The organism is Nonomuraea sp. B19D2 (genome assembly GCF_040137845.1).
GTDB lineage: Bacteria > Actinomycetota > Actinomycetes > Streptosporangiales > Streptosporangiaceae > Nonomuraea.
Map to the genome: position 1 here is coordinate 1 of NZ_JBEFAK010000015.1, position 56,955 is coordinate 56,955.

Sequence of the window (56,955 nt, forward strand, 5' to 3'; positions counted from 1 at the left end):
TCGACACCGACCACTCCATCCACGACCGGGAGGAGGGGGAAACCCGGCCGCGCACCGCATGATCCCGGACGCCAAAGACTCAGGTCACGAACCTACAACCGCGTGTCGCGAGTTAACCAGCAGGATCCTTGGATATCGAGCCGAGCGCATAGATTGTGCCGTCGCGCGTCACCAGGTCGTACACCACCGCGTGGGCGCCATCCGGCATGGGGATGAATTCCAGCGTCCACCGCCCGCCGGACATATGCCACAGAGTGCCGCGCTTGCTGTCATACCTGCCCGTAGCGGCCCATAGGCCTCCCCTTCCGTCTGGCACCGTGTCGCCGAACTCGGGCATCCCGTCGCCTGCCGGTCCCCAGAAGCACGTCCACACGCCGGAGAGGTTACGCATCACCAAGGGTCGCCTCGGGAAGACGTCCTCCCCCTCCTAGGCGTCATGCTCCACCCATGCGAAGCTCCCGAGCACCCAGAACTCCGCAGGACCGGTCCGCACCGCCGCCTCCACATAGCGGGTGCCGACGTCCCCGTGCTCCGGCCTGGCATCCGGGGGCAGCGTCAGGTCCGGCCGCACCTCCGGCACGATCGAGTACGTGACCCGTTTCCCCTCGGACCAGTACGCACCCGAGATCACCGGAGAGGCCAGCGCACGTCCCCGCGCAGTGACGTAGGGAGCGACGAGCCGGTACGGTCCGCCGTGGGCGATGTATGGAGGAGCAACCTGAGCAGCACGGGCGACACGACCTCGTAATACACGGTGTAGACCACGAGAAGCGCGAAGATCGTCTTCAGTCGCATGCGCGCCGAGTGTAAGCCAGATCCACCACGCCGGCGCATGGCGATCAGGTCAGGATCAGCGGTTCGCCGTTGGCGCGGACGTTCTTGAGCACCAGGTTCTCGACGTGCTCCACCACGCTCGGCGTCGCGGTGGTGCCGAAGTCCACGTCGGTCAGCGTGATGCCGCGGATCGGCGCGTCGGCGTAACCGCGCAGGTTGAGTGCCCGTTTGGCGGTCCGTACGGTCATGTCCCGCACCTCGATCCCGCCCACCGTGGGGTTGAAACCGTGCCCGGGACCCTCCTCGTAGTAGAAGTTGATGTCGATGACCGAGCCGCCGACCTGACCGATCTCGATGTCCCTGGCGTGGAAGCCCTCGACGAACCCGCCGCGCACGGAGTTCGTCTTGAACCGCAGCGCGATGTCGAGGTTGGGGCTGGACATCGAGCAGTCCCTGACGAAGACCTCACGCACACCGCCGGACATCTCGCTGCCGATCGTCATGCCGCCGTGCCCGTCGCGGAAGGTGCAGCCCTCGACAACGATGTACTCGCTGGGCACGTTCACCCGGCGGCCGTCGGCGTTGCGCCCCGACTTGATCGCGATGCAGTCGTCGCCGGTGTCGAACGTGCAGTCGCGGATCACCACCATCCGGCTGGACTCGGGGTTGCAGCCGTCGTTGTTCGGGCCGTGCGTCTCGACCGTGACGTTCTGCACAAGCACGTTCTGGGACAGCGTGGGGTGGATCTCCCACATCGGCGAGTTGACGATGGTGACGCCCTCGATCAACACGTTCTCGCACCGGTAGGGCTGGATGAAGGACGGGCGCAGGTAGCCGCCCTCGCCGTACAGCCGCTGCGCGACCGGCACCCCCTGCTCGGCCTGGGCGAACAGCGCGGCCCTTGCCTCGGCTTGGCGCGGCTCGCCCGGCTCCCAGCCGTAACTGCCCGATCCCTTCCACGGCCACCAGTGATCGTTGTCCGCCTGCCCGTCGAGCGCGCCGGACCCGGTCACCGCGATGTTCCGCTGGCCGTACGCGTAGATCAGCGGGGAGTAGTTGTAGAGCTCGACGCCCTCGAACCTGGTCAGCACCAGCGGGAGGTACGCCTTCGGGTCGGTGCTGAACAGCAGCCTGGCGCCTGCGGCGATGTGCAGGTCCACGTTGCTCAGCAGGTGGATGGCACCGGTCAGGAACCGTCCCTCCGGCACGTCCACATGCCCGCCGCCCGCCTCATGACAGGCTCCGATCGCGGAACGGATGGCCGCGGTGCAGTCCGTCACCCCGTCCCCGGCCGCGCCGTAGTCCCTGATGTCGAACCGGCGCCGCGGGAACCTCGGCCCGCGCACCCGCGCCACGACGTGGTTGGCCCGCGCCCATGGGTCGCCCCCGGCCGGCGGCGCGGGTACGGCATGCGCGGCTCCCGTGTGGAGAACCGGGACGGCGAAGGGGGACATCGCCATGGCGCGCATGGCGTTGCGGCGGCTTAACATGGGCGGCTCCCCACCGGCTCGGGACGCCCGGATCATATGCCAACCCGTTGCGGTGATCTAGATATCTCTGCGGTATCCGCCGACGCGGACCGTAGAGAGCCCTTGACTCTCAGGTAGCCCGAGACCCGACGCTAGTGGCGTGAGCAACGACGACCTGTTGAGCATCGGCGCCTTCGCCCTCGTCAGTGGCTTGTCGATCCCCGCGCTGCGGCACTATGACGAGGTCGGACTCCTCAAGCCCGCCTTCGTCGATCCGACCACGGGCTACCGCCGCTACCGATCAGAGCAGACGCAGCGAGCTCGGTTGATCGGCACCCTGCGCAGGATCGACCTCCCCCTCGACGCCATCCGCGAAGCCCTTGACCAACAGGACGAGAACGCCCTGCGCCACGTACTCGCCCGGCATCAGGCGCACTTGCTCGAGCGTGCTCACGCCCTGTCCCAGATGGCCTGCACAGTCGGCCAATACATCGAACATGGAGTCCCCATGCCCACCGTCAGCAAGCCCCGCATCGTCCAGGTCATGATCCACGTAAGGGACCGAGAGGAGGCCATCGGCTTCTACGAGCAGGCATTCGATGCCACGTTCAACCCCGAGATCTCGTCATTCCAGTTCGGGACGTGGCCCAGTGACGAGTTCTTCCTGGTGACCATCGCCGACCCGGACCGCGACCTCGCAGGCGCGGGGCCGACACGCTTCGGGCTCCTTGTGCGGGATGTCGACGCCGCCCACCAACGGGCGCTCGCCGCCGGGGCGACCGAGTTGTACCCGCCCGCGGACACTCCCTGGAAGCCTCGATCCTCATGCGTGATCGATCCCAGCGCCAACCGGATCGACCTCTACCAAGGCTGAGCTCGCCCACCCCGCGCCGGGAAGGCCCGCAAGCGGGGTGGACGAGCCCGTACGTCACGGGCGGATCTTCAGCTCGCCGGTGAAGGTACGGCCGTCGGTCAGATGCCCGGTGACGGTCACGGTGACGGTGCCGGTGTAGCCGGCCAGCGCCTTCTCGATGGCGGCGCCGTCCACGCGGAGGTCGCCGTGCGGCAGTGCCGTGGCGCCGAGCTCGACGAGCTTCCCGTCGGCGACCGCGCGGACCGTCCCCGGCAGGATCCCGGCGCGACCGCCGACGTCCTGCCCGGATGAGCCGCGGTGGGGCAGTTCCACGTTGAGCCGGTCCTTCCGGAGCTGGAGCCGGGCCTGGAGCGGGGAGCCGGTGGTCAGGTACGGCGCCGGCGGCGTGGCCATCCCGGTGCCCAGGAAGAAAGCGGTGTGCGGGGGCTGGTTGTAGCCGACGTTCTGCCAGACGATCCCGGACTGGTAGACCGGGTCGTGCATGAGCGCGGGGAAGCGGTGATCCGTCGCGTACGGCGTGCTGTAGAGCCGCAGCGCGGTGGAGCCCTCGGTCCGGACGATCAGTTCCTCACGCCAGTCGCCCAGGAGGTCGGCCTGGAGCGAGGGGTTGCCCTTGGTCGTGTTGTTGGAGTAGGCGCCGGTCGCGGTGAGCATGTTGACCGTGGTCTGCGTGGCCGGGTCCCACTTGCCGACGGTCGGCACGCCGGCCAGCTTTTCGGCCGAGTAGTCGTGGTCCAGGATCTCTCTGGACAGGTCGCCGTCCCACCAGATGGAGTTGCTGATCGCCGGCGTCTTCGTCGAGATGAGCTCGCCGGTGGCGGTGTGGAGCCCGGCCCCGGTGGAGGCCCAGGCTTCCTCGCCCGGATGCGCGGGGTCGATGTCGCCGGTCAGGCCGCGCCCGGTGTCCTGGCCGGTCCTGACACACCAGAGGATTTCGCCGCTGTCGGCGTCGTGCATCTCCAGCCCGCACGGCATGTCGGTGTGTTCGTGCACGCCGACGATCTCCAGGCCGGGGTGTGCCGGGTCGAGGTCGCCCAGGTGCATGGCGTCGCCGTGCTCCAGTTTGGTGGTGTAGAGCCCGGTGCCGTCGTCGTCCAGCGTCATCGCGCCGTAGGCGATCTCGTCCCTGCCGTCGCCGTCCACGTCGGCCACGGACAGGTTGTGGTTGCCCTGGCCGCCGTACCCGGGGTTGTCGGAGCTGGAGAACGTCCAGCGCCTGGTCAGCTTGCCGCCCCGCCAGTCGTAGGCCACGAGCATGGTCTTGGCGTAGTAGCCGCGGGTCATCACGATGCTGGGCAGCACGCCGTCCAGGTAGGCGGCGGCGGCAAGGAAGCGGTCGGAACGGTTGCCGCCGGTGTCACCCCAGTCGGCCAGGTTGCCGCGGGCCGGCTCGTAGTCGACGGTGGCGAGCGCCGCGCCACTGCGCCCGTCGAAGACGGTCAGGTACTCCGGCCCGCTCAGGATCCGGCCGCCTGTGGTGCGGTAGTCGGCGGCGGCGTCCCCGATCACGGTTCCGGCGCCGTCCACGGTCCCGTCCGCGGTTTTGACCACGAGCTCGGCCCGCCCGTCCCCGTCGAAGTCGTCCACCAGGAACGGGCTGTAGTGGGCCCCGGCCCGAACGTTGCGGCCCAGGTTGATCCTCCAGAGCCTGGTCCCGTCCAGCTCGTAGGCGTCGAAGACGGCCGCACCGGTGTAGCCGCCCTGGGAGTTGTCCTTGGAGTTGGACGGGTCCCACTTGAGCACGATCTCGTGCTGCCCGTCTCCGTCCAGGTCGGCGGCGGCCGCGTCGTTCGCGCGGTAGTCGTAGCTGCCACCGCTCGGGGTCACTCCCCCGGCCGGCTTGTCCAGCGGGATGTCAAGGTACGGCGCCGCCCACGGCCGCACCGGCGCCGAGCGGCGGCCCACCCGGCCGTCCAGCACCGCGGCGACGGTGTAGGAGCCGGTGCCGCTGTCCAGATAGTTCGTCTTGTCGGTGGTGGTGAGGAGCTTCCCGTCCCGGTAGAGCTTGAAGCTCACCTCAGCCGGGTCGGTGCCGAGCATCCGCCAGCTCACCAGCGTCCCCTGCCCGGTCGGTACGGCGACCAGGCCACGATCGAGCTTCGCCATCCGGCGCAGCGGATAGGCGGTGACCGGCGAGGTCAGCGTGGCCGAGGAGGCCGACAACCCGCCCGTCCCCGCGGCCACCACCCGGTAGCGGTGCCGGTCGCTGGGCACGATCTCGTCGGTGTAGCCGGCCTCGGTCACGACGCCGATGCGCTTGTCGTCCCGGTAGAGGTGGTACAGCAGGGCGCCCTCGACCGGCCGCCAGCGCAGCGTGATCTTCTTGCTGGAGGCGGTGACCAGTTCCAGGCTCTCCGGCGCGGCGGGGGCGGCCTGGGTGGCGTCCTTGACGGTCACGGTGAGCGGCGCGCCCAACGTGCCGCCGGGCACGGCGACCGCGTAGACGTAGGTCAGGCCCAGCTCAGGCGTGCTGTCGGTGAAGGCGGGCGCGGAACTGCCGCCCAGCTTGGTCCACGGACCGGCGGTGCTGCCGGCTCGGTAGATCTCGTACCCGGCGGTGCCGGTCGCGTTCCAGGCGAGCGTGACGCTCGGGGTGGCAGTCGCCTTGATCGCGGTGGCCGCCAGTCCGGTGGGCGCGGTGGCTGGTTCGACCAGGACCGCGTTCACCCGGCCGTCCCGGCCGAAGGCCAGGTTGAGCTGGCCGTCGGCGACCAGGGCGGTCCCGGTGTAGTCGCCGTACGCGCCGGTGCTCGCGGTGATGGTCCCGCGGTCTTCGCCTTCCACGGCGAGCGTGGTGGCGTTGGGGGCGATGGCGTCCCCGGAGATCACGGTGAGCTCGTACTCGCCGTTGGGCACATCCACGGCGAAGCCGTACGAACCGGAGACGGTGAAGTCACGCGTCACCGGGTCGGCGGTGCCGCGGTCGCGGTAGCCCACCGCCCGGTCCAGGCCGTAGCCGAGGTCGGCGGTGTAGAGGGTGTTGTGCGCGACGCGTGTGTAGCCCTCGGCCAACGGGCTGGACGTGGAGCCGAAGTCGAACTTGAGTCCGGGGGCCGGGTCGAGGGGGGCCGCCACGGCGGGGGTCGCCGAGACGGTCAGCGTGACCGCGGCGGCGATGAGTGCAAGCCTCACGGGCGTACTCCTGCGGAGTGATCTTAGATTAGAACGTTTTTAGCCGCCCGGAAAGCGCTTGCCAAGGCTTTACTTTGCGGCGCCGATCGGCTAGTGACCCAAGATCAAGATCGAGGCGGGGCCACCGAGGCTCGTGGGATGAGCTCGGAGCGCAAGGTTTGCATGGCGCAGGCCGGCTCGGCGCCGCCCAGGGTGTCGAGGAGGACCTCGGCCGCCTTGGCGCCGAGCTGGTGCACCGGCACACAGGGAGCCGGTCATGCCGTCGGTCTCCGTGCAGAACACGGCGGTGACCCGGTCGGGAAGGGCGAGCATGCGGCCGACCTCCCCCACCACCCGCTCCTCCGTCTTGGGCCGACCATCGCCCGAGGTGCGGCGAGAGCCGTTGTCGGTGGATCACGCCGGTGACCGAACCCTCGCGAGTAGACGGTGTCGTCGTCCCGAGGGAGCTGCGAAGCGGGGGTCCGACCGTTCGGCCGTTTGCACTCTCTCCAGGGGTACGGCTGCGCCGTGGGGACTCCCAGTCGTCGTGGCCGGGGTCTGTCCACGGACACGGCCGGGCGGTGTGCGTGGCTGGTCGCCGTCACGGCCGAACGGGAACATACCGCGGATATACCGCACCTCCCTACATTTGCCCTTTGTTGCAACCGAATCACCCCAGACGAAAGGGCGTCATGCGAGTGACAGGCACACTTCGGAAGACCGCGATCTTCGGAGCTCTGGGGGTGGCTTTGTCGATCATGCCCACGGCCGGCGTCTCGGCCTCGGCGACCTCCGCCTCGGGGCAGCGGGAGCTCAATGACAGCTGCGTAGAGTGGGACGACTACGAAGGGCAGGTCAGGGTCTTCTACACGCCGAACGGCTACGCTGACGTTGTCGACGAGATCAATTACTGGCTGGGCGCCGAGAACAACAGGGACCTTGGCAAGAAGAGCAACGTGAGATTGAGGATCCGCGAGTCCCTGGCCGATCGGCCCGACAAGACGCTGTGGGAGTGGAATTCCGGAGACGACATCAAGCCGGGCTGGCACTCCAAGAAGCCCTACAGGCAGGTGGCCTACAAGACGAGGTGGCACGTCGACGTCAAGTTCGTCTTCGATGTCGGCGGCATCGACCCGAAGTGCACCGCCACCACCGGTAAGGCCTGACGCCACGTGACGGGTGTGCCGCGGGCGGCGCGGCACACCCTCTCTCCCAGGAGCAGAATCTGTGATGTCCCGAGCCGTGCTCGCCCTGCTGGTGTTCCTGACCGGCTGCAGCACCGCGACCGCTCAGCCGGAGCCCGACGCGCGGCCGCCGGCGATCGTGGCCGTGTCCGCGGAGGGCGCCGTGGTGGCCGACAACCGGGGCAAGGCGTTCTACGGGCTGGACCGGGCAGGCAGGGAGGTCTGGCGGGACACGGCGGCCTACGCCCAGGGTGCCGACGTGGTCTGCCAGGCGCGCTGCCCCGACCCGGTGTTCTCCGGTGCGGCAGAGGGCCCCGATCCTGAGCCGCGTTCCCTCTCCGGCGCGTTCGCGAAGTCCGACGCCCCGATCAAGCGGGTGTTGACGGCACGTGATGCCTCCGACGCGGTGATCGTCGAGAGCGACGGCTCGGAAAAGGGCAGGCTGCGGCTGATCCGGCCAAAGGGCAAGGAGAAGCACATCCCGGTGGACAGCGGCTTCTCCTGGGCGGAGGACGCGTCCAGGACGATCGCGGTCGCGTCCACCGGGAAGCAGGTGCTGTGGTTCCGGCACGATCGGCGGGGCTGGCGCGAGACCTCCCGCAACACGATCGGTGAACCGGCCAGGCTGATCTGTACGTCGGGCACCACTGCGGTGGTTACGGGGGAACGCGCCTACCTGCTGACCCCCTCGGGCAAGCCAGTGCCGATCAACACCAGCCTCGAAGCCATCGCCGGATGCGCCGCCGGGACGAAGGGCCTGGCCGTGTACGCCCACTGGAAGGACGGCAAGGACAGGCGGTTCACCGGCATCCGAGGTGTCGACCCCCTCGGCAAGCAGACGTGGACACGCGAGATCGCCGACGAGGCGCGGATCCGCGCCCATCCCTCCGGCGCAACCTTCGTGATCACCTACGGCGGGACGGCCGAGGTGGTCGACGGATCCGGCCGCTCGGTGGCCACGCACCCGGGCACCGCCTCTGCCGCCTACACCGCCGACGGCGCGCTGGCACTCCTGACCACCGCAGGAAAACTGCGCTGGGTACACGCCTCTTGACGACTTCTGTAATGCAGTTCTAATGCCATCGCCACATTCCTAGACGCCGTCTACACATGTGACCCTTCCGCCAAGGAAGACATGATCATCCTGAGTGGGCAGGCACGGCTCAAGGGGCCGTCCACTCGAGCAGCCGGTCCACCGGCCACGTGTTGACGATGCGGTCCGCCTCGATGCCGCACCTCGCCGCGCGCTCGCAGCCGTACCGCTGCCAGTCGAGCTGCCCGGGCGCGTGAGCGTCGGAGTCGATCGCGAACACGCACCCCATCTCGTACGCCAGCCGCATCAGCCGCTTGGGCGGATCGAGCCGGTCGGGCCGGGAGTTGATCTCCACCGCCACCCCGAAGCGGCGGCAGGCCTCGAAGACCAGCTCGGCGTCGAACGACGACTCCGGGCGGCGCTCGCCCCGCTTGCCCCCGGCCTGGACCACCCGCCCCGTGCAGTGGCCGAGCACGTCCACCAGAGGGTTCGCGATGGCGGTGACCATCCGGCGGGTCATGTCGTCGCCGTCCATGCGGAGCTTGGAGTGGACGCTGGCCACCACCACGTCCAGCCGCTCCAGCAGCTCGTCCGACTGGTCGAGCGAGCCGTCCAGGTTGATGTCCACCTCGATGCCGGTCAGGATCCGGAACGGGGCCAGCCGCTCGTTCAGCTTGGCCACCACGTTGAGCTGGCGCTCGAGCCGCTCGGCCGACAGCCCCTTGGCCACGCTCAGCCGGGGTGAATGGTCGGTCAGCGCCATGTAGGAGTGGCCGAGCCCGATGGCCGCCTCCGCCATCTCCTCGATCGGCGAGCCGCCGTCCGACCAGTCCGAATGGCTGTGCAGGTCCCCTTTCAGCGCGGCCCGCAGCGCGGCGGTCTCCTCGTCGAGTTGTACGCCCGCGGTCGCCCGCATTCTACGCAGATAGGTCGGAACCTGACCATCCAGCGCTTCGTTGATCACCAGTGCGGTGACCTTGCCGATACCCGGCAGGTCGCCGAGTCCGCCGGTGCGGGACAACCGCACCAGCTCGTCCCCGGGCAGGTCGGCGACGACCCCCGCGGCGCGGCGGAAGGCCCGCACGCGATATGTGGGCTCTCCGGCGCGCTCCAGCAGGAAGGCGATCTCGCGCAGGGCCTCAACCGGTTCCATACGTCACTTCATACCGTTCCTCGACACTGAGTAGGAGTGAATCCCGTGCAGCGGCGCGCCCCGAACGGTCTTGGGCGCACTGGTCCCCCACGTACAACCCCGGGCGGCGACGCACGTCCCGCGTGCGGTCCGATCCGGAGCGGCGGGTTCCCTTTGCGACCTGGTCGTGCCGACGCGGTCAGCGCAGGTGCTTACTCAAGCGAGCTCATGCCCACAGGAATCCCTACCTCACCGAACAGTTCCCAACCCCCAGCAAATGACCACGTCCAGATTGAACGCGGACAAGCACCACCGATAGGCTGATCGGCCCATGAAAGCAGGAGCTTGATGGCACCACCGCCCCAGTACCAAGAGGCGCCAGAACGCAAGTCGTCCAAGACCGTCGTACTGACAGTCGTCGGCGCGCTGTCCGTGACACTGGTCGCCGTCTGGGCGATCGCGGAGTCGAACGACGACGACGAGGTCGCCGCCGACTGCGTCATCCTCGTGGAGGACGACACCTCCATTCCCACGGACGACTTCACCACCGCGACCCCGACCCCGATCCCGGACTCCTACCAGGTCGTCGACGACTCCTACTGCGAGGACGACGACGACGGCAACAGCTCGTACCGGTTCAGCAGCGGCAACTCGCACGGGGCGTACCACTGGTACTACGGCGGCACCAGGAGGGGCGACCGGGTGTACGACGGCAGCACCTACCGCCCGTCCGACGTGAACATCTCCAGCCGCTCCGGCAAAGAGATCCAGCGCGGTGGCTTCGGCAACCGCTGGAGCAGCGGGAGCTGACACGTGCGCCGTGAGCATGGCACTCCCAGGCCGGGCTGGGAGAAGACGATCGAGAGCCAGGGCCTGGCCTACCACCGGGCCGCGCACCCGTCGGGGCTGACCCGGCCCTACTGGGACGAGTCCGTTCACTACGTCTTCTCGCTGGACGAGGTGGAGGCGCTGGAGGAGCAGGTCGAGGAGCTCCACGACATGTGCCTGCGCGCCGTCGAGCACGTGGTCTCGACCCGGCGCTTCGCCGACTTCGCCGTCCCCGAGTGGGCGTGGGAGGAGGTCGCGCGCTCGTGGGAACGCCGCGACCCCCACGTGTACGCCCGCTTCGACCTGCGCTACGACGGCACGGGACCGGCGAAGCTGCTGGAGTACAACGCCGACACGCCGACCTCGCTCGTGGAGTCGTCGGTCGTGCAGTGGTTCTGGCTGCAGGACGTCCACCCGGACGCCGACCAGTGGAACTCCGTGCACGAACGGCTCATCGACCGCTGGCGCGAGTTACGGCTGCCGGCGGGGCCGACGCATTTCGCGTTCACGAACGCGGACGAGACCGGCGAGGAGGCCATGACGGTGGCCTACCTGCAGGAGACGGCCGAGCAGGGGGGCCTGCGGACCATGGCCATCGCCATGGAGGACATCGGCTGGGACTCGCTCAACCGCCGTTTCGTGGACGTCGAGCAGCGCCCGATCCGCTCGGCGTTCAAGCTCTACCCCTGGGAGTGGATGCTGGCCGACGAGTTCGGGCGGCACGCCGTACGGCACACCACGTGGATCGAGCCGCTGTGGAAGACGCTGCTGTCCAACAAGGCGCTGCTGGCCATCCTGTGGGAGCTCTTCCCCGACCACCCCAACCTGCTGCCCGCCTACCTCGACGGGCCGCGCGAGCTGACCTCCTACATCGCCAAGCCGCTGCTCGGCAGGGAGGGCGCCTCCATGCGCATCGTCACCCCCGAGGGCACCCAGGAGACGCCCGGCTCCTACGGCCAGGAGGGCTACGTCTTCCAGGGCTTCGAGGCGCTGCCCGAGTTCGAGGGGCAGCGGCCGGTGCTCGGCGCCTGGGTGGTCGCCGACGAGGCCGCCGGGCTGGGTATCAGGGAGACGAGCGGCCTGATCACCGATGACACCTCCTCGTTCGTCCCCCACCTCATCGCCTGATAGGAATCAACGTGACCCTTCTCGAGACCCTCGCTCGTGGCGCGGGCGCCATCGCCGCGTACGCCGCCGTCGGCGTGATCCTGATGATCGTCGGCTTCTACGTGATCGACTGGGCCACCCCCGGCAAGCTGAGCGAGGTCATCCGCACCGACCGCAACCCCAACGCCACCCTGCTCACCACGTCCGCCCTGGGCGCCGTCGGGCTGATCGTGGCCGCCTCCATCTGGGCCTCAGGCGGCCGGCTCGCGGAGGGGCTGGCGGGCACGGCGGTCTTCGGCCTGGTCGGCATCGTGGTGCAGACCGTGGCGATGCTGGTGTTCGACCGGATCGTGGGCATCTCCGTACGCGACCTGGTGAAGGAGCCCGAGCTGCAGCCGGGCGCGCGGCTGCTCGCCGTCACGCACGTGGCGATCGGCCTCATCACCGCGGTCGCGGTCATCTAGCCCCCGTACGGCGGTCCTGGCCGCGGCGGGGCGGCCGTCGCGGTCATCCGGGTGGAGCTGGCACTCTAGGAGACGTGACAGACCGGACCCGAGAGGACACCACGCGCAGGCTCGAGCGGGCCATGGGCTCGCTCGGCACGGCCGCGATGGCTCGCATGGACGAGCAGCTGCCGTGGTTCCGCGCGCTCAGCGCGGAGGACCGGTCGTGGGTGGGGCTCGTGGCGCAGGCCGGCATCGCCGCGTTCGTCGAGTGGTTCTCGACCGCCGGCGAGGATCGGCCCACCCCCAGCATCGAGTTCTTCGGCACGGCCCCGCGCGAGCTCAAGCGCTCCATCTCGCTCCAGCAGACCGTCGACATCGTCAGGGTCGTGGTGGAGGTGGTCGAGGCGCAGACCCACGAGCTGGCCGCGCCGGGCGGCGAGGACCAGCTCCAGCAGGCCATGCTCCGCTACACCCGCGACGTCGCCTTCGCCGCCGCCCACGTCTACGCCCGCGAGGCCGAGGCCAGGGGCGCGTGGGACGCCAGGCTCGAGGCCCTGATCGTGGACGCCCTCGTACGCGGTGAGGTCGACGACGGCCTGCACTCCTGGGCGGCCGCGCTGGGCTGGACCTCCTCCCCCGTGGTCGTCATCGCCGGCCAGGCCCCCGACGACGACCCCCGCGCGGTCATCGACAGCCTGCGGGAGAAGGGCCGCCGCATCGGCATGGACCTGCTGGCCGACGTGCAGGGCGACCGGCTGATCGTGATCGTGGGCGGCGCGGGGAGCGTCAACGACGCCGCCAAGCAGGTCGTGCACCGCTTCGGGATGGGCCCCATCGTCATCGGCCCCGAGGTCCCCGACCTGCACGCCGCCGCGCGGTCCGCCAGGGCGGCGCTGGCCGGGCTCAAGGCGTCGTGCGGCTGGCCCGACGCGCCGCGGCCGGTGCATGCGGAAGAGCTGCTGGCCGAGCGGGCGCTCGACGGGGACGACGACGCCAGGCAGCAGCTCATCGAGAACGTCTACCTCCCGCTCGCCGGCACGCCGCTGCTCGACACGCTGGCCACGTACCTGGAGCAGGGCACCTCGCTGGAGGCGACGGCGCGGCTGCTGTTCGTCCACCCCAACACCGTCCGCTACCGCCTGAAGAAGATCACGGAGCTGACCGGATACCAGCCCACCGAGGGCAGGTCGGCCTTCACGCTTCAGGTCGGCCTGATTCTCGGGCGGTTGTCGGCAAGCGCCGAAACGTGGCGCGCCCTAACGTAATGGCGGCGAAACCCCCACTGTAGGCTTCCTACAAAACCCCCCGGATGAAGTTCGTGCGGATCATTATCCGCGTGTCGGAGTTCTACAGGGCAAGGTGGGTTTTGTGCTTGTACTCGTCGCTCCGGGCCAAGGTGCCCAAACGCCAGGCTTCCTGTCCCCCTGGCTCGAGCTGCCCGGTGTGGCCGACAGAATCGGCGCCTGGTCGGAGGTCGTCGGGCTCGATCTGATCACCTACGGCACGACCGCCGACGCTGACGAGATCCGCGACACCGCGGTCGCGCAGCCGCTGCTCGTGGCCGCCGCGCTGGCCTCGGCCGAGGCGCTGGGCGCGGCCCCCGACGTGCTCGCCGGCCACAGCGTGGGCGAGTTCGCCGCCGCCGCGCTGGCCGGGGTGCTCACCCACGAGCAGGCCCTCACGCTGGTCCGCGAGCGCGCCAAGGCCATGGCCAAGGCCGCCGCGATCACCGAGACCGGCATGACCGCCGTGCTCGGCGGCGCCGAGGACGAGGTCCTGGCCGCCGTCGAGAAGCACGGCCTGACCCCCGCCAACATCAACGGCGCCGGCCAGATCGTGGCGGGCGGCACGCTGGAGCAACTGTCCGCGCTCAAGGACGACCCGCCGGGCCGCGCCCGGCTCATCCCGCTGAAGGTGGCCGGCGCGTTCCACACCGACCACATGGCCCCGGCCGTGGAGAGCCTGCGCGAGGCCGCCGCCGGCGTCGTCCCCGCGGACCCGCGCGTCACGCTGCTGTCCAACTCGGACGGACAGGCGGTCGCCGGCGGCGCCGAGTTCGTGGAGCGGCTGGTCAAGCAGATCAGCAGCCCCGTCAGGTGGGACGCCTGCATGCAGACCATGGCCGCGCTCGGCGTCACGAAGATGATCGAGCTGCTGCCCGGCGGCACGCTCACCGGCCTGGCCAGGCGCGGCCTGTCCGGCGTGCGGACCGTGGCGCTGAAGACCCCCGACGACCTCGAAGCGGCCAGGGAGCTGATCAAGTGAAGATCCCCGACATCGCCCCGGGCGGCAGGATTCTCGCCTTCGGCCACTACCAGCCCGCACAGGTCGTCACCAACGACGACCTCGCCAAGACCATCGACACCAACGACGAGTGGATCCAGTCCCGGGTCGGCATCAAGGAGCGCAGGGTCGCGCCCCATGGCGAGTCCGTCGAGGACATGGCCACCATCGCCGGCGGCAAGGCGCTGGCCGCGAGCGGCCTGTCGCCGGAGGACGTCGACCTGGTCATCGTGGCCACCTGCACGCTCGAGACCCAGATCCCCAACGCCGCCGCCATCGTGGCCCACCGCCTCGGCATCCAGTCGCCCGGCGCGTTCGACGTGAACGCCGCCTGCGCCGGGTTCTGCTACGCGCTCGGCACCGCGAGCGCCGCCGTGCGGGCAGGATCGGCCAGGAACGTGCTGGTCATCGGCGCGGAGAAGCTGTCGCAGTGGGTCGACTGGACCGACAGGTCGACCGCCGTGATCTTCGCCGACGGCGCGGGCGCCGCGGTGGTGGCTCCGTCCGAGACCCCGGGCATCGGCCCCGTGGTGTGGGGCAGCGCCGGCGACAAGTCCGAGGCGATCCACATCAAGGACCGCGGCGACTTCCTCCACCAGGAGGGCCAGACCGTCTTCCGCTGGGCGACCACCACGCTCCACCCGGTGGCGCTCCAAGCCTGCGAGCGCGCCGGCGTGGATCCCTCGGAGCTGTCCGCGTTCGTGCCTCACCAGGCCAACCTGCGCATCATCGAGGCCATCGCCCGCAAGCTCGGCGCCGACCAGGCCGTGATCGCCCGCGACATCGTCACCGCGGGCAACACCTCGGCCGCCTCGATCCCGCTGGCACTCTCGCGCATGCTCGAGCGCGGCGAGGTCCGCTCCGGCGGTCTCGCGCTGGTGCTCGGCTTCGGCGCGGGCCTGACCTACGCCGGCCAAGTGATCGAGATCCCTTAGCCTCCTCCATCCATCAAGAGCTTGTACGGCACAGCCGTGCAGAACCCAGAAATCAAAGGAGAACCATCGACATGGCTGCCACCGAGCAGGACATCCTCGCGGGCCTCGGCAAGATCATCAACGAGATCACCGGCATCCCGGCCTCCGACGTGACCCCCGAGAAGAGCTTCGTGGACGACCTCGACATCGACTCCCTGTCCATGGTCGAGATCGCCGTGGCCGCCCAGGACGAGTTCGGCGTCGAGATTCCCGACGACCAGCTCAAGAACCTGAAGACGGTCAAGGACGTCCTCAGCTTCATCCAGGGCTGACCCCATTTCCATTCTGACTAGCAAGGAGCGCGAAACGTGAGTGCGAACCGGGTACGTGTCGTCGTCACCGGGCTTGGCGCGACGACGCCCGTCGGTGGAGACGTCACCTCGACCTGGACGGCGCTCCTCGCCGGTCAGTCGGGTGTCGAAACCCTCAGCACGGACTGGATCGACGCCGTTCCCGTGAAGTTCGCGGGGACGGCGGCGGTCGATCCCACCGAGGTGCTGCCCCGGCCCGAGTCCCGCCGCCTCGACCGCAGCGAGCAGTTCGCGCTGGTCGCCGCCAGGGAGGCCTGGCAGGACGCCGGCGCTCCGGAGGTGGCTCCCGAGCGGCTCGGCGTCGTGGTCTCCAGCGGCATCGGCGGCATCAGCACCACGCTGAGCGCCTACGACACCTGGCGCGAGCGCGGCTGGAACCGGCTGTCGCCGTTCACGGTGCCGATGCTCATGCCCAACGGCCCCGCCGCCTGGATCGGCCTCGACCTGGGCGCCCAGGCCGGCGTGCACGCCACCGTGTCGGCGTGCGCGTCCGGAGCCGAGGCCATCGGCCACGCGATGGACATGATCAGGGCCGGCCGCGCCGACGTCGTGGTCGCCGGTGGCACCGAGGCCGCCATCCACGGGCTCAACATGGCCGCCTTCGCTGCCGCGCGGGCCATGTCCACCCGCAACGACGACCCGCAGGGCGCGTCCCGGCCGTGGGACCGCGACCGCGACGGGTTCGTGCTCGGCGAGGGCGCCGGCATCGTGGTGCTGGAGTCCGAGGAGCACGCCAAGGCGCGCGGCGCGCGGATCTACGCCTACTGCGCCGGCGTCGGCTACTCCGCCGACGCCCACCACATCACCCAGCCCGAGCCCGAGGGCCGCGGCATCATCATGGCGATGACGCAGGCGCTGACCGACGCCGAGATCACCGGTCTCGACGTCAAGCACGTCAACGCGCACGCCACCTCGACCCCCGCGGGAGACGTCGGCGAGGTGCGGGCGGTGGCCAAGGCCATCGGCACCCACCCGCTGGTGACCTCCACCAAGTCCATGACCGGTCACCTGCTCGGCGGGGCCGGGGGCATCGAGTCCGTCTTCACGATCAAGGCCCTGCAGGAGCGGATCGTTCCCGCCACCATCAACCTCGACAACCTCGACGACGGCATCGACGTGGACCTCGTCTACGGGGCCAACCGCACGCTGCCTGAAGGCGACATCGCCGCGGTCAACAACTCGTTCGGGTTCGGCGGCCACAACGTGACCGTCGTGTTTAAGGGGGCTTGACATGACCGTGCTGGACAACCGGGTGGCGACAGACGACTCCGAACAGGAGCCTGCCGATCCCCGTGATCCAGTCGTCCGGCTGACCGCGCTGCTCGACGAGGGCTCGCTGCGGCCGATCACTCCCCAGGACAAGAGCGGTGTGCTGGCCGCCATGGGCCGCGTCGAGGGTGTTCCCGTCGTCGCCTTCTGCAGTGACGCCCGCTACCAGGGCGGCGCGATGGGCAGCGAGGGCTGCGAGCACATCGTGCACGCCTACGACGTGGCCGTCCGTGAACGGGTGCCGATCATCGGGATCTGGCACTCCGGCGGTGCGCGACTCGCCGAAGGCGTCGAGTCGCTGCACGCCGTCGGCACCGTCTTCGCCGCCATGACGAAGGCGTCCGGTGTGGTGCCGCAGATCTCCGTGGTCGTCGGCCCGGCCGCCGGCGGCGCCGCCTACGGCCCCGCGCTGACCGACCTGGTCATCCTGGCCGACTCCGGCCGCATCTTCGTCACCGGCCCCGACGTGGTCCGCAGCGTCACGGGCGAGAGCGTCGACGCCGCGGCCCTGGGCGGCCCCGAGCCCCACAGCAAGCGCAGCGGCGTCGTGCACGTCGTCACCAAGAGCGAGACCGACGCGTACGTCAAGGCACGCCAGCTCGCCACGCTCCTCGGCCACCAGGGCCGGGTGCGCACCGGAGAAATCGAGGAAGTGGACTTCTCCACGCTGCTGCCCGACTCGGCGAGGCGTGCCTACGACGTCAAGCCGCTGGTCAACGGCCTGCTCGATGAGCCGGGCATCGAGCTGCACCCCAAGTGGGCGCCGAACATCGTCACGACGCTGGGCCGCCTCGGTGGCCGGACGGTCGGTGTGATCGCCAACAACCCGATGCGGCTGGGCGGCTGCCTCGACGCCACGTCCGCCGAGAAGGCCGCCCGCTTCGTTCGTATGTGTGACGCCTTCGGCGTGCCGTTGGTTGTCCTCGTGGACGTGCCCGGTTACCTGCCCGGGGTCGGGCAGGAGCACGACGGGGTGGTCCGGCGGGGCGCCAAGCTGCTGCACGCCTTCGCCGAGGCCTCGGTGCCGCGGGTCACGCTGGTGACGCGGAAGGCGTACGGCGGGGCGTACATCGCGATGAACTCCCGCGCGCTCGGCGCCACCAAGGTGTTCGCCTGGCCCACCACCGAGGTGGCGGTCATGGGAGCGGTGGCGGCCGTACGCATCCTCAAGCGGCGCGAGCTGGCCGCCGCGCCGGAGGAGGAGCGGGCGGAGCTGGAGCAGCGGCTGGCCGAAGAGCACGAGAAGCTGGCCGGAGGGCTCGTCCGGGCTCAGGAGCTGGGGGTCATCGACGAGGTGATCAAGCCTGCGGAGACGCGCGGCGCCGTCGCCAAGGTCCTCGCCCAGGCCACGCCGGCCCGCGGCGCCCACGGCAACATCCCGCTGTAACCCTCTCCAGGCTCTTCCGAAGGACCTCGCCGACATCGGCGGGGTCCTTTTGACATGCTCCTTTGGCGGGTCCGCACCCCGCCTTCTCCCTTTGTCGGACCCGTGCCGAGTTCCCAAGAGGCCCCGCACCGGCGTCGGTGCGGGGCCTGCGCGGTTGAGGCGAACCCGTGGCGGGGGGTCAGACGGCGGCGTGCAGCCAGCGGACCGGGGCGCCGTCGCCCGCGTACCGGAACGGCTCCAGCTCCTCGTCCCAGGGCCGCCCGAGCATCTTGTCCAGCTCGTCCTCCAGCACGCACCGCCCCTGGGCCGCCATCATCATCGCGGCTCTGAGCCGGTCCTCTGGGATCATGATGTCGCCCGAGGCGCCGATGACCGCGGTGAAGGCGCCGAGGGTCGGCGTGTAGGCGTGCCGGGACCCGTCCACACCGGGCGAGCCGTCCTCGGTGATCTCGAATCGGAGGCGCTGCCAGCCCATGAGAGAGGAGGCGATGGCCGCGGCGATGCCCGCGCGCCCCTCCCATTCCGCCTGCGCGCGCACGACGTTGGGCGCGGCGGGTTGCGGCGTCCACGTCAGGTCTACGGGCACGCCAAGGACACCCGCGACTGCCCATTCGATGTGAGGGCACAGCGCGGGCTGAGCCGAGTGGACGTAAAGGACGCCACGAGCAGACACCGGACCTCCCGTTTCGGTACGAGGTGCGCCTTCCCCAACGGCCTCGCCCCGGGATGATCACAAGTGACTAGGGAGAGACTACCGTCGGTCGCTATCTGACACCAGAGGGGGGCCATACCAACTTGGTGCCGGAGTGGCATGTGACAGTTGCACGAGCGGGGATACATACCGCCTCATGGAAATCCAATCTGTCGGCGCGGCGTTCATCCGGCCTGGTCAGCTGCTGACCGACCGCACGGCGCTGTCCGCCGCGTCGCGCTGGACCCAGGCGGTCTCGGAGGCGGACGGCGTCTGCGTGATCCACCTGTCGCCCGGCGCCGACCCCTGCGAGATCACGGCCGAACTACGCGAGAAGGGCTTCAGAGCGTCGCCGAACCACGTGTTCCGCGGCCAGCCCCTGTTCTTCGGCGGTCCCGCGTCCAGACCTTTCCCCGTTCCGCCCATCCACCACAAACTGGGCCGATCCCACTCGGACGTGGTCGTGGGCCTGCTCGACACCGGCGTGGCCAAGCACCCGTGGTGGGCCGGCAGCGACTGGTACGGCCAGACCGCCCCCGAGGACGCCGACGCGACGGAGGGCTCGCAGGCCGGCCACGGCACGTTCATCGCCGGCCTGCTGGCCCGCCGGGCGCCGGGCGCGGCGCTGCGCGTGCACCGCGTGCTCGACGGCGACGGCATCGGCGACGAGGCGACCGTCGCCCGCGCTCTCCACCGCATGCGCGAGCGCCCGCCGCAGGTGCTCAACCTCTCCTTCGGCGGCCACACCTTCGACGACCGGCCGCCGCAGCTGCTAGGCGACGCCATCGCCGCGCTGCCGGACACGGTGACCGTGGCCTGTGCCGGCAACACCGGGTCCGACCGGCCGTTCTGGCCCGCGGCGATGCCTGCCGTGGTGGGCGTGGCCGCCGTGGACGCGTCCGAGGAGCGCAGGGCCCCCTACTCCGGCCACGGCACCTGGGTGGACGCCTGCGCCCGCGGCGACTGGCTGACCAGCAGTTTTCTGGACGGAGGCGACTTCGCTGGATACGCGACGTGGAGCGGCACATCGTTCGCCACCGCCCTGGTGGCGGGGGCCGTGGCGGACGCGGCCAAGAGCGAGCCGGCGAAGGAGGTGGCCCGGCGGCTCTTCGACTCGGAGGAGACCCGGCAAATTCCCGATCTGGGAGTTCTCATCCCGTCGAGTCTGTAGAGTTTACGCTCAGTCCTCAAGCAATCACGGGGAGGCATGATCGCCTGCTCGTGCCGGACGGAAGGAGGCCGCATGCGGGATCCAGCGGAGTTGCTCGTCGCGGTCGCCGAGGGAGACCGGTCGGCTTGGGACGAGCTGGAGTCCACGTTCGGGCCGCGCATGTGGGCCGTTGCCCGCGCGTGCGGCCTGAGCCCATCCGACGCGGCGGATGCGGTTCAGGGCTCCTGGCTGCGCCTTCTGCAGCATCTCCAGAGCATCAGGGATCCGGCGGGGGTGGGAGGCTGGCTCATGACGACCGTGCGCCGCGAAGCCCTCCTGCTGCTGCGGAAGGAGCGCGCGGGCGTCTCCTCCTTCGAGGTCGTCGAAGGCCCTGACCCGGAGTCCGCCGTCCTGGAGGCCGACGGCAGGCGCCTGCTCTGGAAGACGGTCTCCACCCTGCCCGAACCCTGCCGGTCACTCCTCCAGCTGGTCGCTAATGACGTCGGCAACCAGCAGATCGCGGCTCGGCTCGGGTTCCCCATCGGCAGCGTCGGTCCGACCAAGGCCCGCTGCCTCGAAAAACTGCGCACTCTGCTCTCACTACAGGAGACCGCGCAATGATCAACGATGAATACTTCCTGGCGGCCCTCCGGTTGGCCGCCGGGAACGACCCGATTCCCGGTCACGTGTCCGCCGCCGCACGTGACGCCTACGGGCTTCGGGTCCCGGGAGCGGTCACGGCCGCCCCCGGCGAGTGCGCCGCAGCCGGCGGCGTACGCGATGGCGAGGGCTGCCACCTGGTGCGCTTCGTCACGGCGGATCTCACCTTCGATCTGGAGGTGACGATCGGCGACGGCCTCATCGATGTCGCTGGACATATCTCCCCGAACCCAGGAGAGGGAGCTCTCATCGATGTGAAGACCCCCCATCTGACACTCACCCGGCGGATCAGCGCCACCGGCGAGTTCGCCGTCACCGGACTGCCACCGGGCTGGCTCAGCGTGGTGTGCCACCGGGTCGGCCAGAAACCCGTCCAGACCAGATGGGTACGCATCCGTCCCTGACCCTCCCGACCTGACCTCCAACCGACCAGCCGAGAGAGGCGCGTCCCTCTCTCGGCCGTTCCGCTCCAAGGCCCGACATGAGCGCGACACCAGATTCACCCGGCGACCGCGACCCGCTCGTCGTGGCGGCCGAGGCCGCCGTCATGCGCTCCCTGGTCGATCCCGATCACGCGCTCCAGGCGGGCCGCTTCGTCCTGTCCGCCGCACGCCGGGCCCGCAACCCCGAGGCCGAGGCCGTCGCGCTCAGGGCCATCGCGCTGGCCGCCCGCGAGCTGGGCGATCTCCGCGACGCCGAGCACCACCTCCGCGAGGCCATCGCCACCGAGGGCGCCCCGCCGGAGCGGGTCGCCCAGGCCCGCCTCTCCCTCGTCACCGTGCGCACCGAACGCGGCCACCCGCTCCAGGCCCTCCGCGTCGCCGCCCAGGCCTGGTCGCACCTGTCTCCGCTCGACCGCGCCAAGCTCGACACGCAGCGCGCGGTGGCCCTGGCCCGTCTCGGCCGCCACCAGGAGGCCATCGCGTCCTGCGACCGCGCGCTGCGCGTGCTCGTGAGCGCGCCCGGCACCATCGACGACCGCAGGTTCCTGGCGGGCGGGCTGCTCAACCGCGGCCTCGTCCACTCCTATCGTGGCGACTGGGACGCCGCCATGCGCGACCTCACCGCCTGCCTGGAGATCTCCCAGCGCTCGGGGCTGCGGCACCTGGCCCGCCTGTCCGCCGCGAACCTGCCCTTCCTCGCGGTACGGCGCGGCGACATCGCGGGGGCGTTCAAGCACTACCGCGAGGCCGAGGACACCCTGTTCGGCTTCCCCGAGCGGCTGGCCACGATGCGGGCGGACTTCGCCGGCGCCCTGCTGGCCGCTCACCTGCCCGGCGAGGCCAGGGCCATGCTGAGCCTGGCCGTGCCCGATCTCGAGGCGTCGGGCGCGCACGTGGCGCTGGCCGAGGCGCGGCTGAAGCTGGCCCAGGTGGAGCTGCTCACCGGCGACCCGCACCGGGCGCGGCAGGTGGCCGAGCAGGCCGCCGCCGAGCTGGCCGCGCAGGAACGAACCTCGTGGCTGCCGCTGGCCAAGGAGGTCGTTCTGCGCTCCCGCCTGGCGCTCGAACCCGTCACGCCCGCCCTGGTCGCCGAGCTGGTCGCGTGCGCGGACGAGCTGGAGGACGGGCTGGCGCAGCTCGAGGGGGCGGCCACGTTGCGGCTGGTGGCGGCCGAGGCGGCGCTCGCCCTGGACGACCACCCGACGGCCTCGGCGCAGCTCGCCATGCTCACCGAGCACGCCGAACGGGAGGAGCCGTGGGCCCCGGCCGGCACCCAGCTGACCTCGCTGGCCGCGGAGCCCACGCGGACGCAGGAGATCCCGGTGCCCGTGCGGCAGCACGCGCTCGCGCTGGAGGCGTCGCTGCAGGAGGACGCCACAGGGGCGTTCCGGGCGGTCCGTAACGGGCTGTCGGAGGTGAGCGAGCGGGTGGAGACGTTCGACGACCCTTCGCTACGCGCCCACGCGGCCAGGGCCGGGGAGCGGCTGGCGGCGTTCGGGCTGGGGCTGGCGGTGCGGGGAGGGTGTGCGGGGGAGGTGTTCGAGTTCGCGGAGCGGTGGCGGGCGGTCGCGGCGCCTTCCCATGCGTGCTCCCCGGTGGCCCCCGATCGGGTGCGGGCCATGGTGGGGTCCGGGGCGCTGGTGGAGTTCGTGGCGGACCAGGACGCGCTGCTGGCCGTGGTGATCACCGGGGAACGGGCGGTGCTGCGGCGGGTCGGCGACGTACGGCCGATCAAGGAGGCGATCGTCCGCCTGCGTTACGCGCTACGCCGGCGGTGCACCGAACGCCACACCGCGCCGTGGCAGGCCGGCGGGCAGGACCCCTGCGACGTGGGGAACGCCGAGGCGGCGGGCCTGGAAGTCGAGCGGTTGTTGTTGCGCCCGCTGCTGGCCGAGCTGGGTGACGGGCCGCTGGTGGTGGTGCCGGTGGGCGCCCTCCACACGGTGCCGTGGGGTGCGCTGCCGTGCCTGCGCGAACGTCCGGTGACCGTGACCGCCAGCGCGGCCGCCTGGGCGCACGCCCGCGAGCTCGGTCTCGCCCGCCGGGGCGGGCCGCCGGTGGTGGTGGCGGCAGCCGGACCCGCTCTGGCGCACGCGCACGCCGAGGTGGCGAACGTGCTGGCCTGCCACCCGGACGGCCGCGAGGTGCCGGGGCACACCGGGGCGGTGTTGAAGGCGCTGGAGGTGGCCGACGTGCTGCATCTGGCCGCGCATGGGGTCTTTCATGCACGTAGTCCGCTGGTGTCCGGGATCACCTTGGAGGACGGCTCGCTCATGGCGTACGACCTGCTGGACGTCCCCCGGTCGCCGGGGCTGGTGGTGCTGTCGGCCTGCAATTCCGGGATGTCGCGCACGCCGGTCGAGGGGGCTCCGCTGGGCCTGCCCGGGACGTTCCTGGCCAAGGGGTCGTCGTGTGTGGTGGCCGGGCTGGTGCCGGTGCGCGATGAGGGGGCTCGGGCGCTGATGAGCATGTTCCACGAGCTCGTGGCGGCAGGCCACCCACCGAACGCGGCCCTGGCGTCCGCCGCGGCCAAGACGGGTGAGACCGGCTTCGTCTGCTTCGGCGCAGGCGACCTGCCGTTGTACTGACGCTGGGTGGTACGGACCCGCCACTCTCGTCGCGGACCCGCCACTCTCGTCGCGGACCCGCCACTCTCGTCGCGGGCCCGTTACCGATGCGCGGAAGGTCAGCCGGTGGCGACCGGCCTGGAGGGATCGGCGACCCAGTTGGACCAGGAACCCACATAGAGCGCGGCGGGCAGGCCCGCCACCGCCAGCGCCAGCACCTCGTGTGCGGCCGTCACGCCGGAGCCGCAGTACGCGCCCGCCTGAACGCCCTCGCGGACCCCGAGCCCGGCGAAGCGGTCACGTAGCGCGGCGGGGTCGAGGAAACGGCCATCGGGACCCACGTTCTCGGTCGTGGGCGCGCTGACGGCCCCGGGAACGTGCCCGGCCACCGGATCGATCGGCTCCACCTCGCCCCGATAGCGTTCGGCGGCCCGGGCGTCGAGCAGCACGCCCTGGGTGGCCAGCGCGCCCGCCTCGTCAGCCGTCAACATCGGCATCCCGCCCGGCCTCGCGGTGAAATCCCCCTCGGCGAGGTCGGACCCCGGAACGTCCTTCGTGGTTGGGAGCCCGGCCTCGATCCACGCGGGCAGCCCGCCGTCGAGCACGCGAACGTCCTGGTGGCCGAAGTAGCGCAGCGCCCACCACGCCCTGGCCGCGACCGTGGACCCGGCGTCGTCGTAGACCACCACCGGCCGCCCGTCCGACACTCCCAGCCGCCGCATCGCGCTCTGGAACGCGCCCGCCTCGGGCAGCGGATGACGCCCGCCCTCGCCGGGAGGCGCCGCGAGGTCCTTGTCCAGATCGCAGTAGACGGCGCCCGGAACGTGCCCCTCGCGATAGGACTCCACGCCGGGCGGCCCGCCCAGCCGCCAGCGAACGTCGAGCACCGTCACGTCGTCGAGCGCGGCGAGTCCGGCGGGTGTGATCAGCGGGCTGGTCAAGTGCGTACCTCCAGGAGCGGGACATACTGCTCGGCCGCCGTCATCGAACCGTGGTATCCGATGAAGAGCGCCTCGATCCGGTTGCGGGTGGGGGCGGTGATGGCCAGGTCGGTGTAGGGCACGGCCACGACGTCGCCGATGCGTTCCAGCCACGTGTCCCGCACCCGTGGCCCGAACCACCCTGACTCGACCGCCTCCTGTCTGGACACTACCCAGGCTTTCCCCCTGAGGGTGTCGCGCCACGCCTCCAGCACGTCTTTCCCGGCTCCCCGCTCGGCGTAGACGTGCCTGGCCCTGGCCTCCCCGCCGAGCAGGGCCACGCCCTCCGTCAGCTCGGGAACTTTCTCAGCGTCGATCTTCTCGGTGGCGTTGACCATGCCGTGGTCGGCGGTCACGTAGAGGGCGGACCCGGGAGGCAGTCCCTCGGCCAGCCGGCGCGCCATGTCGTCGACGACGGCGAGCTGCCTGAGCCACTCCTCGCTCCCCCAGCCCGTCATGTGCCCGGCGGTGTCCAGATCGCCGTAGTAAACGGTGAGATGCGCCGAACCGGCCCGCATCGCCTCGTGCACCCGCGCGACGCGGTCGTCCACGGCGTCGGCGGCCACGTAACGCACGCCTCGGTAGACGGCCCTGGTCAGCCCGGTGCCTTCGAACTCGGCGGGACCGACGTAGACCGAGTCGATCCCGGCCCGGACGGCGCGCTGGTAGACGGTCGGGGCGGGCTGCCACTGGTCCGGATCCATGGTCAGGCCGCCGGGCAGGGTCCAGCGCAGGCAGTTGAACAGGTGGCCGGTGCCGGGCACGGCCAGCGTCAGCCCGAGCATGCCGTGCTCGCCCGGCGTCAGGCCGGTGCCGAGGGAGCAGAGGCTGGTGACGGTGGTGGCGGGGAATCCGGCGGTGAGCGTCCTGCCCGCCAGCGAGGAGAGGAACGGGGCGGCCTCGGCGTGCGCCCGCAACAGCTCGGCCCCCAGACCGTCCACCAGGAAGAGGCAGACGCGCTGCGCGGGCTCCAGGACGAGCGGAGGATCGCTCGCTGCGGTGAGGGCGGTGGCCGCGTCGCGCGCGTCCGGCGCGCCGGACGTATTCGCCGTGATGGGGGTGGCCGCCGCCGGGTTCGGCGTGCTCGCCGTGCCGGACACGTCCGCCGTCGTTTCGGGAGCGCTCACCGTGCCGGGCGCGTCCGCCGTATCCGGAGCGCTTGGCATGTTGCGCGCGGTCGCCTTATCGGGAGCGTTCGCCGTCCCAGGAGTGCCAGGCTCGCGCACGCCCAGCGCCGCCAGCATCGCGTCAGGCAGATCTGCCAGCGACCCGCCGCCGTACCCCGGCACCAGCATGCCCATCATCCTATGCCTTCGAGGATCTCTCCCTTTTCTCCTGGGTCTTTCCGCCCTCCCTTACGAGCGCATGGCGGGCTGGTGCCCACGCCCATCACCGGGCGCTGACCGGTGGCGGTCAGGAGGCGGCGCGGGCGGTGGCCTCGGACAGGGCCTTGGCGAAGGCGAGGACGTGGGTGACCGCCTCGGGGCCGTCGGCCGCCTCACTGACCCTGAGCGACAGGTCGTCGGCCGTGATCGCGCCCGTGTAGCCGTGGTCGGCCTCGCAGTTTTCGTCGCCGCACGTAGCCGGCTCCAGGTCCACGTGGGAGATGGCGCCCCAGCCGATCGTGAGCGTCGCCTCCGTGGGAGGGACGCCCGGCACGTATGAGGCCGGGTCGGGCACCACGCGGGTGACGGCGACCGACTGGACGCGGCTCAGCCGTACGGCCTCCGTGGTCGTGGAGGCGTGGGACGTCGAGACGCCCTCCACCGCGGGGTGCTCGTCGGTGTGGCAGACCAGCAGCCGCGTCGCCGACAGCACCAGCACGGTGACGTGTCTGCGCACCTCCATCGCGGGATCGAACGTGGCCTCGTGATGGACCACGAAGGCGGTCACCGCCTCCTTGCCCAGCGCGGATTCGACCGCGTCGGTGACGAGGTCGGGGTAGTAGCCGCTGCGCTCGATCGCTTCGCGCAGGCCCGCGGCGGAGACTCGGGTTTCCCTCATGGGTCCATCCTGCCAGGGCCGGGCAGTACACTCACCCGCCCCATATAACGCTCTATAACGTCTTTTATCCAGGCATCAGGCGGCACTTGCTTCACTTCTTTTGCCGCCATTCGCCGTCATTCGCTGAGAGCTGATCACGAGAGCCTCCGGGGGCCGCCGTCGAGGCGCGGGCCCGCCGGAGTGCGCAGGGTGGCGCGGGCGCCGAGGATGATGACGTTCGACTCGCCGACGAGCACCTGGTCCAGATCCAGCCTGGCCACCTCGGGCAGGTCGCCGGCCAGGCGGCCGACGCGTACGAGGAGGTCTTCCAGGGCGTCCACGGCCACGGGCGGGTAGCCGTACTGGCCGAAGAGCAGCGGGGCCGCCCGCACGGAGCGCACGAGCGCGGCGGCGTCCTCGCGGGTCAGGGGGGCCAGGCGGAACCCCTGGTCGAGCAGGAGGCGCGCGGTCACCTCGCCGAGCCCGAACGACACGACGGGGCCGAACGCGGGGTCCTCGACGGCGCCCACGACGGTCGGCACGGCGGGCTGCGGCGCCATCCGCTGGACCGCCAGCTCCACCCCCTCGCCCAGCTGATCGGCGAACCCGGCGAAGGCGTGGCGCACCATCTCGGGGCCTGTCAGGCCGAGCCGGACGGTGCCCGCGCGGCGCGAGGCGCCGGGGTCGGCCACCTTGAGCACCACGGGCCACCCGAGCCGCTCGGCCGCCGCCACCGCCTCGTCCGGCGAGCGCACCACCTCGGCCGGCCAGACGGTCAGGCCGTAGCAGGACAGCAGCTCGGTGGCGTCGACCTCGACCGGCGGCCCCGCCTGGGCGAACACACCCGCCGCCGATTCGCCGGCGACGCCTCCGGGCCCGGGGGCGCTCGGAAAGGCCGGCTCCGTAGATGCGTCCGGCGACCGGTCTGAGGGCACGCCGGACGAGCCCGCCGCCGTTGCATCGGCACCATCTGACGCCTCCGGCGCCTCGCCCCGAGCACTCGCCGTGCCGCCCACGGGACCGGCCGAGGCGGACGACGGCTTGCCGGCCGGGGTCGGCGACGGCTGGGCGCCCGGGGCGGGCGCCGACTCGGCGGCCGGGGCCGAAGAGGGCGACGGCTGGGCGGCCGAAGCAGGCGCGACGGGCGGGGTGGGTGCGGTGGTGGACAGGGCCGTGTGGACCAGGTCCTTGGCGCGGGCCGTGTCGATGTCGTCGAGCTCGGGTGGCGGCACCGCCGGGTGGGCGCGCCACCTCGCGTAGCGGACGACGTGCGCCAGTGCCCTGACCGCCTCCTCAGGCGCCGCGTACGACGGGATCGAGCCGCGCGACGGCGTCACCTCGCACCCCGGCACGCGGGTCTCGACGCGCAGGGCCGGATGCATGCCCAAATGGCCCTGGAACGTCGCGAGCACCGGCTTGGCAGAGTCCGTGGAGACCCGTAGCAGCTCGGCCGCCACCTCGTCCGTGTCGCCGGGAATGGGCGGCATGTAGATCACGACGGCGGCGTCCACGTCGGGGGAGGCGAGTTCGCCGGCGAGCGCCGTGCCGAACTCCGCGGCTCCGGCGGCGGGACCCAGGTTGACCGGCGGGCGCGGCTCGAGGCCGACGGCGAGGCAGGCGTCGGCGGCGAGCAGGCCGAGGGCGTCTGAGTTGGTCACGAGCGCGACCCTGGGCCCGGCAGGCAGCGGTTGGTACGCCAGCAGCTGGCCGACGTCGAAGAGCTGGATGAGGTCGTCGACCCTGATCAGCCCCGCCTGCTCGATCAGCGAGCTGATCGCCGAGTCCGGCAGGCCCAGCTCCTCCGCCGAGTGCCCGGCGGGGGTGCCGCCGCTCTTGACCACCACGACGGGCTTGCTCCGGGAGATGCGCCTGGCCAGCCGGGTGAACTTGCGCGGATTGCCGAGCGACTCCAGGTAGAGCAGGATCACCTCGGTCGAGTCGTCTTCCTCCCAGTACTGCAGCAGGTCGTTGCCGGAGACGTCGGCCCGGTTTCCGGCGGAGACGAACGACGAGATGCCCATGCCGCGCTGCGCCACCCGCTGGAGCAGCGCGGTGCCGAGCGCGCCCGACTGGCTGAAGAAGCCCACCTTGCCCCGGCACGGCAGGGTGGCGGCGAGGGTGGCGTTGAGCTTGACGGCGGGGTCGGTGTTGGCGATGCCGAGGCAGTTGGGGCCCACGACGCGCAGCCCGTACGAACGCGCGAGGCGAGCCAGCTCGTCCTGCCTGCCCTTGCCCGCCGGGCCGGTCTCCCCGAACCCCGACGAGACCACCACCAGGCCGTGCACGCCCTTCTCCGCGCACTCCTTGACCACGTCGATCACGCCGGAGGCGGGCACGGCCACCACGGCCAGGTCCACGTCGCCGTCGATGGCCCCCACGCTCGGGTAGGCCCGCACGCCCGCCACGGCCCGCACCTCCCGGTGCACCGGATAGACGGGGCCGGTGAAGTCGGCGGCCAGCAGGTTGCGCAGGACGGTCTGGCCGACCCCGCCGGGCTCGCGGGAGGCGCCGATGACGGCGACCGAACCCGGGGTGAGCAGCCTGGCGATGGACCTGGACTCGGCCCGGTGCTCGCGCGCGAGCGTGACCTCCGTCGAGGTCTCGGTGGGGGTGAGGTCGAGCGTCATGCGTACGACGCCGTCCTCGAACTGGCTCTGTGCCGTGTAACCGGCCTGGCGCAGCAGGCCCGTCATGCGCATGTTGGCGGGCAGGACGTCGGCGACGAAGCGTTCGATGCCGCGCTCGCGAGCGGTGGCCGCCAGGTGCTCCAGGAGCACGGAGGCCACGCCCCTGCCCTGGTGCGCGTCCTCGACGAGGAAGGCCACCTCGGCCTCGCCCGGTCCGGTGCGGTCGTAACGGATGACGGCGACCATCTCGGTGCCGATGGTGGCGATCAGCGCGACGCGGTTGACGTAGTCGACGTTCGTGAACCGCTCGACTTCCCTGTCGGAAAGCCGGGGCCTCGGCCCGAAGAACCGGAAATAGATCGACTCGTCTGACAGACGCGAGTAAAAAGAGCGGAGGCGGTCCGCGTCGGCGGGCTTGATCGGACGAACATGAGCCGTGCCGCCGTCGGCCAGGACGACATCGGCCTCCCAATGGGCCGGATAGTTTGCCTCCACAATCACGAGCGTAAACCCGCATCCCATATGCCAAGACCGGGGTCCCCGTTGGGCAACGCTTGTGCATCGACTGCAGCCCGGTGTCATGGGTCCGCCCCACGGACAGCCCGGAAGCTGTTAGTTTTGCCGTGGCCAGGCTCGTTCTGAAGGCAGCAAGGTGGTGACATCATGACGCGGGTCGTCGTGGTGGGCGATCTCATGACCGACGCGGTCGCGCGCGCCCGTTATGCGCTCGCCAGGGCGAGCGACACCCCGGCGATCGTGACCATGCACGGCGGCGGCTCGGGGGCCAACGTCGCCTCGTGGCTGGCCGTCGAGGGTGCCGAGGTGGCCTTCATCGGCCGCAGGGGCGCCGACATCACGGGGCGAAACCGCGACATGGAACTGATGGGCTACGGCGTGGACGCCCGGCTCGTCATGGACCCCGAGCGGCCCACGGGCACCTGCGTGGTGCTCGTCACGCACAAGGGCGAGCGCACCATGCTCTCCGACCCGGGCGCCAACGCGGCGCTGTCGCCCGAGGACCTGCCGCGCGACCTGTTCACGGGCGGCTCGCACCTCCACCTGTCGGGCTACACGCTGATCAACGAGGGCTCGCGTGACGCGGGCCTCGCGGCGCTCGACATGGCCAGGCGCAGCGGGATGTCGATCTCGGTCGACTGCGCCTCGTCCGCGCCTCTGGACCGTACGGGGGCGGAGCCGTTCCTGGAGTGGACCAACGGGGCCAAGCTGCTGTTCGCCAACATCGAGCAGGCCAAGGTGCTGACCGGACGCGACGACGCCGAGGCCGCCGCCAAGGTGCTGACCGCGTGGTTCCCGCAGGTCGTCATCAAGATGAACGCCGAAGGCGCCCTCTGGTACAGCAACGGCCGCCCCGACCCGGTCCGCGTGGCCGCCGAGCCGGTCGACAAGATCGTGGATGGCACGGGGGCCGGAGACGCGTTCAGTGCCGGGTTCCTGCCTGCCTGGCTGGCGGGCAAGCCGCCGGCGGAGGCGCTCGCCTCGGGCTGCCGGCTGGCGGCGAAGGCGATCATGCACCTGGGCGCCCGCCCGCCGTTCTGACCGGCCCTGTTTCTGCTGCATGCCCGAGCAGCGGTCACCCTTGCGGATGCGCCTGATCGGCGCTCTGGGCGGTCCGGGGCGAGTTCCCCGTTGCCGACTGCTCTCCGCCGCTATGGTGGGCAAGTCGGGATTTAGCGCGACATAAGGGAGCCGGATGCAGGGCGTGCGTCCGTTACGGCCGGGTGACCCCACGTCGGTCGGCTCGTACGAGGTCACCGGCTTTTTGGGCGAGGGCGGACAGGGCAGCGTCTACCTCGGCATCTCCCCCGCCGGCGAGCGGGTCGCGATCAAACTGCTGCACGCCAGGTTCGCCGACGACGAGCAGGCGGTACGCCGCTTCCGCCGCGAGGCCGAGGCACGCTGGCCGCGTGCGGGCAGCCGTCCGGGTTCGCCGTCACGTACCTCTATCGGGACCAGCCCGCAGAGCAGAAGGCGGCCGAGGTCGTCCAGCAGAGCCTCGCCCGCGTGGGCATCCAGGTCACGCTGAAGAAGGCCCCCGTCGTGGAGTTCTACAAGGCGTACGGCGGCAACCCCGAGTACCTCAAACAGAACAAGATCGGCCTGATCGCGAAGACCTGGGCACCCGACTGGCCGGATCCCGAGTCGTTCCTCACGCTGATCGCGGACAGCAGGCAGATCAACAAGGAGTTCTCGTTCAACGTGAGCGTCCGCGTCAGGGCCCTCGACTCCCTCATGGATCAGGCCAGGGCCGAACTCGACGCGGGCAAGCGGGCCGGCTTGTGGAGCCAGGTGGAGTCGAGGCTCGCCCAGGAGGCCGTGCTCGTCCCGCTGGCCTGGACGAGCACTCTGCTGCTACGCGGCCAGAACGCCACGAACGTCCACGTCAGCCCGGTCTATGGCGACTACGACCTGCTGACCGTGGGCGTCAGGTAGTGGTGGCCAGGGCGAGCGGCAGCACCGCCGGGGCGCCCGCGTGCCGCACGAGGGCCGCCGCGAGCGTCATCGTCCACCCCGTGTCGACGCGGTCGTCCACGAGCAGCACCGGCCCACCGCACTGAGCGATCGAGGCGCCGAGCTCCCTGGGCATGGCGAGCGTGGCCCTGACCGCCTGCACTCGCTTGGCGCTGTTGAACTGCTGCCCGGGCGAGCCCGCCCGATATCCCAGCTCCCCCAGGTAGGCCAGCCGCCCCACGGACGCCAGCCGCTCGGCGAACCCGCGCACGAGCGCGGGCCGCGTCGCGGACGGAACGTTCACCACGGCGACGGGCCGCTCGCGCCAGTCCCAGCCCGACAGCACCTGCACGACGGCCTTGAACATGTCGTCGGCCATCGGCCCGTCGTCCCCGTTGAACAGCTCCCGCAGCCGGTTGCCCCACCCGATGTCGGTCAGCCGGCCGAGCGCCCGGCCGGGCTCTGCGCCCAGGTCGGGCTTGATCCGCCCGGACAGGTCGGGCAGCCCGGTCGGCCACTGCTTGCGTGCCTCGATCTCGACGCCCGGCCTGCTCAGCCGCTGGCGGGCGCTCTCGACGGCCTGCGCGCCGATCTCCGGCGACCGGTGCCGCCCGGTGCAGTTGTCGCAGCGCCCGCACGGCCTGGCGGCCTCGTCGTCGAGGTGCCTGCGCAGGAACTGCTCCCTGCACTCGGACGTCGTCAGGTAGCCGAGCATGGCCTCCTGTTCGGCCCTGCGCTCGGCGGCGATGCGGGCGTAACGCTCGGCGTCGTAGGTCCACGGCTCGCCGGTGGCCTCCCAGCCGCCCTTGACCCGCCGGACCGCGCCGTCCACGTCGAGCACCTTGAGCATCATCTCCAGCCGGCTCCTGCTCAGGTCGACGGCCGTTTCGAGGGCCGGCGTGGACATGACGCCGCCTTCTCCGAGCGCGTGGAGCGTGGCCCGTACGACGGGCTCGGGCGGGAACGCCAGCGAGGCGAAATAGGCCCAGATCTCCCGGTCCTCCACCCCCGGCAGCAGGATCACCTCGGCCCGCTCGACCCCGCGCCCCGCCCGGCCGACCTGCTGGTAGTAGGCGACGGGCGACTGCGGCGCCCCCACGTGCACCACGAACCCCAGGTCCGGCTTGTCGAACCCCATCCCCAAGGCGCTCGTCGCCACCAGCGCCTTGAGCTTGTTGTTCAGTAGCGCCTCCTCGGCCGCCAGCCGCTCCGCCGGGTCGGTCTGCCCGGAGTAGGCGGCCACCTCGAACCCCTGCTCGCGCATATATCCGGCGATCTCGTGGGCGGCGGCGACGGTGAGGGTGTAGACGATGCCGGAGCCGGGCAGCTCGCGCAGCGTCTGCGCCAGCCACGCCAGCCGCTGCTCGGCGGTGGGCAGGCGCACGACGCTCAGGTGCAGGCTCTCCCGCTCCAGCGGCCCGCGCAGCACGAGCGTGCCGTCCCCGTCGTCGTCGGGCAGGCGCATCTGCTCGGCCACGTCACGGGTGACGCGGGCGTTCGCGGTGGCGGTGGTGGCCAGGACGGGGATGCCCGGCGGCAGGTCCTCGAACAACGTGGCCAGCCTGCGATAGTCCGGCCTGAAGTCGTGCCCCCAGTCGGAGATGCAGTGGGCCTCGTCCACCACCACGAGCCCGGCGCTCTCGGCCAGCTCGGGCAGGACGTTGTCGCGGAAGTCGGGGTTGTTGAGCCGCTCGGGGCTGACCAGCAGCACGTCGACCATGCCCTCGGCGACCTGGCCGTAGATCTCCTCCCAGGCCTCGGGGTTGGCGGAGTTGATCGTGACGGCCCTGATGCCGGCCCGCTCGGCGGCGGCGATCTGGTTGCGCATGAGCGCCAGCAGCGGCGAGACGATGACCGTGGGGCCCTCGCCGAGCTCGCGCAGGAGCGCGGTGGCCACGAAGTAGACGGCCGACTTGCCCCAGCCGGTGCGCTGCACGACGAGCACCCGCCGCCGATCCACCACCAGGGCCTCGATGGCGGCCCACTGGTCGTCGCGCAGCACGGCGTGCTCGCCCGCCAGCGCCCGCAACCGCTCCTCGGCCTCTTCCCGCAGCATCGCGACATCGGGGGCTTCAATCATGCCCCCCTTGTTACCACGCCCCTTCGATGCCCGCGTCCCTCATGCGCCGCCGTCCGTGGCTGAGGCCCCGCAAAACACCCGTCTCGTACCTGATTCCAGGGGCTCAAGCGGGATCCGCGTGCTCGGGGAAGGCGTTGATGGTGACGCGGTGCATGCGGCGGCGTTCCGTGTAGTCGGCCACCGCGTAGTGCTGGGTCGGGCGGTTGTCCCAGAAGGCGAGGGTGCCGGGCCGCCAGCGCAGCCGGAGCTGGTACTCGGGCGAGCGGATGTGGTCGATCAGGAGCGGCAGCAGCGCCTCGTTCTCCCGATCCGTGAGCCCCACCAGGCGCGTCGTGGAGGCGCGGTTGACGAAGAGGGCCTTGCGGCCGGTCTCGGCGTGCACGCGCACCACCGGACGCTCCACCGGCGGCCACTTCGCCTGGATCTCGGCCAGGTCGAACGGGTGCCCCTTCGCGATCGCCTTCGTCATCGACATCGTGATGTCGTGCACGGCCGTCAGCTCGTCACACAGCCGCTGCAGCGAGGGCGAGAGCGTCTCGTACGCCAGGTACGTGTTCGCCCAGCACGTGTCCCCGCCCACGCTGGGCAGCTGGACGCAACGGAGCAGGGAACCCATCGGCGGGGTGGGTTCGAAGGTGTTGTCGCTGTGCCACTCGTCGCCGCCCTCGCCCTTCGGTGAGGTCTGATCGAGGATGTGGATGGGGCTGGCGGAGTCCTTCTTGAAGGCGGGGTGGTTGAGCGTGCCGAAGTTCAGGGCGAACTGCAGGTGCTGCTCGTCGTCGATGTGCTGGTCGCGGAAGAACAGCACGAGGTGCTTGAGCCAGCCCGCCCGCAGGGTCGTGACCTCTTCTTGTGACAGCGGTTTGCGCAGATCGACCCCGGTGACCTCGGCGCCGATGTGCTTGGTCACGGGATGGAACTCGATCATGACGCCTCCGGGACGACGGGATCCTCGTGCGGCGAACGTAACACCAAGCAATTGCTTGGTCAAGTGCCGTCCGGCGTGTCGATCGAACACGCATGCGAGAAGTTGTTGGGATCAAGTATCATCTTGACGTATGGATACGCCACAGGGGACGTGGCTCGTGCCATCATCTCCAGGGGCGAACACGCCGGAACCCACACCGGTCGCGTGGCCGTACGCACCTCTGGCCGTCATCGCAGCGCGATCATTCGGGTTACGTCGCCGCCTCACCCGCCGATCTGACGCTACTCCAGCGAGCTGACGGATACGGTTACCGCACAAGGACAGAAGGAGGATGCGCTTCCCCTCGGCGCGACGGCCGAGGCAGCCGCGCAGCACAAGATGGCCCGACGCACGACTGCACCCCCACCTGAGGACTTCGAGGAGCGGATCGTCGACATCGACGTCACCTCCGAGATGCGCACCAGCTATCTCGAGTACGCGTACTCGGTGATCTACCAGCGCGCCCTGCCCGACGCGCGTGACGGCCTCAAGCCCGTGCAGCGGCGCATCCTCTACTCGATGAGCGAGATGGGCCTGCGCCCCGACCGCGGGCACGTCAAGTCGTCGCGCGTCGTCGGCGACGTCATGGGCAAGCTGCACCCCCACGGTGACAGCGCCATCTACGACGCCCTCGTGCGCCTGGCGCAGCCGTTCTCCATGCGCCTGCCGCTCGTCGACGGCCACGGCAACTTCGGCTCCCCCGACGACCTGCCCGCCGCCATGCGTTACACCGAGGCCAGGCTGGCCCCGGCGGCGATGCTCATGGTCGAGTCGCTCCACGAGGACACCGTCGACTTCAAGCCCAACTACGACGGCCAGGAGACCGAGCCGGTCGTCATGCCGTCGGCGTTCCCCAACCTGCTGGTCAACGGCACGAGCGGCATCGCGGTCGGCATGGCCACCAACATGGCGCCGCACAACCTCGGCGAGGTCGTGGCCGCCGCCCGCCACCTGATCAAGAAGCCCGGCGCGACGCTGGACGAGCTGATGACGTTCGTGCCGGGTCCCGACCTGCCGACGGGCGGCTCGATCATCGGGCTCCAGGGGGTGCGCGACGCGTACCAGACGGGGCGTGGCACGTTCCGCATGCGGGCCAAGTGCACGGTGGAGCAGATCACGCCGCGCCGCAAGGGCATCGTCGTCACCGAGCTGCCCTACAACGTCGGCCCCGAGCGCGTCGTCACCAAGATCAAGGAGCTGGTGACGTCCAAGAAGCTCCAGGGCATCGCCGATCTCAAGGACCTCACCGACCGCCACAAGGGCCTGCGGCTGGTCATCGAGATCAAGAACGGCTTCATCCCCGAGGCCGTCCTCGAGGAGCTCTACCGGCTGACGCCGATGGAGGAGACGTTCGGCATCAACAACGTCGCCCTGGTCGACGGCGAGCCGCGCACGCTCGGGCTGCGCGAGATGCTGCAGGTCTATGTCGACCACCGGCTCGAGGTGGTGCGCCGCAGGTCGGAGTTCAGGCGGCGCAAGCGCGAGGAGCGCCTCCACCTCGTCGACGGCCTCATCATCGCCCTGCTCAACATCGACGAGGTCATCCAGGTCATCCGCGCCTCCGACGACTCGGCGCAGGCGCGCACGCGGCTGATGGACGTGTTCGACCTGACCGACATCCAGGCCGCCTACATCCTGGACACGCCGCTGCGGCGGCTCACCAGGTACGACAAGCTGGAGCTCGATCAGGAGAAGCAGACGCTGAGCGACGAGATCGCGCAGCTCACCGAGATCCTCTCCTCGGAGACCAAGCTCCGCCAGGTGGTCTCGGGTGAGCTGGCCGACGTGGCCAAGAAGTACGGCACGCCGCGCCGCACCGTGCTGCTGGAGTCGCCGGGCGTCACCCGCACCCCGGTCGCGGAGCTGCAGGTGGCCGACGACCCGTGCCTGGCGCTGCTGTCCTCGACCGGCCTGCTGGCGCGCACCCCCGACGCCTCGCCGCTGCCCGGCGAGGGCGAGCGTGCCGCGCACGACGTGCTGGTGTCGGCCGTGAAGACATCCGTACGCGGCGAGGTGGGCGTGGTGACGTCGCTGGGCCGGCTGATCCGGATCCAGGTCGTGGACCTGCCGACGCTGCCTGCCACGGCCAACCCGCCGACCCTGTCGGGCGGGCACCCGGTCTCCGAGTACGCCTCCCTGCAGCCCGACGAGAAGGTGGTCGGCCTCGGCTCCCTCGACCCTGACGGCCCCGGCCTGGCCCTGGGCACGGCTCAGGGCGTGGTCAAGCGGGTGGTGCCCGACTACCCGGCCAACCGCGACGACTTCGAAGTGATCACGTTGAAGGACGGCGACAGCGTGGTGGGCGCGGTCGAGCTCGTCTCCGAGTCGCACGACCTGGTGTTCGTCTCCTCAGACGCCCAGCTGCTGCGCTACCCCGCCTCGCTGGTGCGCCCGCAGGGCCGCCCGGCGGGCGGCATGGCGGGGATCCGGCTGGACGACGGCGCCCGGGTGATCTGGTTCGGAGTGGTGGATCCCGAGCGTCCCGCGCACGTGGTCACGGTCGCCGGATCCTCCACGGCACTGCCAGGCACGCAGGTGGGCGGCGGCAAGGTGTCCGACTACGCCGAGTTCCCCGCCAAGGGCCGGGCGACGGGCGGGGTGCGGGCCCAGCGCTTCCTGAAGGGCGAGGACGAGCTGCTGCTGGCCTGGGCCGGCCCGGCACCGGCCAAGGCGGTCTCGAGCGTGGGCAAGCCGGTGCCGCTTCCGGAGGAGCTGGGACGCCGGGACGGCTCGGGCGTCCGGCTCACCCACACCATCGGCGCCATCGGCGGCGCCCTCGCCTCGACCACGGACTCTTTCACTCCAGAGGTCACGGCGTCAGCGGCCTCGTCGGAGGACGAACAACCATCGCTCTGACGCTTCCCCGGGGCCGGCTCGGTACGTGACGCGCGTGCCGTCCTGGCCGCTCTGGGCACGGCCGCGGCGCTGCTCGAACGTTCGAAGACCGGCACGTACGCCGTGGACGACGCCGTCGTGTCGGTCGCCGGCGACATCGCGCAGAAATGGCTGGAGCTGACCCCGCGCCGGGCGGGGTCAGCCCCTCTCCCCAGGACGCGGCCCGCCGTCTACGCGGGCAGTCCCCTCGCGCCCGGGGAAGCCGAAAATTACACCGCGTCCTTGCAGAGGCAGAACGGGTGCCCTGCCGGATCCAGGAACACGCGGAAGCTGTCGTCCTCGCTCGGCTGGTGCTCGTGCTTGGTCGCGCCGATCTCGATCACCTGCTTCTCCGCCTCGTCCATGTCGGTGACCGTCACGTCGATGTGCAGTTGCTGCGGCCGTTCCGGATCCGGCCAGGTCGGCGGCCGGAAGTCGGGCGCGAGCTGGAACGCCAGCCGCTTGGGAGACCCGCCGTCGCTGACCACCACCCACTCGTCATCCGCGGACGTGATGGGCCACCCGAGCAACCGGGAGTAGAACTCGGCCAGCCGCTTCGGGTCGGGACAGTCGAGCACGGTGGTACGGAACTCCGCGATACCGCTCACTCAATACACCTTTCACATTCGTTCTGCCGGGACGTCCTCAGACAAGACGGGACGTCCTCCGACAAGAATGGGTGCCATGGCTGCCAACTCGTTCATGGTCCCACTGGGGACCCCAGCGCCCGCCTTCGACCTGACCGCCATCAACGGCGGCAGCGTCTCGCTCGAAGACCTCAAAGGCTCACCCGCCACCCTCGTGGTTTTCCTGTCCAACCACTGTCCGTACGTGCGGCACATCGAGAAGGGACTCGGCGCCCTTGCCGCCGACTACGGCGCCAGGCTGTCGATCGTCGCGATCTCCAGCAACGACAGCGTGAACTACCCGGATGACGACCCGACACACCTCGCGGAGCAGGCCGCTCGTGCCGGATTCACGTTTCCGTACCTGCTGGACGACACCCAGGAGGTGGCCAAGGCCTATCGGGCGGCGTGCACGCCGGACTTCTTCCTGTACGACGGGCAGCTCCAGCTCGTCTACCGGGGCGAGTTCGACGGCGCGCGGCCGGGCAACTCGGTGCCGGTGACCGGCGAGTCGTTGCGTGCGGCCATCGACGCCCTGCTCGACGGCCGGCCGGTGCCCGAGGAGCAGGAACCGTCGCTCGGCTGCGGCATCAAGTGGAAGCCGGGCAACGCGCCCGCCTGATCCACGGGCAGGCCGACCCGGGCCGGTCGCGCGATGGCCTGCGTTGCCGGCCCTGGCCGCGGCGGCTACGGGCTTGCGGCGGTGATGGCGGACGGGAGCGCCAGCAGCAGTTCATGCGGCTCGCCGCCCTGCCAGTGGCGGATCAGCCGGTTGCCCGCCTCCCCTGGGTCGAAGCTCTCACAACCCAGAGGCCCGAAGCAGCCCGCCTGGTCCAGCATGAGGATCAACGGGTCGTCATCGGGGAGGCGGGCGGCGTAGGCGGCGGTGTCGAGGAGGGCCAGGGCCGTCTTGGCGTTGCGGCCCCCGTCCTTGGCCTCCACGCGGTCGAGACGGCGCCATGCCTGGGCACGGAGATACGCGGCGAGCGATTCGGACCTACTCACGACAGACCTTCTTCGATCACGTACAAAGGGCTACGACATCATCACGCAAAGCGACGCGCTTTCGTGGGATGTTTGCCAACTCTGGCCAGTCGCGACCCCGTTCACCACCAGCTTTGGGGCACGGTGCATCATTTGTGGCATGAGTGCGTTCGACGACCTGTATGCCGCCAACGCGAAATTCGCCAAGAAGTTCGGCCACTCCGGGCTCACCGGCCGGGCCGTCCGCGGGCTGGCCGTGGTGACCTGCATGGACTCCCGCATCGACCCGCTCGGCCTGCTCGGCCTGAAGGCCGGCGACGCCAAGATCCTCCGTAACGCCGGCGCCCGGGTGACGGACGACGTCCTGCGTACCCTGGTGCTGGCCGTCTACCTGCTCGGGGTGGAGCGCGTGCTCGTCATGCCCCATACGGACTGCGGCATGGCCAAGGTGACGGATCCGGACGTACACGCCCTGACCCAGGAGCGCGGGGTGGACACTCGCAGCCTGGAGTTCCACACGGTGCCCGACCAGATCGAGGCGCTCCGCCACGACCTCACCCGCATCACATCCACGCCGTTCCTGCCGGAGGGCATGCCGGTGGCGGGCGCCATCTACGACGTCCACACCGGGCGCCTGACACCCGCGCCGTTCTGAGAGCACATTCCTGGTGCCCGGTTGTGGCGGCCGTACGGCACGACCGGGCACGCGAACCCCGCCCACCGCCCTGTAGCGTCAGAGCCCCCACGAAGACCTGCGGGGCTCCACCCCGGCTTCCAAGTCCAGACGACCGCCCACAGAGCCCTGCAGACGCCTCAGAGGCGCGCCTGCGTGCCCGGCAAGCGCGCCACCCGCCCCTGCAGCAGGCGTGGAGCGGCAACCCGAAACCGTCTGAAGCAACCAAGAGGCAACCGCCGCTCAGCCCTCGCTAGGCGTCGATGTGGTCGCGGTCCACCTCGGCGGCGCTCTTGACGATGAACTCCCGCCGAGGCGCCACGTCGCTGCCCATCAGCAGGTTGAAGATGGCCTCGGCCTCCTCGACGTCCTCGATGCGGACCCGGCGCAGGATGCGGTGCCGCGGGTCCATGGTCGTCTCGGCCAGCTGGTCGGCGTCCATCTCGCCCAGACCCTTGTAACGCTGCACCGGGTCCTTCCACCGCTTGCCGCGCCGTTCGAGATCCCGCAGCACCTTCTGCAGCTCGCCGTCGGAGTAGCAGTAGATGTACTTCTCCTTGCCCCGCCCGGGGTTGGTCAGCTCGATGCGGTGCAGCGGCGGCACCGCGGCGAACACGCGCCCCGCCTCCACCATCGGCCGCATGTAGCGGTGGAAGAGCGTCAGGAGCAGGCAGCGGATGTGGGCGCCGTCCACGTCGGCGTCGGCCATCAGGATGATCTTGCCGTAGCGGGCGGCCTCGATGTCGAACGAGCGCCCGGACCCGGCCCCGACCACCTGGATGATGGCGGCGCACTCGGCGTTCTTGAGCATGTCGCTCACGGACGCCTTCTGCACGTTGAGGATCTTGCCGCGGATGGGCAGCAGCGCCTGGAACTCCGAGTCGCGAGCCAGCTTGGCCGTGCCGAGCGCGGAGTCACCCTCGACGATGAACAGCTCGCTGCGGTCCACCGCGTCGTTGCGGCAGTCGACCAGCTTGGCCGGGAGCGCGGAGTTTTCCAGCGCGCTCTTGCGCCGCTGGTTGTCGCGGTGCTCGCGGGCCGCGATGCGGGCCTTGGCGGCGGCGACGATCTTCTCGAGGACGGCGCGGAGCGGCTGCTTGTAGCCGCGCGGCGGGTTGGTGAACAGCTCCCTGAGCTCGCGGGAGACCACGTGGGAGACGATGCGGGTGGCCGCCGAGGTGCCGAGCACCTCCTTGGTCTGGCCCTCGAACTGCGGCTCCGGCACCCGGACCGTGACCACGCCGGTCAGGCCCTCGGAGATGTCGTCCTTGGTGACGGGGTCGTCGCCGTTCTTCAGCAGGCGCGTCTCGCGCAGCAGCTCGTTGATCGTGCGGACCAGGCCGCGCTCGAACCCGGTCACGTGGGTGCCGCCCTTGGGGGTGGAGATCACGTTGACGAACGAGCGAACGGTCGACTCGTACCCCTTGCCCCAGCGGATCGCCACGTCGACGGTGAGCTCGCGCTGCACCTCGGTGGGCGTCATGTGGCCCTGGTCATCGAGGACCGGCACGGTCTCGTGGAAGTGGCCCTCGCCCTGCAGGCGCAGCACGTCGCAGACGGGCTCGTCGCGGGCCAGGAACTCGGTGAACTCGGAGATGCCGCCGTCGAAGCGGAACTCCTCCTCCACGCGCTCCTCGTGCCTGCTGTCGAAGACCGCGAGGGTCAGGCCGGGCACCAGGAACGCGGTCTGCCGCAGCCGCACGTGGATCTCGTCGAGCGAGACCTCGGCGTCGGGCAGGAAGATCTGTTTGTCGGCCCAGAAGCGCACGCGGGTGCCGGTGACGTTCTTGGGGAGCGTGTCGCCGATCCGGAGCCCGGACTTCTTCTTGAACTTCGCGCTGGGGCCGGGGCCGTCGAAGACGCCGGTGACGCCGCGGCGGAAGCTGATCTCGTGCACGCGGCCGCCGCTGTCGACCTCGACGTCCAGGCGTGCGGACAGGGCGTTGACCACGGAGGCGCCGACGCCGTGGAGGCCGCCGGAGGCGCCGTAGGAGCCGCCGCCGAACTTGCCGCCCGCGTGCAGCTTGGTATAGACGAGCTCGACCCCGGCCAGGCCGGTCTTGGGATGGATGTCAACGGGAATGCCCCGGCCGTTGTCGCGCACCTCGATCGAGCCGTCGGCGTAGAGCTCGACCTCGATCCGGTCGCAGTGGCCCGCGAGCGCCTCGTCGACGCCGTTGTCCACGATCTCCCAGAGGCAGTGCATGAGCCCGCGGCTGTCGGTGGACCCGATGTACATGCCCGGGCGCTTGCGGACTGCTTCCAGGCCCTCAAGCACCGACAGGTGACGAGCCGTGTAACCCGCCTCCACTAGCGTCACTCCAGCTCCCCTGGTCTAGGCATCGAACACGTGTGCGTAGCCTACCGTTCTTCCCACACGCGCGCGTACAAGCTTGCCACGCCGGCACGTTTGCCGTTACCAACCGGCTGATCATCATTACTTTGGGACACATTCCGCTCTGGGCGTAGAGACCGGGCGGTTGGGAACGTCCACGTCCGGTTAGATGTTGTTCCAAGTGACTGACGCCAGATCCTCGCTTCGGCGGGGGTGACCCGAAAGGCGATACGTGACTGGAGCTCTCGCCCCCGTTAAGCCGCTGACGGCCCTCGACCGCTGCGACCGCTGCGGCGCCCAGGCCTACATTCGCGCGACCCTGCCTGTGGGTGGGGAGTTGCTGTTCTGCGCCCACCACGGGCGTCAGCACGTGGCAGCGCTGCGCGAAAAGGGCGCCGACATCCTGGACGAGTCGGCTCGACTCAGTGAAACCCCTTCTATTGCCCCCAACGACGAGCGCTGAGGCAGCGCTGGTCGTGCTGAGATAACCACATATCGCGTGACACAGAACGGCGACCCCGGCACCTCCGGGGCCGCCGTTCTGTGTTCACGACCCACTCCGGTGACGGCGCCCCGAGTCAGCGGACCCGGTAGTGGTACCGTCCCGCGACCTCGAAACCCTCGCCGCGATACAGCGCCTGCGCGGCCAGGTTGGGGGCGGTGGTGACCAGGTAGGCGGATTCGGCGTCCGCGTGCCGCACCAACGCCTGCAGGACCGCGCGGGCCAGTCCTCGACGGCGGGCCTCGGGCAGCGTGGCCATGCAGTAGATCCCGACCATGTCACCCTGCGGGACGGCCCGGCCGACGGCGAGCGCCACGCCGTCTTCCTCATACGCGCCGTACCAGGCCGGCACGCCGGTGCAGATGCGCTCCGCCGCCTCAAGACCGCTGCCGTACCGCCCGTCCACGGCCCACCACGTCTTGAGCCACCCTGGCCAGGGCCGATCCTCGATCCTGACCTCGGGCAGACCGGGGATGGGCGCGAGCGCGCCGGCGGCCATGACGACCGTCGGGTCGACCAGCTCATACCCTCTGGCCTCGAGCTCCTCGTCCAGCCCGGGCACGGCCTCCGTCCCCACCGAGAAGACGCACCGCTGCCCGCGCTCGCGGTAGAACGCCTCGGCCGCCTCGATGGCCCCGTTCAGATCGGCAGGTCGCTCCAGGGCCAGCACCGAGTTGGCCCGTTTGGTCACGCCGCCGGCGTAACGCAGCACCCAGCCGTCGTGCCGCCGCTGTTCGTAGGCGGGCCAGGCCTCGTGGACGAGCAGGTCAAAGCTCATCGGAGGAGTCTAGCCAAGCGAACACCGACAAACAGCATCAGACATCACACCGTGCACATTAGGATGCCCCGGGTGACCCCCTCATCGTCCGGAAACCGGTGGCGGAGCCGCGCATGGGCCTGGTTCGCCGTCATCACCGGCGTGATCGTGCTGCCCTTCGTCATCTCCTGGCCGTTCGGCGGGCTGGCCGAGGCGAAGCACGAGCCGCCCAGGCTGAGTCTCGGCCAGACCGTGACCGGCCACCGGTTCCAGTTCACCCTCCGCAGGGCGTACTTCACCACCAAGAACCCGGAATACGCCCAGGGCCCCCCGAGCCGCTACCTGGTGCTCGTCCTCGACGTCAAGAACGTCAGCAAGCAGCCGACCGACCTGCTCCAGGCGTTCATAGACCTGCAGGTGAAGGTCGACGGCAAGGAACTCGGCGCTTTCAATGCCAACAGGTACCGGGCACTGCGCCCGGACGACATCGGCACCCTGCTCAACCCGGGCCTGCCCGAGCAGGCGCGCTTCTCGTGGGAGGTGCCCGGCGAGGTGGGCGACCCGAAGAAGCTCACCATGGCGATCATGGACGAGGTGTACGAGCCGAGCTGGTCACTGCGCGGCTACAGCTCTGGCACCTCGCTCTGGTACAAGGACAAGGTCATGGGGACATTCGAGACCGTCCTGGAGCATGCGTGAGAAGGGTCACCTCCATAGTCACGGGAACACTGCTCCTGGCCGCCCTGGGAGGCCTCCAGCGGCTCGTCCCCGACGCCGATCGCATCTACGAGCCCATCGCCTCGACCGGCAGCCTCAGGCAGGACGTGGCCACCCAGCCGTACACCTTGCGCGTGGACGACGTCGAGATCGGCCGCCGGCTGGTGATCACGAACACCTCCAGCACGCCTACGCGGGACACCCGCGGCCTGTGGGTGGTGCTGAGGATCACCGCCACCGCGACCAAGCAGCGGGTCGGGCTGGGTAAGCCGGTCCTCCGCGCACAGGACGGCACCGAGTACGGCGCCACCGACCGCTTCTTCGGCTTCGCCAACTCCAACCTGGAGGCCGGGATCCCGAACTCGGGCCCGCTCGCTTTCGAGCTCCCGCCCGCGGCCGTCCCCGGCGCCGTCCTGGTCATCACCGCGCCCGCCTACCGCGGCGGCATCCAGCGGCTCAGCGGCGCGCTCGGCCCCGCCGTGCACATCGACCTGGGCATCACCGCGGCTCAGGCCGCCGCGCCCGCCCCCACCGTGAACGTCGAGCAGGTGTACTGATGAAGCAGCTCACCGCATCACGCCTCCGCTACGGCCTGGGCCTGGTCGTCGCGGCCGCGGCGCTGGTCGCGGTCCAGGTCGTGCCGAAGCTGGAGGACTACAAGCTGACCATGGGCGGCGACCCCGTCGAGGCGGCGCCGGGCGGCGCCGCCGGCTACGGCGGCTCGCAGTGGCGCCTTGTCAGCCTGGCGCCCAGCACCAGCGAGGACCCGCTGCCCAGCGGCACCCGGGCGGTGACCGCCGTCATCGGGGTCACCCCGGCCGACGCGGCCGCGGGCAAGGCCATGGCCAAGGGGTGCGAGGCGGCCGTGCGTGACGCCGCCGACCGTGTCTGGGATCGGCACGAACGCCTGCCGGGCGTGCCCGATGTGCAGAGCGTCTGCTTCCGCGTGGACAAGAAGTACCGGCCGCTCCCGGTGCGGCCAGGTGAAGAGATCAGGTGGCAGGCGTCCTTCGTGGTTCCGGCGGAAGCGGTCGGCTCTCTGAAGGTGGAGGTCCGTCTGAGTCGCGAGACCGGTTTCGTACGACTGGCGCCGCCCCCAGAGCCAGGCCAAGCGCGGCCGCCAGCAGGCTGATCCTGAGCACCTCGTAGACCACCGTCACCAGGTACTGGATCGGGCCGTGCCAGAGGGTCCACCAGGCGGATTCGTGCGGCCCGACGAGGTGCAGCACACCGATGAACACCCACTTCCTGGCCACCTCCAGCACGAGGTAGCACAGGCAGAAGGTCAGGTAGAAGATCGCACCCGCGCGCAGGGCCACGCGCAGCCCGTCGATCATGGGCAGGTACTTGCCGCGCAGGTCGCGCGAGACGAACTCGGCGACGTTGCGCACCGGCGCCGGCGCGGCCGTCCACATCCGGCCGGCCCGCTGCTCCACCCGGGTGCCGGCGACGGCGGCATCGACGTCGCCCGCCTCGCGGCCGAACACCACCGCGGCGATGGTCAGCCACACCAGCGGCAGCAGGAGCACGTCCTTCGGCTCGGGCAGCACGGCGCCGACCGCGTCCAGGACCGGGGAGAGCGCGCTCGTGACGGCCTCACGTGCCCCGGCCCACACCGTCCTGGAGGTCACCCAGTCGACGCCCCCCGAGATGAGCTCCTCGACGCTGATGACCGCGAAGAACATCCACATCGCCTCGAACACGGTCGTGGCCAGGGCCAGCCGCGCCTTGCGCGCCCGCTCGTAGGCCTTCTCGAAAGCGACCCTGACCAGGAAGGCCGCCACCGCGATCGAGCACGTCACGAGCAGCGGGTTGAACTCAAGATTCTTGATCTGCTGGACGCCGAAGAGTTCCTGGGACAGGACGCTGTACTGGCGGACGTCCTCGCCGAACAACCCCCACGCGCCGTAGAAGGCCAGGAACGGCAGCAGCGTGTGCGCGATGAGCCTGGGCAGCCGGTCCTCCGCCGGCTCGCCCTCCATGACGGCTGGCTGTTCGCGCTTGAGCGTCCTCAACATGGCGACGTACGCGGCCAGGGTGGCGAGCACGGCGAGGCTCATCACGGCGAACCCGAGATACTTCCTGGGCGCGTCCACGTCGCCCACGTAGGCGGCGGCGACCAGCACGAGATCGTGAACGACCCGCCCGGCGGTGTAGAAGAACGCCAGCGGCAGGAAGTGCCGTGCGGCCAGTGTGAGCGTCTCCAGAGGCAGCCGCGCCGAGAGGGATGTCCATTTCATCCCGGCGGATGTTACCGGGTGGGGGCCACGGTGGGCAGGCATATCCTGTGCGACGTGCTGATTTTGTTGCCGCCCTCGGAGGGCAAGGCGTCCGAGGGAGATGGTCCGCCGCTGGCGGAGCTGTCGTTCCCGGCTCTCGAGAGGCCGCGCAAGCGCGTGCTGAACGCCCTCGTACGGGCCTCCAAACGTCGTGACGCTCTGGACGTGCTCGGCCTGACGCCGGGTCTGGCAGGCGAGCTGGCCAAGAACGCGGAGCTGAAGACCGCTCCCACGCTGCCGGCCGCCGATCTCTATACCGGGGTCCTGTACGACAACCTCGGTCTGAGGGGCTTGGACGGCGATGCGAGGAGGCGGGCGGAGGAGTCAGTGCTGATCTTCTCCGGGCTGTGGGGCGTGTTGCGGATCACCGATCGGGTCCCGCCCTATCGCCTGTCGATGGGCGTGAATCTGCCGCCGATCGGCGGGCTGGCCGCGTTCTGGCGGCCGCAGCTGTCCAAGCAGCTGGACCGTGCGGCCGGGCTGGTGGTGGACCTGCGCTCGGCCACGTACGCGGGCGCCTGGCAGCCCGGCGATCGTTCGGTGACGGTACGGGTGTTCCGGGACGGCAAGGTCGTCAGCCACATGGCCAAGGCGACCCGGGGCGAGATCGCCCGCGCCCTCCTGGTGCAGGACACCACGCCGTCGACCCCGGACGAGCTGGCCAAGCTGCTGACCGACCTGGGCCACGCCGTCGACCTGGCGGCCCCCACGCGCCCCCGCCGCCCCTGGACGCTGGACGTGCACACCACCTGACGCACCGCACGGGGGCAGGCATACAAAAGGCCTCACAACACGTGTGACGTGTGCGACTCCTGGGCGCAGGGCACGGCGGAGGGCGGTCGAGGTGCAAAAGCCGCCGCCCCGCCCGGATGATCCGGGCGGGGCGGCGGGTGAAACCAGGTCAGTCCAAGTAGTCCCGCAGGACCTGGGAGCGCGACGGGTGGCGCAGCTTGGACATGGTCTTCGACTCGATCTGGCGGATGCGCTCGCGCGTCACCCCGTAGACCTTGCCGATCTCGTCCAGCGTCTTGGGCTGCCCATCGGTCAGACCGAAGCGCATCGAGACGACGCCCGCCTCCCGCTCCGACAACGTGTCGAGAACGGAGTGCAGCTGCTCCTGGAGCAGCGTGAAGCTGACGGCGTCGGCGGGGACGATGGCCTCGGAGTCCTCGATGAGGTCGCCGAACTCGCTGTCGCCCTCCTCACCCAGCGGGGTGTGAAGGGAGATGGGCTCACGGCCGTACTTCTGGACCTCGACCACCTTTTCGGGCGTCATGTCCAGCTCGCGGGCCAGCTCTTCCGGCGTCGGCTCGCGGCCGAGGTCCTGCAGCATCTGCCGCTGGACACGGGCCAGCTTGTTGATCACTTCGACCATGTGGACCGGGATGCGGATGGTCCGCGCCTGGTCGGCCATGGCACGCGTGATCGCCTGCCGGATCCACCACGTGGCGTAGGTGGAGAACTTGTAGCCCTTGGTGTAGTCGAACTTCTCGACCGCCCTGATCAGGCCCAGGTTGCCTTCCTGGATCAGGTCGAGGAACAGCATGCCGCGCCCGGTGTAGCGCTTGGCCAGCGAGACCACGAGCCGGAGGTTGGCCTCCAGCAGGTGGTTCTTCGCCCGGCGGCCGTCCTCGGCGATCCACTCCAGCTCGGCCTTGACGTCGACCGGCAGCCCGTCGGTCTCCCCGCCGCCGAGCTGCTCCTCGGCGAACAGGCCCGCCTCGATGCGCTTGGCGAGCTCGACCTCCTGCTCGGCGTTGAGCAGGGGGACCTTGCCGATCTGCTTGAGGTAGTCCTTGACCGGGTCGGCCGTGGCGCCGGCGGCGGCGACCTGCGCGACCGGGGCGTCATCGTCGTCGTCGGAGAGGATGAGGACCTCGTCCTCGGTCTTTGCGGACGCGGCGACGTCGGCGGGCTTGGGCTCCTCTTCTGAGTCGTCGTCGGAGTCGGAGTCACCCTCGTCGGAGTCGCCTTCGGCGACGATCTCCTCGTCGTCGACGTCGATGTCCTCGAGGTCCTCCAGCTCGACGTCGCCGTCGAGCTCGATGTCCTCGTCGTCCTCCGCGTCGGCCCTGGCCTCGGATGTCTTCGGCTTGGTCTCGGCAGGCCCAGCGCTCTTCGGCTCGGCCTTCTTGGCGGCGGCGGGAGCCGCGGCCTTCTTGGCCGCCGGAGCGGCCTTCTTGGCTGGGGCCGCCTTCTTGGCGGCCGGCTCGGCTTCAGCGGTGCCCACGACCGCGGTCACGGTCTCGGGCTGCTGCTCTTTGGCGGCCGCCGCCGTCTTGGTCTTGACGGGGGCGGCGGTGCGGCGCTTTGCTGGACCACGAGACTTCTTCGGCGCAGCCGAATCCGCGGCGGTCACCACCACGGTCACGCCCTCTTTGCTGAGGTTCCGCAAGAACGCGGCGGCGTGCGACATGGGGATGTCCGCCTCCTCGAAGGCCTGACGAACATCCTCAGACTCGAGGAAACCCTGCGAGCGCCCACGCTCGAGCAGTCGCTGAATGACGGGCTCGTTCAGCTCTTGTGGCTTCGAGCGAGTCGAACTTGCAGGCGACACGAACACCTCTCGAACGAACGCGTGGCGACAATGGACCCAGATGCCCGCTGGGGGGCTGTTGCCTCTCTCGGAGATCGGTGAGGCCGTGCGGACCGCTACGGACCTGCACAGCATTGTGGCACGACCCTGCGCTCCATACGGCCACCTCCCGGCGGTTGCCCTCCACCCTAGGCCGACCGAGACAGTAGTGCGTACGGAAGCGGGGCACTGATACCCGAAAGCAACCGTTATGACTGTTTCATTCAGTCACTCTTCGTGGCTGGCGGGACGTGAATAGCTAGCGCGGTAACGTCATCATCCTGTTCATATCCAGACAGCATCCGGTCAACCAGGAAGTCCAGCAACATATGCGGACTACTCACCACCTCAGGCGGCGCTTCGGTCACAACACTGCAAAGCTCTGCCAAACCCGCGTCCAATCCGCGCTTCCTGTTCTCCACGAGGCCGTCGGAGTAGAGCACAGCGGTATGGCCGGGCGGCACCACGAACCGGAACTGCCTTCGGCTGGTGGGCCAGCCTAGCGGAGTCCCGGGCTCGCCGTCGCTCAGGATCGCCGTGCCCTGAGGCGAGACCAGGACGGGTGGCGGATGACCGGCCAGGGCCAGCGTGCCCTCGCCGGTGACCGGCTCGACCACCATGTACGCCAGGGTCGTGACCTGCTCTTCCTCCTCCGTGGCCTCGAAGACCCGGTCGAGACCCGTGAGCACGGCCGCGGGCGGCGGGTTGGTCAGCGCCAGCGCCCGCATGGCGTTGCGGATGCGGCCCATGCCCGCGGCGGCCTTGACGCCCTTGCCCATGACGTCGCCGACGACCGCCGCGACACGCCCGTCCTGCAGCACGAACGCGTCGTACCAGTCACACCGCCGACCTGGACGTGGCGGCTGCCCGAGCGGAAGCGCTGGGCCAGCACCAGGCCCTTGACCACGGGCAGGCGGTCGGGCAGCAGGCTGCGCTGGAGCGTCTCGGCGGTGCGGTGCTCACGCTCGAACAGCGTGGCCCGCTCGACCGCCAGCGCGCACTGGCCGGCCAGCGCCTCCAGGAAGACGCCGTCCTCCTGGGAGATCTTCTGTGGTCTGGTGAAGGAGAACCGGAGCGCGCCCAAGGCCCGCCCCGCGGCCAGCAGCGGCAGGCCCACCCAGGCGCGCTCGTCGCCGTGGGTGAGGAAGTTGGCCAGGACCTCCTCGTCGTCGCCCGCCTCGAGCAGCTGGGCCTTCAGCGACTCGGGCGACTCGGCGAAGACCGGCCTGCGGCTGTTGACCGCCATGGTCATCACGTTGGAGTGGGACAGCGGGATCTCGTCGCCGGTGACCCCGGAGGCCTCGAGGATGCCCTCGCCGTTGATCAGCTTGAGCGCCGCGCGGTCGGGGTCGAGCAGCGCCACGGCCGAGCGGTCGGCGGCCAGCGCGGTGCGGCCGACGTCGATGATGACCTGCACGACCTGCTCCACGGTCAGGGCCTCGGCCAGCTGGGCGGTGGCGCCCTGGAGCCGGGCCGTGCGCAGGGCGGCGGCGCCGAGCTGGTCGGTCAGCCTGCCGCGCATCTCCTCGGCCTCGCGCTGCGGCGTGACGTCGGTGTTGGCGCCGACCCACTCGACGACCCTGCCGTGCCTGATGATCGGCACGGCTCGCACCTCGAAGTGGCGGAAGCCGCTGGCGCGGGTGCGCACGCGGTAGTTCCACTCGAACATGGTCCGCCCGCGCAGCGCCTCCTTCCAGGCCTCCTCGGTCTGCTGGCGCTCCTCGGGGTGGACGACCTCCAGCCAGCCGCTGGCGAGGTATTCCTCCAGGCCCTGGCCGGTGATGGCACGCCACTGGGGCGCGTCCTCGACGACGGCGCCGGTGGGCGAGGTGATCCAGACCAGCTGCGACTGGGCCTCGACCAGCGAGCGGTAGCGCTCCTCGCTGCGGCGCAGCGCCTCCTCGGTCTGGCGGCCCTCGGTGATGTCCTGCCCGATCAGGGCGACCGCGCCCAGCTCGCCCGCCTCGTTGTGGACCGGCGAGAACGACAGCGACCAGTGCCTGGTGTCGCCCTCCGCCGACCGCACCCGCACGCGGCTCTCGGTGACCGGCGCGTCGCTCTCGGCGACGGCCTGCACGGCGTGGGCGATGATCTGGCTGAGGTCGGCGGCCAGCACCTCGGCGGGCAGACTGCCGATCATCCGCTCGGCGGGCACGTTGACGACGTCACTGAACACGTCGTTGACCCGCTTGATGCGGCCTTCGCCGTCGAAGAACGCGAAGGCGAACTCGGCCTCCGACAGCATGCCCTGGAACAGGACGGAGTCTGAGATGTCCACATCCGACTCCCGGGGACGGGGAACGGAGGTCTCGGCGCTCATGGTCGGCACCTCCGTCGCGTGCCAGGGTCTCCCACGCGGCACATCTCCATAACTTTGTATCGGCGTAGCGCAGCTCCGGGCGACCGGATCCTGCAGTACATCATCGGCGATGGGCACGGGCGGACGGAAGCCCCCGCCGCGGCCCGGTCGCCTTTAGGGTCTACGCATCCTGTCAAAGTCGCTCCACGTTGCGCAGCAAGATCAGGTTACAGCGCCAGATTGCCGGAGGCCGAGTCCCGGCCCCAACTACTTGGCCGCGCGCTTGGCCTCCTGCTTGGCGGCCCGCACGCGGGCCAGGCTGTCGGCGTCGACCACGTCGGCGACCGACCGGTGTGACCCCTCCTCGCCATAGAGTCCGGCCGCCTCACGCCAGCCTGGCGGTTGGACCCCCAGCTGCTTCCCCAGCAATGCCAGAAAAATCTGGGCCTTCTGCTTGCCGTATCCCGGAAGGGCCATCAGTCGTTTCAACAACTCTTTGCCGTCGGCCGCCTCGGCCCACATCTTCTCCGGCTGACCGTCGTAGTGTTCGACGAGGTAGGCCGCGAGCTGCTGGATCCTGGCCGCCATGGACTTGGGGTAGCGGTGCACGGCCGGCTTGCCCGCCAGCAGCTCGGCGAACGCTTCCGGGGCGTACGAGGCGATCTCCCCCGCGGTGAGGTCGTGCCCCAGCCGCTCGGATATCGTATACGGCCCGGTGAACGCCCACTCCATCGGAATCTGCTGGTCGAGAAGCATGCCGACGAGCAGGGCGAGCGGACTGCGGCCGAGGAGCTCGTCCGCCTCGCTCCGCTGGGCGAGCTGGATGCGCATGGAGACAGCTTCGCATGAATGGGCCCCTGGTGAAGGGAACACAACCATCGCGGAGCCTTGACACGCGCCGGAGAAAAGGTGAAATGAGAGCGCAAGTCGCCCTGCAGGCATTCCTGGGGGTTTGCCCCTGGGTCTCCAGAGGAATCTCACATCTATGCTCGCTCTGGCCACACGGTTCCTGCGGGAACCGGTCAGCCTCAGGCTGGCCGAAGAGTTCCTGACCGTGCCCGTGGACACGATCGACCGCTGCGTGGCCGACGTGTGCGCGTGTGCGCAGCATCTCGGCGTCTCGGCGACGCCGGAGATCGTGGAGCGCATCGCTCGCGAGCACCTGCTCGCGATCGTCAACTCGGCGCCTCCGCCCCGAAGTTCCCGGTAAGACAAAGAAGGCCCGTAAGTTCAGTTAAGTCCCATCCAGAACTCCCCGATAACATCGGGGTCACCAGGCCGAGTTCTCAGCACCGTTTGCGCCTGGAATACGAGAGAGTGAGGGTGTGCGCCGACACCGACGAGAGCCCCGGGAGAGCACCCCGCCAGACGACGTGTTCAAGGAGATGGTGCAGGCGGCTCGCGAGCTGCTGGCCGTGCGCACTCCGCTCGACGCGGAGCTGATGGTCTCCGACATGATCGGCGCCTGGTGGGCCAAGCGGGTCCGGGGCGGTGACGTGGAGCAGGTGCTCGGGGAGGGGCTGGTCGACTACGCCGCCAAGGCCGGCACGCCGGCCTCGCTGACGTTGCTGATCTGCCTGGCCTACCTCGGCACGGCCCGCCAGGGCGCCAAGGCCGAGGGCGCGGCGCTGGCGATGATGGAGTCGGGGGTGGCCAGGCCGGGCTGGGCCGACCGGGTGGGCGCGGTGAAGCCGGCCGGGTGCTACGTCTCCCGCGACGCCTACGGCGACCAGGACACGGTCATCTGCACCTTCGCCTACCGCTGGAACGAGGAATCACTCCCCGCCGACCGCCACGCGCTGGTCATGGTCGTCGACTACAACATGAGCGGCATGGCCCGTGACGCCTGGGTGTCCTCGCAGGTCGACAAGCTGCTGGAGCAGGCCAGGGCCGAGGCGGCGGGCAATCCGCTGCTGCTGTTCGAGGAGATCGAGCCCGACCAGGCCAGGGCGCTGCTGGAGTCGGCCATGAAGGCCACGCGGGAGCCGAAGACGCCGCCGCCCGTCAGCGACAGCTACAGCGCCTACCACGCCTTCGCCCGGGCCAGGCTCAAGGCGCTGCCGCCGGGGCGCAAGAGGCCGGCGCCGCTGCACACCGAGGCCCCGTACAGCAGGGAGCGGCGGGCCATGCTGGCGGCGGAGTTCCTGGCGTCCGACGCGGCCGAGCACCTGTCCGACCCCTCGGCGGCCTCGCGCTGCGCCGACCACATCATCGACTACGGCTGCGACCAGGACTTCAACCGGCCGCTGCGGGTCAGCCCGACCAAGTGCGAGACGTTACTGCTCGACTGGCTGCCGCGCAAGGTCATGCTGAGCGTGGCCGAGCAGGAGGCCATGCCGCACGTGCTGTCGGCGTGGGTGCGCTTCGCCGCCGCCCGTACGGGCCTGCCCGAGCAGGGGCTCAAGGCCACGCTGGACGCGGTGTGGGAGGCGATCGGCAAGTTCCCCGAGGCCTACCGCGACCCGACGTCGTTCGGGCTCGACCGGCCGCTGCTGGAGCGGCTGCTGCCGGACGGCGACCTGTCGGCGCTGGCCAGGCGGGCCTTCGCGTTCCCGTTCCTGCAGGGCACGCACAACGGGATCGAGCTCGACAAGCTCAACCCGGCCGACGAGGCCGACCGGCGCACGCTGCTCGAGATCGACCACGGCGGCACGATCGACCAGGAGCACCTGGCCTGGCACGAGGAGATCGCCACCCGGCTGTGGGAGGGCGACCCGCCGCAGCTCTGGGAGGCCGCGCAGCGCCTGCTCGACCTCGGCCACGACCGTCACGACGTGCTCCACGTGCTGATCGAGATCGCCGAGCGGATCGGCGACGACCCGGACGAGCTGGCGGCCGCGCTCGACGACATCGCCGACATTCCCGACGAATTCTAGATCCACGACGACCTCGTACGGCGAGACAGGCCAGGTGGGGGGCGGGAAGTCAGCCATTGTTCGCCACATCGGACAGGCGCCGAGATAGCCTCTACTGCCATGGTGATCGACCTCAACGCGGACCTGGGCGAGGGCTTCGGGATCTGGCGGCTCGGCGACGACCTCGCGCTGCTCGACATCGTCACGAGCGCCAACGTGGCCTGCGGGTTCCACGCGGGCGACCCCGTGACGATCAGGCGCACGTGCGCGGCGGCCGTCGACCGCGGGGTGACGATCGGGGCGCAGGTGTCCTACCGCGACCTGGCGCACTTCGGGCGCCGGGAGATGGACGTCGAGCCGGAGGAGCTGTGCGCCGAGGTGCTCTACCAGATCGCGGCGGTCGACGGCATCGCCAGGGCGATGGGCGGCCGGGTCTCCTACGTCAAGCCGCACGGCGCGCTCTACAACCGGATCTGCCGTGACGAGGTGCAGGCGGCGGCGTTGATCGACGCGGTGGCCGACTACGACCCCTCGTTGCCGGTGCTGACGCTGCCCGGCTCGGCGGTGCACGCGGTGGCGGCGGCCGAGGGCGTCCCGACGGTGAGTGAGGCGTTCGCCGACCGGGCGTACACGCCCGAGGGCATGCTGGTGCCGCGCAGGGAGGCGGGCGCCGTCATTCACGACGTCGCCGCGGTGGCCGCCCGTGCCCGCCAGATGGCCGTGCAAGGCTCTGTGACGGCCGTTGACGGCAGTTCCGTACCTATTTCCGCCCGTTCCATCTGCGTCCACGGGGACACGCCTGACGCCGTCAGGCTGGCGCAGGGGGTGCGGGACACGTTGCTGGCGGCCGGAGTGGTCCTGCAGGCGTTCGCGTGATCCGTACGGCCGGGGAGCACGGGCTGCTCGTGGAGACCGGGTCCCTGGAGCTGTCGCACCGGCTCGACGCGGCGCTGCGGGCCGACCGGCCCGAAGGGGTGGTCGAGATCGTGCCGGGGCCCGAGACCGTGCTCGTGGTGGCTCCGGGCGCGGATCAGGGGCGGTTGCGGGCGCGGCTGGCGGACGTCGTCGCGCGAGAGCGCGGCAAGGGCGGTGTTCAGGCGGCCGAGGGGGCGGTCGTGACGATTCCCGTCGTCTATGACGGCGCGGATCTCGATTCCGTCGCGGCGCTGGCGGGGATCAGCGTGGACGAGGTGATCTCCCGGCACTCGGGGCGCGAGCTGGTGGTGGGGTGGCTGGGGTTCGCGCCCGGGTTCGCCTATCTGACCGGGCTCGATCCGGTGCTGGAGATGCCCAGGCTGGACACGCCGCGCACGTCGGTGCCCGCCGGGTCGGTGGCGGTGGCGGGGCCGTACTCGGCGGTCTATCCGACCGCCTCGCCGGGCGGGTGGCGGCTGCTCGGGCGTACGTCCGTGCGGGTGTGGGACGTGGCGGCCGAGCCGCCCTCGCTGTTCAGACCGGGCATGCGCGTGCGATTCGAGCCAGCATGATCGAGGTGTTGGTCCCCGGTCCGTACGCGACGGTCCAGGATCTGGGGCGGCCCGGTTTCGCCCATTTGGGGGTGCCCCGCTCGGGTGCTGCCGACGCGAGGAGTCTGCGGCTGGCCAACCGGCTCGTGGGCAACGCGGAGGGGCTGGCGGGGATCGAGCTGACGCTGGGCATGGCGCGGCTGCTGTTCCACGACGGCGCGTGGGTGGCGCTGGCGGGCGCGCCCGTGGACGCCGGCGCCGCCCATGCGCCGTCGGCGGGGATGGGCGCGCCGTTCTGGGTGCCGTCGGGCGCGGAGCTGCGGCTCGGCATGCCCGCCTGGGGCCTGCGCACCTATCTGGCCGTGCGCGGCGGAATCGCGGTCGAGCCCGTGCTCGGCAGCCGGTCCACCGACTCGCTGTCCGGGCTCGGGCCCGAGCCGCTGCGGGCGGGCACGCTGCTGCCCGTCGGCCCGCCGGAAGGCGAGATCGCCGCCGATCTGGCGCCGCCGCCCGACCCCCGGCCCGCCGTGCTCCGGGTGACGCCCGGGCCGCGTGACGACTGGTTCGCGCCGGACGCGCTGGGCGTGCTGTGCGCGCGGCCGTACACCGTGAGCCAGGACAGCAACCGCGTCGGGGTGCGCCTGAACGGCGCCGAGCTGGTCAGGGCCAGGAAGGGAGAGCTGCCGAGCGAGGGCATGGTCACCGGGGCGATCCAGGTGCCGCCGAGCGGGCAGCCGATCGTCTTCCTCGCCGACCACCCGCCGACCGGCGGCTATCCGGTGATCGGCGTCGTACGCGAGGCCGACCTGCCGGTCGCCGCCCAGCTGCGGCCGGGCGACGAGGTGCGGTTCACAGTTCGGCCTGGCCGGTGACGCAGGTCACGACGGACCCGCTCACCCACACGTTCCCCTCCTCGTCGGTGGAGATGTGCACCCGTCCTGAACGGTCGAGCACCGTGCCCTGGCTCGCCACGTACGGGGCCTTGGCCCGGTCGGTGCGCAGCAGCCACTGCGCGAGCGAGGCGTTGAAGCTGCCGGTCACGGGGTCCTCGATGGTGGAGCCGTGCGCGTGCGTGAACGCCCGCACCTCGAAGTCGTACGGCGCCCCCTCGGGGTACGGGCCCGCCACGCCCAGGAAGCACGGGACGAGCCCGGGACGCAGCGCGAGCACCGACTCGGCGTCCGCCAGCAGCACCGCCGCCCAGCCGGGGCCGT

53 protein-coding genes (1 of these 53 only partly in view) are annotated in these 56,955 nt (G+C 70.6%); 30 read left to right on the top strand and 23 right to left on the bottom strand.

Translation table 11 applies throughout. The features are described 5' to 3' along the window. Positions 1 to 112 precede the first annotated feature (112 nt). From ABN273_RS26410 to ABN273_RS26425, 4 genes are all read right to left on the bottom strand, one after another. On the bottom strand, positions 113 to 244 hold the full coding sequence (locus ABN273_RS26410; protein ID WP_349451699.1) for a hypothetical protein: 132 nt from the start codon (positions 242 to 244) through the stop codon (positions 113 to 115). A gap of 183 nt (positions 245 to 427) precedes the next feature. Next, positions 428 to 631: a hypothetical protein gene (locus ABN273_RS26415; RefSeq protein WP_349451700.1), complete on the bottom strand. Its 204-nt coding sequence runs from the start codon at positions 629 to 631 to the stop codon at positions 428 to 430. Further along, a complete protein-coding gene (locus ABN273_RS26420) occupies positions 628 to 795 on the bottom strand; it encodes a hypothetical protein (protein ID WP_349451701.1) in 168 nt (55 codons plus the stop codon). Before ABN273_RS26420 ends, ABN273_RS26415 begins: the two co-directional genes overlap by 4 nt. Positions 796 to 839: 44 nt before the next feature. After that, the gene (locus ABN273_RS26425; RefSeq protein ID WP_349451702.1) at positions 840 to 2,264 is read right to left on the bottom strand and encodes a glycoside hydrolase family 28 protein; all 1,425 of its coding nucleotides are present in this window, start codon (positions 2,262 to 2,264) and stop codon (positions 840 to 842) included. 139 nt (positions 2,265 to 2,403) lie between these two features. Here ABN273_RS26425 and ABN273_RS26430 point away from each other — a divergent pair, with 139 nt between their 5' ends. Beyond that, positions 2,404 to 3,117: a MerR family transcriptional regulator gene (locus tag ABN273_RS26430; RefSeq protein WP_349451703.1), complete on the top strand. Its 714-nt coding sequence runs from the start codon at positions 2,404 to 2,406 to the stop codon at positions 3,115 to 3,117. A gap of 54 nt (positions 3,118 to 3,171) precedes the next feature. Here the strand turns inward: ABN273_RS26430 and ABN273_RS26435 are convergent, their stop codons facing one another. Then, on the bottom strand, positions 3,172 to 6,249 hold the full coding sequence (locus tag ABN273_RS26435) for a rhamnogalacturonan lyase family protein (RefSeq protein ID WP_349451704.1): 3,078 nt from the start codon (positions 6,247 to 6,249) through the stop codon (positions 3,172 to 3,174). A gap of 677 nt (positions 6,250 to 6,926) precedes the next feature. On the opposite strand from ABN273_RS26435, the gene ABN273_RS26440 reads away from it, so the two are divergent. Together ABN273_RS26440 and ABN273_RS26445 are read left to right on the top strand one after the other, a co-directional pair. Further along, positions 6,927 to 7,394 carry a hypothetical protein gene (locus ABN273_RS26440; protein ID WP_349451705.1) on the top strand — a complete coding sequence of 156 codons (468 nt, stop codon included), beginning with the start codon at positions 6,927 to 6,929 and terminating at the stop codon, positions 7,392 to 7,394. A 61-nt stretch (positions 7,395 to 7,455) separates the two neighbouring features. After that, positions 7,456 to 8,466, top strand: coding sequence for a hypothetical protein (locus ABN273_RS26445; protein ID WP_349451706.1), 1,011 nt, complete (start codon positions 7,456 to 7,458; stop codon positions 8,464 to 8,466). A gap of 109 nt (positions 8,467 to 8,575) precedes the next feature. Here the strand turns inward: ABN273_RS26445 and ABN273_RS26450 are convergent, their stop codons facing one another. After that, on the bottom strand, positions 8,576 to 9,598 hold the full coding sequence (locus ABN273_RS26450) for a PHP domain-containing protein (RefSeq protein ID WP_349451707.1): 1,023 nt from the start codon (positions 9,596 to 9,598) through the stop codon (positions 8,576 to 8,578). Between the two features lie 327 nt (positions 9,599 to 9,925). On the opposite strand from ABN273_RS26450, the gene ABN273_RS26455 reads away from it, so the two are divergent. The 9 genes from ABN273_RS26455 (at position 9,926) to ABN273_RS26495 (ending at position 18,182) form a co-directional block, all read left to right on the top strand. After that, entirely contained in the window at positions 9,926 to 10,387 is a 462-nt protein-coding gene (locus ABN273_RS26455) for a hypothetical protein (protein WP_349451708.1), read from the top strand. Between the two features lie 3 nt (positions 10,388 to 10,390). Then, positions 10,391 to 11,533, top strand: a complete 1,143-nt coding sequence (locus tag ABN273_RS26460) for a glutathionylspermidine synthase family protein (protein WP_349451709.1) — start codon at positions 10,391 to 10,393, stop codon at positions 11,531 to 11,533. Positions 11,534 to 11,544: 11 nt separating this feature from the next. Then, positions 11,545 to 11,976 (top strand): DUF350 domain-containing protein, encoded by a 432-nt coding sequence (locus tag ABN273_RS26465; protein ID WP_349451710.1) that lies wholly within the window; start codon positions 11,545 to 11,547, stop codon positions 11,974 to 11,976. 122 nt (positions 11,977 to 12,098) lie between these two features. Next, positions 12,099 to 13,223, top strand: coding sequence for a PucR family transcriptional regulator (locus ABN273_RS26470; RefSeq protein WP_349451927.1), 1,125 nt, complete (start codon positions 12,099 to 12,101; stop codon positions 13,221 to 13,223). Between the two features lie 103 nt (positions 13,224 to 13,326). Beyond that, complete coding sequence (locus tag ABN273_RS26475) at positions 13,327 to 14,223, top strand: ACP S-malonyltransferase (protein WP_349451712.1); 897 nt, start codon at positions 13,327 to 13,329, stop codon at positions 14,221 to 14,223. Continuing rightward, entirely contained in the window at positions 14,220 to 15,176 is a 957-nt protein-coding gene (locus ABN273_RS26480; RefSeq protein WP_349451713.1) for a beta-ketoacyl-ACP synthase III, read from the top strand. The genes ABN273_RS26475 and ABN273_RS26480 overlap by 4 nt, the downstream gene beginning before the upstream one ends. Positions 15,177 to 15,247: 71 nt before the next feature. Then, entirely contained in the window at positions 15,248 to 15,487 is a 240-nt protein-coding gene (locus tag ABN273_RS26485; protein ID WP_139637719.1) for an acyl carrier protein, read from the top strand. A 36-nt stretch (positions 15,488 to 15,523) separates the two neighbouring features. Continuing rightward, positions 15,524 to 16,756 (top strand): beta-ketoacyl-ACP synthase II, encoded by a 1,233-nt coding sequence (fabF, locus tag ABN273_RS26490; protein ID WP_349451714.1) that lies wholly within the window; start codon positions 15,524 to 15,526, stop codon positions 16,754 to 16,756. Position 16,757: 1 nt separating this feature from the next. Beyond that, positions 16,758 to 18,182: a carboxyl transferase domain-containing protein gene (locus tag ABN273_RS26495; RefSeq protein ID WP_349451715.1), complete on the top strand. Its 1,425-nt coding sequence runs from the start codon at positions 16,758 to 16,760 to the stop codon at positions 18,180 to 18,182. Between the two features lie 178 nt (positions 18,183 to 18,360). On the opposite strand, the gene ABN273_RS26500 is transcribed toward ABN273_RS26495, so the two are convergent. Further along, complete coding sequence (locus ABN273_RS26500; protein WP_349451716.1) at positions 18,361 to 18,855, bottom strand: DUF3145 domain-containing protein; 495 nt, start codon at positions 18,853 to 18,855, stop codon at positions 18,361 to 18,363. 175 nt (positions 18,856 to 19,030) lie between these two features. On the opposite strand from ABN273_RS26500, the gene ABN273_RS26505 reads away from it, so the two are divergent. The 4 genes from ABN273_RS26505 (at position 19,031) to ABN273_RS26520 (ending at position 23,714) form a co-directional block, all read left to right on the top strand. Further along, positions 19,031 to 20,044 (top strand): S8 family peptidase, encoded by a 1,014-nt coding sequence (locus ABN273_RS26505; RefSeq protein WP_349451717.1) that lies wholly within the window; start codon positions 19,031 to 19,033, stop codon positions 20,042 to 20,044. A 72-nt stretch (positions 20,045 to 20,116) separates the two neighbouring features. Next, on the top strand, positions 20,117 to 20,644 hold the full coding sequence (locus tag ABN273_RS26510; protein ID WP_349451718.1) for an RNA polymerase sigma factor: 528 nt from the start codon (positions 20,117 to 20,119) through the stop codon (positions 20,642 to 20,644). Then, complete coding sequence (locus tag ABN273_RS26515; protein ID WP_349451719.1) at positions 20,641 to 21,087, top strand: hypothetical protein; 447 nt, start codon at positions 20,641 to 20,643, stop codon at positions 21,085 to 21,087. Before ABN273_RS26510 ends, ABN273_RS26515 begins: the two co-directional genes overlap by 4 nt. Positions 21,088 to 21,164: 77 nt before the next feature. Continuing rightward, a complete protein-coding gene (locus ABN273_RS26520) occupies positions 21,165 to 23,714 on the top strand; it encodes a CHAT domain-containing protein (RefSeq protein ID WP_349451720.1) in 2,550 nt (849 codons plus the stop codon). Positions 23,715 to 23,812: 98 nt separating this feature from the next. Here ABN273_RS26520 and ABN273_RS26525 read toward each other — a convergent pair whose 3' ends face one another. The 4 genes from ABN273_RS26525 to ABN273_RS26540 all read right to left on the bottom strand — a co-directional run bounded on the left by ABN273_RS26525 (position 23,813) and on the right by ABN273_RS26540 (position 29,805). Next, positions 23,813 to 24,634 carry a sulfurtransferase gene (locus ABN273_RS26525; RefSeq protein WP_349451721.1) on the bottom strand — a complete coding sequence of 274 codons (822 nt, stop codon included), beginning with the start codon at positions 24,632 to 24,634 and terminating at the stop codon, positions 23,813 to 23,815. After that, positions 24,631 to 25,968, bottom strand: coding sequence for an alkaline phosphatase family protein (locus ABN273_RS26530; RefSeq protein ID WP_349451722.1), 1,338 nt, complete (start codon positions 25,966 to 25,968; stop codon positions 24,631 to 24,633). The genes ABN273_RS26525 and ABN273_RS26530 overlap by 4 nt, the downstream gene beginning before the upstream one ends. A 118-nt stretch (positions 25,969 to 26,086) precedes the next feature. Then, the gene (locus tag ABN273_RS26535; protein WP_349451723.1) at positions 26,087 to 26,677 is read right to left on the bottom strand and encodes a DUF5998 family protein; all 591 of its coding nucleotides are present in this window, start codon (positions 26,675 to 26,677) and stop codon (positions 26,087 to 26,089) included. 134 nt (positions 26,678 to 26,811) lie between these two features. After that, a complete protein-coding gene (locus ABN273_RS26540; RefSeq protein ID WP_349451724.1) occupies positions 26,812 to 29,805 on the bottom strand; it encodes a bifunctional acetate--CoA ligase family protein/GNAT family N-acetyltransferase in 2,994 nt (997 codons plus the stop codon). A 141-nt stretch (positions 29,806 to 29,946) separates the two neighbouring features. Here ABN273_RS26540 and ABN273_RS26545 point away from each other — a divergent pair, with 141 nt between their 5' ends. Both ABN273_RS26545 and ABN273_RS26550 read left to right on the top strand, forming a co-directional pair. Then, positions 29,947 to 30,840, top strand: coding sequence for a carbohydrate kinase family protein (locus ABN273_RS26545; protein WP_349451725.1), 894 nt, complete (start codon positions 29,947 to 29,949; stop codon positions 30,838 to 30,840). 360 nt (positions 30,841 to 31,200) lie between these two features. Then, positions 31,201 to 31,734, top strand: coding sequence for an ABC transporter substrate-binding protein (locus ABN273_RS26550; RefSeq protein WP_349451928.1), 534 nt, complete (start codon positions 31,201 to 31,203; stop codon positions 31,732 to 31,734). Here the strand turns inward: ABN273_RS26550 and ABN273_RS26555 are convergent. Together ABN273_RS26555 and ABN273_RS26560 are read right to left on the bottom strand one after the other, a co-directional pair. After that, positions 31,727 to 33,832 (bottom strand): RecQ family ATP-dependent DNA helicase, encoded by a 2,106-nt coding sequence (locus ABN273_RS26555; protein ID WP_349451726.1) that lies wholly within the window; start codon positions 33,830 to 33,832, stop codon positions 31,727 to 31,729. The genes ABN273_RS26550 and ABN273_RS26555 overlap by 8 nt on opposite strands. Before the next feature lie 103 nt (positions 33,833 to 33,935). Beyond that, a complete protein-coding gene (locus ABN273_RS26560) occupies positions 33,936 to 34,760 on the bottom strand; it encodes a TauD/TfdA dioxygenase family protein (protein WP_349451727.1) in 825 nt (274 codons plus the stop codon). Positions 34,761 to 35,138: 378 nt separating this feature from the next. Here ABN273_RS26560 and ABN273_RS26565 point away from each other — a divergent pair, with 378 nt between their 5' ends. Further along, on the top strand, positions 35,139 to 37,655 hold the full coding sequence (locus tag ABN273_RS26565) for a DNA gyrase/topoisomerase IV subunit A (protein ID WP_349451728.1): 2,517 nt from the start codon (positions 35,139 to 35,141) through the stop codon (positions 37,653 to 37,655). Positions 37,656 to 37,903: 248 nt separating this feature from the next. Here the strand turns inward: ABN273_RS26565 and ABN273_RS26570 are convergent, their stop codons facing one another. After that, positions 37,904 to 38,281, bottom strand: coding sequence for a VOC family protein (locus ABN273_RS26570; protein ID WP_349451729.1), 378 nt, complete (start codon positions 38,279 to 38,281; stop codon positions 37,904 to 37,906). Between the two features lie 76 nt (positions 38,282 to 38,357). Between ABN273_RS26570 and ABN273_RS26575 the strand changes: the two genes are divergently transcribed. Further along, complete coding sequence (locus ABN273_RS26575; RefSeq protein ID WP_349451730.1) at positions 38,358 to 38,921, top strand: thioredoxin family protein; 564 nt, start codon at positions 38,358 to 38,360, stop codon at positions 38,919 to 38,921. 65 nt (positions 38,922 to 38,986) lie between these two features. Here ABN273_RS26575 and ABN273_RS26580 read toward each other — a convergent pair whose 3' ends face one another. Further along, complete coding sequence (locus ABN273_RS26580; protein WP_349451731.1) at positions 38,987 to 39,304, bottom strand: hypothetical protein; 318 nt, start codon at positions 39,302 to 39,304, stop codon at positions 38,987 to 38,989. A 139-nt stretch (positions 39,305 to 39,443) separates the two neighbouring features. On the opposite strand from ABN273_RS26580, the gene ABN273_RS26585 reads away from it, so the two are divergent. After that, positions 39,444 to 39,938, top strand: a complete 495-nt coding sequence (locus ABN273_RS26585) for a beta-class carbonic anhydrase (protein ID WP_349451732.1) — start codon at positions 39,444 to 39,446, stop codon at positions 39,936 to 39,938. Positions 39,939 to 40,209: 271 nt separating this feature from the next. Here ABN273_RS26585 and ABN273_RS26590 read toward each other — a convergent pair whose 3' ends face one another. Next, positions 40,210 to 42,276, bottom strand: coding sequence for a DNA gyrase/topoisomerase IV subunit B (locus ABN273_RS26590; RefSeq protein WP_349451733.1), 2,067 nt, complete (start codon positions 42,274 to 42,276; stop codon positions 40,210 to 40,212). A gap of 247 nt (positions 42,277 to 42,523) precedes the next feature. Between ABN273_RS26590 and ABN273_RS26595 the strand changes: the two genes are divergently transcribed. Next, positions 42,524 to 42,754 (top strand): DUF7455 domain-containing protein, encoded by a 231-nt coding sequence (locus tag ABN273_RS26595; protein ID WP_349451734.1) that lies wholly within the window; start codon positions 42,524 to 42,526, stop codon positions 42,752 to 42,754. 115 nt (positions 42,755 to 42,869) lie between these two features. Here the strand turns inward: ABN273_RS26595 and ABN273_RS26600 are convergent, their stop codons facing one another. Further along, a complete protein-coding gene (locus ABN273_RS26600; RefSeq protein ID WP_349451735.1) occupies positions 42,870 to 43,571 on the bottom strand; it encodes a GNAT family N-acetyltransferase in 702 nt (233 codons plus the stop codon). 72 nt (positions 43,572 to 43,643) lie between these two features. Here ABN273_RS26600 and ABN273_RS26605 point away from each other — a divergent pair, with 72 nt between their 5' ends. Both ABN273_RS26605 and ABN273_RS26610 read left to right on the top strand, forming a co-directional pair. Beyond that, positions 43,644 to 44,249: a hypothetical protein gene (locus tag ABN273_RS26605; RefSeq protein WP_349451736.1), complete on the top strand. Its 606-nt coding sequence runs from the start codon at positions 43,644 to 43,646 to the stop codon at positions 44,247 to 44,249. After that, the gene (locus ABN273_RS26610) at positions 44,246 to 44,824 is read left to right on the top strand and encodes a hypothetical protein (protein ID WP_349451737.1); all 579 of its coding nucleotides are present in this window, start codon (positions 44,246 to 44,248) and stop codon (positions 44,822 to 44,824) included. Before ABN273_RS26605 ends, ABN273_RS26610 begins: the two co-directional genes overlap by 4 nt. 435 nt (positions 44,825 to 45,259) lie before the next feature. On the opposite strand, the gene ABN273_RS26615 is transcribed toward ABN273_RS26610, so the two are convergent. Beyond that, positions 45,260 to 46,507, bottom strand: coding sequence for a hypothetical protein (locus ABN273_RS26615; protein ID WP_349451738.1), 1,248 nt, complete (start codon positions 46,505 to 46,507; stop codon positions 45,260 to 45,262). Between the two features lie 54 nt (positions 46,508 to 46,561). Between ABN273_RS26615 and ABN273_RS26620 the strand changes: the two genes are divergently transcribed. Further along, positions 46,562 to 47,299, top strand: a complete 738-nt coding sequence (locus tag ABN273_RS26620) for a YaaA family protein (protein WP_349451739.1) — start codon at positions 46,562 to 46,564, stop codon at positions 47,297 to 47,299. A gap of 148 nt (positions 47,300 to 47,447) precedes the next feature. Here the strand turns inward: ABN273_RS26620 and ABN273_RS26625 are convergent, their stop codons facing one another. The 4 genes from ABN273_RS26625 to ABN273_RS26640 all read right to left on the bottom strand — a co-directional run bounded on the left by ABN273_RS26625 (position 47,448) and on the right by ABN273_RS26640 (position 52,251). Beyond that, on the bottom strand, positions 47,448 to 49,103 hold the full coding sequence (locus ABN273_RS26625) for an RNA polymerase sigma factor (RefSeq protein ID WP_349451741.1): 1,656 nt from the start codon (positions 49,101 to 49,103) through the stop codon (positions 47,448 to 47,450). A 242-nt stretch (positions 49,104 to 49,345) separates the two neighbouring features. Beyond that, complete coding sequence (locus ABN273_RS26630; protein WP_349451742.1) at positions 49,346 to 49,942, bottom strand: PP2C family protein-serine/threonine phosphatase; 597 nt, start codon at positions 49,940 to 49,942, stop codon at positions 49,346 to 49,348. Beyond that, the gene (locus tag ABN273_RS26635) at positions 49,831 to 51,441 is read right to left on the bottom strand and encodes a PAS domain-containing protein (RefSeq protein ID WP_349451743.1); all 1,611 of its coding nucleotides are present in this window, start codon (positions 51,439 to 51,441) and stop codon (positions 49,831 to 49,833) included. The genes ABN273_RS26630 and ABN273_RS26635 overlap by 112 nt, the downstream gene beginning before the upstream one ends. Before the next feature lie 246 nt (positions 51,442 to 51,687). Continuing rightward, complete coding sequence (locus tag ABN273_RS26640; protein WP_349451744.1) at positions 51,688 to 52,251, bottom strand: HhH-GPD-type base excision DNA repair protein; 564 nt, start codon at positions 52,249 to 52,251, stop codon at positions 51,688 to 51,690. Between the two features lie 154 nt (positions 52,252 to 52,405). On the opposite strand from ABN273_RS26640, the gene ABN273_RS26645 reads away from it, so the two are divergent. From ABN273_RS26645 to ABN273_RS26665, 5 genes are all read left to right on the top strand, one after another. Next, complete coding sequence (locus tag ABN273_RS26645) at positions 52,406 to 52,630, top strand: hypothetical protein (RefSeq protein ID WP_185078019.1); 225 nt, start codon at positions 52,406 to 52,408, stop codon at positions 52,628 to 52,630. 175 nt (positions 52,631 to 52,805) lie between these two features. Then, entirely contained in the window at positions 52,806 to 54,296 is a 1,491-nt protein-coding gene (locus tag ABN273_RS26650; RefSeq protein WP_349451929.1) for a hypothetical protein, read from the top strand. A gap of 99 nt (positions 54,297 to 54,395) precedes the next feature. After that, a complete protein-coding gene (locus ABN273_RS26655; protein WP_349451745.1) occupies positions 54,396 to 55,151 on the top strand; it encodes a LamB/YcsF family protein in 756 nt (251 codons plus the stop codon). Beyond that, a complete protein-coding gene (locus tag ABN273_RS26660; RefSeq protein WP_349451746.1) occupies positions 55,148 to 55,762 on the top strand; it encodes a 5-oxoprolinase subunit B family protein in 615 nt (204 codons plus the stop codon). The genes ABN273_RS26655 and ABN273_RS26660 overlap by 4 nt, the downstream gene beginning before the upstream one ends. Continuing rightward, entirely contained in the window at positions 55,759 to 56,613 is an 855-nt protein-coding gene (locus tag ABN273_RS26665; protein WP_349451748.1) for a 5-oxoprolinase subunit C family protein, read from the top strand. The genes ABN273_RS26660 and ABN273_RS26665 overlap by 4 nt, the downstream gene beginning before the upstream one ends. Here ABN273_RS26665 and ABN273_RS26670 read toward each other — a convergent pair. Then, positions 56,591 to 56,955: the 3' end of a PhzF family phenazine biosynthesis protein gene (locus ABN273_RS26670; RefSeq protein ID WP_349451749.1), read on the bottom strand. The gene runs 466 nt beyond the window's last position; 365 of the gene's 831 nt are visible here — the last part of the coding sequence; the start codon falls outside the window, past its right edge; its stop codon occupies positions 56,591 to 56,593. The genes ABN273_RS26665 and ABN273_RS26670 overlap by 23 nt on opposite strands.

Bases quoted from the DNA above. Each gene is read 5' to 3' on its own strand.
- ABN273_RS26410 (WP_349451699.1), bottom strand. From the start codon at position 244: ATGTCCGGCGGGCGGTGGACGCTGGAATTCATCCCCATGCCGGATGGC.
- ABN273_RS26420 (WP_349451701.1), bottom strand. From the start codon at position 795: ATGCGACTGAAGACGATCTTCGCGCTTCTCGTGGTCTACACCGTGTAT.
- ABN273_RS26425 (WP_349451702.1), bottom strand. From the start codon at position 2,264: ATGTTAAGCCGCCGCAACGCCATGCGCGCCATGGCGATGTCCCCCTTC.
- ABN273_RS26450 (WP_349451707.1), bottom strand. From the start codon at position 9,598: ATGGAACCGGTTGAGGCCCTGCGCGAGATCGCCTTCCTGCTGGAGCGC.
- ABN273_RS26455 (WP_349451708.1), top strand. From the start codon at position 9,926: ATGGCACCACCGCCCCAGTACCAAGAGGCGCCAGAACGCAAGTCGTCC.
- ABN273_RS26470 (WP_349451927.1), top strand. From the start codon at position 12,099: ATGGGCTCGCTCGGCACGGCCGCGATGGCTCGCATGGACGAGCAGCTG.
- ABN273_RS26485 (WP_139637719.1), top strand. From the start codon at position 15,248: ATGGCTGCCACCGAGCAGGACATCCTCGCGGGCCTCGGCAAGATCATC.
- ABN273_RS26495 (WP_349451715.1), top strand. From the start codon at position 16,758: ATGACCGTGCTGGACAACCGGGTGGCGACAGACGACTCCGAACAGGAG.
- ABN273_RS26505 (WP_349451717.1), top strand. From the start codon at position 19,031: ATGGAAATCCAATCTGTCGGCGCGGCGTTCATCCGGCCTGGTCAGCTG.
- ABN273_RS26510 (WP_349451718.1), top strand. From the start codon at position 20,117: ATGCGGGATCCAGCGGAGTTGCTCGTCGCGGTCGCCGAGGGAGACCGG.
- ABN273_RS26515 (WP_349451719.1), top strand. From the start codon at position 20,641: ATGATCAACGATGAATACTTCCTGGCGGCCCTCCGGTTGGCCGCCGGG.
- ABN273_RS26520 (WP_349451720.1), top strand. From the start codon at position 21,165: ATGAGCGCGACACCAGATTCACCCGGCGACCGCGACCCGCTCGTCGTG.
- ABN273_RS26530 (WP_349451722.1), bottom strand. From the start codon at position 25,968: ATGCTGGTGCCGGGGTACGGCGGCGGGTCGCTGGCAGATCTGCCTGAC.
- ABN273_RS26535 (WP_349451723.1), bottom strand. From the start codon at position 26,677: ATGAGGGAAACCCGAGTCTCCGCCGCGGGCCTGCGCGAAGCGATCGAG.
- ABN273_RS26540 (WP_349451724.1), bottom strand. From the start codon at position 29,805: ATGGGATGCGGGTTTACGCTCGTGATTGTGGAGGCAAACTATCCGGCC.
- ABN273_RS26545 (WP_349451725.1), top strand. From the start codon at position 29,947: ATGACGCGGGTCGTCGTGGTGGGCGATCTCATGACCGACGCGGTCGCG.
- ABN273_RS26555 (WP_349451726.1), bottom strand. From the start codon at position 33,832: ATGATTGAAGCCCCCGATGTCGCGATGCTGCGGGAAGAGGCCGAGGAG.
- ABN273_RS26560 (WP_349451727.1), bottom strand. From the start codon at position 34,760: ATGATCGAGTTCCATCCCGTGACCAAGCACATCGGCGCCGAGGTCACC.
- ABN273_RS26565 (WP_349451728.1), top strand. From the start codon at position 35,139: ATGGCCCGACGCACGACTGCACCCCCACCTGAGGACTTCGAGGAGCGG.
- ABN273_RS26575 (WP_349451730.1), top strand. From the start codon at position 38,358: ATGGCTGCCAACTCGTTCATGGTCCCACTGGGGACCCCAGCGCCCGCC.
- ABN273_RS26585 (WP_349451732.1), top strand. From the start codon at position 39,444: ATGAGTGCGTTCGACGACCTGTATGCCGCCAACGCGAAATTCGCCAAG.
- ABN273_RS26600 (WP_349451735.1), bottom strand. From the start codon at position 43,571: ATGAGCTTTGACCTGCTCGTCCACGAGGCCTGGCCCGCCTACGAACAG.
- ABN273_RS26615 (WP_349451738.1), bottom strand. From the start codon at position 46,507: ATGAAATGGACATCCCTCTCGGCGCGGCTGCCTCTGGAGACGCTCACA.
- ABN273_RS26635 (WP_349451743.1), bottom strand. From the start codon at position 51,441: ATGAGCGCCGAGACCTCCGTTCCCCGTCCCCGGGAGTCGGATGTGGAC.
- ABN273_RS26640 (WP_349451744.1), bottom strand. From the start codon at position 52,251: ATGCGCATCCAGCTCGCCCAGCGGAGCGAGGCGGACGAGCTCCTCGGC.
- ABN273_RS26645 (WP_185078019.1), top strand. From the start codon at position 52,406: ATGCTCGCTCTGGCCACACGGTTCCTGCGGGAACCGGTCAGCCTCAGG.
- ABN273_RS26650 (WP_349451929.1), top strand. From the start codon at position 52,806: ATGGTGCAGGCGGCTCGCGAGCTGCTGGCCGTGCGCACTCCGCTCGAC.
- ABN273_RS26655 (WP_349451745.1), top strand. From the start codon at position 54,396: ATGGTGATCGACCTCAACGCGGACCTGGGCGAGGGCTTCGGGATCTGG.
- ABN273_RS26665 (WP_349451748.1), top strand. From the start codon at position 55,759: ATGATCGAGGTGTTGGTCCCCGGTCCGTACGCGACGGTCCAGGATCTG.